The organism is Mycoplasma sp. 'Moose RK' (genome assembly GCF_015708155.1).
GTDB lineage: Bacteria > Bacillota_I > Bacilli_A > Mycoplasmatales > Metamycoplasmataceae > Mesomycoplasma.
Map to the genome: position 1 here is coordinate 290,685 of NZ_JADDYD010000001.1, position 57,671 is coordinate 348,355.

Genomic DNA, 57,671 nt, shown 5'->3' on the forward strand with positions numbered 1-57,671 from the left:
CTTATTTTATCGGTTTTTGTTTCTGAAATTATGATTTGGTTTATTGAAATTGCATCAGGAACAAAATTAAATTTGCCATTTTATGTACATTTAATAATCGGGCTTGTTTTTCTTGTTTTTTTTACTGGTTTGAATTTTTATTCAATAAAGGCATCAGGATATTTTGCTCTAATTTCAACAGTTTTAAAATTTATTCCTTTGGTTATTGCACTTTTTGCTGGGATTTTTTTTCCTAAAACTTTTAATGATAATGGAAGCAATGCTTTTATTACTATTTCAACTCCTGAAAAAAATAATGATTTTAGTTTTTCTGGCCTTATTTTAGCACTTCCTGCTGTGCTTTTTGCCTATGATTCTTTTCTTTCCGTTGGTTCTTTACACAACAAAGTTGATAAGGCAAAAAAAAGAGTTCCATTTATTATTACAGTTGGAATGATTTTAATTGCTATTGTTTACACATTGATTGGTTTGTCATCCATTCTACATAATAAGGGCACAATTTCTGATCTAATTAAAGATGTTTTTCCAAAAAAAGCTGCCGATTATGTTAATATTTTTGTCTCATTTTTCCTATTGATTTCTGCCTTTGGTGTATTAAATGCAATAAATGCTCAATTCATTAACCAAATGAAAGATGTTATAAAATTTAACGCAATCTTTGGTTCATTTACATTAAAAAAGAAAATGTGTAAATTAAAAGTCACAATTATTTACACTATTTTAACTTTTCTTTTCTGGGCGCTAATTGTTTTTATACCATCGCTTGCAGTACCTTTGCCCTTGAAAGACAATTCTGGATTCGGTTTTGGGTCAGATGTAATTATAGATTCAATGTCAAATTTTCCTTCATTAATCTTTTTTGCTGTTTATATGATAATTATCATTGTATATTGTAAAAAAAGGAAAGAAATTTCCGACCCTAACAAACAAATTAATAAGTATTTCTATTGAATTTCAACTATATTTTCAATAGCATTAATACTAATTGTGATTTGTGCATTTGTCTATTCAAATCTTGAGAGTGTAATAAATAAACCTTTTGAAAATTCAGAAGCAGGTGTTTTCGCAAGTCATTCATTAATTCTAACTAACATTGGTAGATTATTAATTTTCATTTTCCAAATTGCAGTCTTCTTTAGTTTTCCAATAATTAATCGCTTTTTGATAAAAAAAGTTGATAAAATTGAACTTTATGACAATTTTGAAAAATCCAAAATTGAACAAGTTGAACAAACAAAATAAAAGAGTTTTTTTATTTTCAATTGTAAAAAAAACACCCTACAAAAGTAGGGTGTTTTTTTGCTTAAAAAATGGTTTTACAATTATTCCTCAACACGAGCCTTGAGTAGTGCGTATTCAATCAAAGTTTTTACCATAACTCCGGTTGGCAGATTTTTTACAAGTGCTGTGGATGCAATGTCAAGATGCAAAAAGGGTTTATTCTCAACAAATTCTGAAATAAACATTGCAGCTGATGATGAACCGGCCTTACCTGAAAAATCAGTATTTTTGAGATCTGCAACACGTGAATCACGGATATTTTGTGCAAAATCAGGGTGAAGTGGTAAACGCCAAATTAATTCGCCAGTTTCTTTTGAAGCTTCATTGAAAATTTTTCAAATTTTTTCATCATTTGAAAAAGCGCCTGTAAAAGTGTCACCAAGAGCAACACGAATTGCTCCTGTGAGAGTAGCAACTGAAATTATTTCAGTTGCTTTTTCCTCACGGATTGCATAAGTTATTGCATCAGCAAGAATTAACCGGCCTTCAGCGTCAGTGTTATTGATTTCAACAGTTTTACCATTCATCGATTTCCAAATTGAATCAGGAGTGCTTGAATCACCATTTAAGCGATTGTCAGTTAATGGTAAAACTGCGACAACATTTGTGAGCGGATCAAACTTAGAAAGCGCATCAATTGCAGCTGCACAAATAATCGCACCGGACATATCATATTTCATGTCATTCATGTGCATCCCAGTTTTGATATTGTAACCACCGGAGTCGAAAGTGATTCCTTTTCCCACAAAAGCAGTTTTAAAATGGGAACCAGGTAAACCTTCATAAGAAATCACAACCAATTTTGGTTCATAAGTTGAACCTCGGTTGACTGAAAGCAATAAATTCATTCCTAGTTTACGAATTTCAGTTTCGCCCAAAACTTTTACAGTTAATTTTGGGTTATCAGCAATTTTTCTTTCAATTTCTTTTGCTAAAAACTCAGAATTTGCAATGTTTGGTGGCATATTTTGGTAAAAACGTGCGTAATTAACTGCATTATTAATAATTTGGTGCTTTTCAATCATAGGCTTAAGATCATCTAAATAGTTAGAAACGACTAAAATATCACGAAATTTTGCTCTCTGTTTTACAACATCTGATTTTAAAGAAAAAATATCTGAACGTGCAAAAGCAACCGCTTCAATCAAATAACGAAGAAAGTTTTTAGGAAACTTATCCAAATCAATTTGAATGTCACGCGGATACATAGTTAATTTGGAAGCAATTTTGCGATATCGGTCGCGAGAAATTTCCTTATTACTCGATCCCAAATTAATGTAAGCCTTTTGCTGTTCTAAATATTCAGTAATCGCTAAATCAGTTTCGATTAACATTGGAATTTGGGAATCGGAAAAAACAGGTGAAATCGTGATTTTATTAGATTCAAACTTGTTAGAGTACTTGATGAAAATTTCGGAAAAATTTTTCATATTTAGATGTTCCTCACTTTGAACCAAAGATAATTTGTATATGAATTATTGTAACATATTTTTTTCAAAAAAAATAGTTTTTTTTAATAACAAAAAATCTAGAAGTTCTATTTAATATAAGTTGCCTCAAGATAATTAATTTTAAAGCCTTTTTGAGTTCATTTTATTTCATATCCAGTTTGCACATTCGAATTTGCTAAATGTGACTTGGCTAGATTATCAGTTTTGTAAATAATTTTTCAACCGTTTTCGATTAATGATTCCTCAGAAAAAGCAAAAAATTTATTATTATCAGTTTTTAATTTCAAAATTCCATTTTTTGACAGTAATTTTGAATAGATATCAAGGAAAAATTTGTATGTCAATCGGCGTTTAAAATGACGATTTTTTGGCCATGGATCTGGAAAAGTTAACCAAATTTCATCAGTTTTTCCATTAACTACAGTTGGCAAGATCTTTGCATCTGCAATCAAGATAAAAAAATTTTTTAAATCGTTTTGCTGCGCAAATTTTAATGATTTCACAGCAGCAGAAGAAAATTTTTCAATTCCCAAAAAGATTTTATTAGGATTCTGCAAAGCTAATTTTGTTAACATCTCACCTTTTCCCATGCCAATTTCAATAACTCAGGATTTGTTTATCAAAATTGGTGTATTTGCAAGAAAATTTGATGCCTGAATTTTTTCAAGGGAATTAGGAATATTTCTTAGGCGCATTTTGCAATAATTTAGAAAAAATTAACTGTGCAAACCAAAATTATGTTGACCACGAATTTCGATGTGCTCATCTACAATTCCACTTTCAATTTCTTCGAGAGTAAAGGTGGTGTGGTGAATATGTTGTAATTTTTCAAACGGAATTTCTACTTGTTGAGCAATATGTAATTGACTAGTTTGTACTTGTTGAGCGTTAATCATTTCAATTTGACGAGCAATCTCAACATTCTCTTCAATATTAACAATTGGTGAATTTGAAGAGAAATCTTCCGAAGACATTTTGTCAAATTCTTCAATTGATTGCTCAACAGCCGGAACAACTGAACTAATTGTTTCAGAGAAATAAAGCGGATTTTCAACTAATTCTTCCTCATTAAGGTCAGAAGTGTAAATTGATTCTTGATAAATTGATGCATGTGATGCTTGTTGGGTAGCTTGCCCGTGAACATCTTCAGTAACAACAGCTTCAGGCGGTGAATAAATATTAACAGCTTCAGGTTCATTTAGATCAGAAGTTTCGATTACTGAAGTTTCGAAAACATTACTGCTAACATCAGTAGTTTCTGTGTTTTGGTCAATTAAAACAATTCCTTCAGATTGATCAGGTTGGTTTTTGAGTAGAATTTCTGCTTGGCGATACTCAAATTCTTCCTCTAAACTAGGGTTTGCTTCAACATCAGTCCCTCAATGCTGAATTTTAACACCGTTACCATCACGAATGTCAGCTGTGAAAACCATTACTAAAGTAACAATATTTCAAATTAATGACAAACTAAGGATTACACCTCCCGCAATTGTCAAAATTGTCATGTTATTGAAAATTTTGTCTTGAATTGGTGAATTCACTAACATTAGTTGTGAGATCATAATAAAGAGAATTCCAGTTATTGTGAAGGTAAATCTAACCACTGCGAGACCAAAACGGCCTAAGCACCAAAATCCATATCCGAACAAACCAAAAAACAGCTCGTTAAAAAAAACGTCGCTTTGAAGTAAACTATCTGACCTTTTCTTATTTAAATTTGCCATGATTTTTCCTTTCCATATGTAAACAAGCATGCAGTTTTCCTAAATTTTTCAAATCTTGCAAGAAATTACAAAACTAATTTACGCATATAGATTAGAATTATACAATAAAACAAAAAAATTCAACAAATAAAAAAGTATTTTTTATTAGAAAGGGAAATCCTGAATTTACACTTGCCTTAGTGAGGGTTTTTTAGGCAAAAACTGCGCTTGAAAGTAGATTTTATGCAAAAATTATGGAAAAAGATTTTTTGAATTCCACTTGAAACAAAAGTTGCCTTATAATATAAAAAAGAGAATCTTTATAATTTTAATCAGAAATGCAAACTTTTTAGCCAGAAATAGCAAAAGTTACTGAATTTTAAGGAAAATTATGCTAATTGGATTTATCGGTATCACTGAAACAACAACAAATTTAATTTACATGTTAATTCAAAACAAGGTCAACGCTGATTTTTTAATCATCGACCACAATTTTGCAAAAGCAAAAACAATAATTGACGAGTTCAATTTACTAATTAATCACAAAAAGTGCCAAAATAAAATTAAATTTGCTGATTTTTCTTCACTAAAGATGGCCAATATTTTAATAATTGAATCTGACCAAAATTTAGTTCCAGGAATGAGTCTCAATGATCTAGCGTTGGAGACCGCGGAGTGAATTTACAAAATTAGTTACCAGGTTCTTCATGCAAGTTTTAATGGAATCACTTTCATTTTAGGACATAATAGCGGTATTTTGTGCAAAATTTTCAGCGCCGCAACTGGTCTTATCGGCAAAAAAGTCTTTGGAATTGGTTCTAATTTGGAAAATATTGAGCTGAATTTAGCTCTTGAAAAGGTCGAACAAGCCACAAAAGGTCAAGTTTTTGCCCTCGGCGACTATTCTCAAGCTTTTTTTGTCGGCAAAAATCTGCGAAAAAATGGTTTTTCTGATTCTAAAATTGATAAATTTGAGGCAATTTTGGAAAAAATTAATAGCGAGAATTTGCAAAATTTTCTTCACAAAAGCAGAAAAAATTTGTTTTCAGCATTAATTATTGCCGAAATTTTAATAGCAATAATTACCGAAGATGAAAAATTTTTTCTTCTTAATTGCTGAGTTGAATCCTTTTATAGTATCAAAAATGATTTTTTCTCGCTGCCAGTTAAAATTGACAAAACTGGGCAGGTTGAGCTTAAAAATCTTGAACTTGACCAAATTGATGAGCAAAAATTGAATAGATTTGTTTGGCAAAAAAATGATTTGCTTGATTTAATTAGTAAATATCTAAGAAAATAATCAATTTTTTCTTTTTTCGCAGTAAAATAAATTATAATTTAATGGAAAAGCCAAAAATTGAAAAAGGAAGGGGGCAAAAATGCCAAAATTAGTTTCTCACAAATTTAAGGGAATTGGCGCTTCAAGTGGTATTGCTATTGCTAAAGTTTTCAAGTTAGTTGAGCAAAAAATTGAAATTAGTGATACAAAAATTAGTAACATTGACGCTGAAATTGCAATTCTTCGCAACGGAATTGCCAAATCAGTTACCCAAATCGAGAAAATCAAAAAGTTAGCAACAAAATTATCAAGTGATGAATTAGAAATTCTTGATGCACATATTTCAATTGCAACTGACCCTGTTTTGGAGGAGGATGCAATTGAATTAATAAAACAAGGTTTCAGCGCTGCTTATTCTTTAAAAGAAACTGCTAAAAATCACAGTAATGTTTTGCTTGAAACAGGTGATGAATATTTAATGGCAAGATGCGCTGATATTAAAGATGCATCCCAAAGAATTATTAAAAACATTTTGAATCTCAATATTGTTGATCTTACAACAATTGATTCAGATGTGATAATTGTTGCTGATGATTTAAAACCCTCTGATACTGCGCAGTTAAACCATTTTGTTAAGGGTTTTGCTACCAATATTGGTTCAAAAACTTCTCATTCAGCAATTATGGCTCGCAGCCTAGAAATTCCAGCAGTTTTAGGAATTGGTGATATTCTTGAAAAAGTAGAAACAGGTGATATTTTGGCGATCAATGGTGACTCTGGCGAGGGGATTATCAATCCAAGCCAAGTAGAAATTGCTGATTTTCAAAGTCAAAAGGAAAAATTTGTCCTTGAACAACAAAAATTACAAGCTTTTTTAACCAAAGAGTCAATCACAGCTGATAACAAAAAAGTCGTAATTGCTGCCAATATTGGTTCAGTCGATGATTCTCATGCTGCTAAAAAAGTAAATGCTGATGAAATCGGTCTTTTTCGCAGTGAATTTTTGTACATGGACAACCAAAACTGGCCAAGTGAAGAAGAGCAATTTCAGAGTTACAAGGCAGTTCTTGAGAATCAAAAACCCAAAAAAGTAGTTGTGCGTACTTTGGATATCGGCGGCGATAAAACATTAAGCTATTATAATTTCGCAAAGGAAATGAACCCCTTTTTGGGTTATCGCGCAATTAGACTTTCACTTGATAAAGTGGAAATTTTTAAAACCCAACTAAGAGCGCTTGTACGCGCTTCTGAGTTCGGGAATTTAGCAATTATGTTTCCTATGGTAGCAACTTTAGATGAATTTTTTGCTGCAAAGAAAATTTTTGAAGAAGTTTATCAAGAAATCGCAGCAAAAAATACAAAAATTGCAAAGCGGAATGAAATTAAGATTGGTATAATGATCGAAATTCCAGTTGCAGCTGTTATGTCTGAACAATTTGCAAGACATGTTGACTTTTTTTCAATTGGCACTAATGATTTAATTCAGTATTCATTTGCTGCTGACAGAATGAACGAAAGAGTTTCCTATCTTTACCAAACACTCAATCCTGGTTTGTTAAAATTGATTAAAATGACAATTGATTCAGCCCACAAACACAAAAAATGAGTAGGAATGTGTGGTGAAATGGCTGGTGACGTGAACGCAATTCCGTTGTTACTTGGACTTGGTTTAGATGAATTTTCTGTTTCTGCTAGCAGTATTTTGAAGGTAAAGAAGATGATTTCTGAACTTGAATTCAATAAAATGGAAAAAATTGCTAACAAAGTGCTTGAATTTGAAAGTGAAGACGAGGTTGTCAAATACCTCGAATCACTAGATTTAATTAGACATAATTAATTTTTTTTTTTTTTTTGAAAAATGTTATAACTTGTATTGCATAATTAATTATATTTTACTCTAATAAGAAATTGTTGCACAAAAATAAGGCCGTGTTATTTGTTTTTTTATGATATGTGCCGAATTTCCCGCCTTTGGCGGGTTTTTTATTTTTTTAAAATTCTTTTTTTAAATTTTAAAAAAATAAAAAATAATTACTAAATCAGCTGCTAAAATCAAAATGGTAAACTTTGAGTTTGAACCAAAATCACCAAAACTTTTATAAATCAATATTTTGAATTAAAAAATAGTTAAAAATCTAATAAAATTAAAACAAACCAATTTGCTTTTTAATAGCTTAATTTTAAATTCATCAAGTAAGAAAATTAGCCTTGATTTTAATTAAAATCAAGGCTAATTTTACAAATGGTGATAAACATATGGCTGCCCCAGTTAGATTCGAACTAACGCATGACGGTACCAAAAACCGTTGCCTTACCGCTTGGCTATGGGGCAAAAATGGTGGGGGGTGAGGGATTCGAACCCCCGAATCCGAAGAAAGTGGGTTACAGCCACCCGCATTTGGCCGCTCTGCAAACCCCCCATGAAACCAAATATATTTTACCATAATTTTTCAAAAAAAGTAAGATTTTTTTTTTTTTTGCTTCAAAGAGATGGCTTGTAAAATTTACTAATTGTTTTTTATTTAATTTAGAATTTTTAAACTGTGATTTCAAGGATAAATAATCAATCTTTACAATAATAAAAACGCACAAATCATTTATAAATAAGTGATTTGTGCTTTAATAGTTACTAAAACAATAATCATATGTGCAGAATTAAAATAAATTCCTAACAAAATAATTGATAAATTAGTTAAAATCAAAGACTACTATGAATTGATACTAATTTAGTATCATTTTCAGATACATTAAGACATGTTTGTTAAAATGATATAATGCATTAAAGGTTTTAAAAAACACAAAATCATAAAAAAAACAGAGTTGCAGAAAATGATAATAAGTAAAAATAAGTGCAAGTCTTTTGAAATTCAAGATTTGCTATTCTCCCGCCAGTAAAATGATCGACACCTAATCAAATTAAAAATAAAATATATAAAATGAATAAAAAGCAAAATTTTCCAATGTTTTTGATTAATTTTTAATGTATGATATTCGCTATTAAATAAAAAATTTGCAAAACTATTTGTGCATAATATTTAAAAAAATTCTACCAACAAAGATTAAAGCAACTTTACTATCAAATATTGTGAGAATATTGGTTACTATTTTATTAGGGTCATTTCGATCATTTTTAGTTACGCCAGTCCTAGAATAAGTTTTTTCTGTTAAAATAAACCTATAATACTTATCGTAATCGAAGTGAGTTAGGAAATCAAATTTATTTTCAATATTTAGCTGACCGAGATTTTGCTTAACTTTTTTTGTTAAATAAAGTTGAAAAATTTTCTGTAAAAATGTACAAAAATACGAATAAGAAAAATAAAAAATTAAATAAGTAGATATTTCAAAAGGAAGCATAATAAAATAACTATTAAAAATTTTAAAATATGGGAATCTTAAAAAATCAACATTAGTGCTTAAAGTTAATAGTGAAACAAATGCAAAAAAGCAATATAAATGTTGTTGTAATAGTGGTTATACCAAAAATAATTTAAAAAATTTTGTTAATACTTTTATTTAACAATTATGATAGTACATCTTCATGTTAAATTTATAATAGCAAAATCAACTTATTTATTTGTAGATAATTTGTTTAAATCAGTTAATGTTGTATTTTCGTTTATTCTGGTAATAAATTTAAATCTAAAAATTTTATGTTATAAATCTACAATAATTTTTTTAGTATCTTATTGTTCTGGAAGTTCAGGTGGTTGAAATGGTCCTAACATTTCATAATAGTTAATTGGATCATAAAGAATCGGAGATCCTGATTCATTTGACATTGAAACAATTCAAGAAGATTTGTCAGGTTGATTGGAAAAATTATCTATTCTTTGTTCTTGATGATAATAATCTCAACTATGTTGCGCTTTTTGCACAGTAGGATATTTATTATTTGTCTCTTTATTATCAATGTAAATAACATTTCACCTATGACCACTATATGTTGTTCCATAAGTTCCTTTTAAACCAGTTTCAATTACTCATTTACTGGTATTTCTATTTTGAAGTACTGGGTTTTTCCTATTTAGAAAAAAAACACTATTTAGTACACTATCATTTGTTGTTCATTCTGCATAAGAAGGAGCTGACCAAAATACTTTTGAGACATTTTTTTCAAATTTAATAATACGGGGGATCAGTTGTTTTTCGCCTGATCTGAGAAAGTTTTGATATTTTGATCCTTCCCAAACAATAGAATCTGCATCATGCGGATTTTCTGATCGTGAATAAGGCATAATAAAGCCAGGGGTTCCATAAGGTGATTTGGCAACAAAAGAATAAAGATTTTCATTTGAATCCTGTGATTTTGTTTTAAATTGCAAGGAAATTGGCAAATGAATAATTTTCCCTGCTGGGTACCAAAGTTTTTCATTACTTTCAAGCGAACTTGGCACACGAAAACTTTCCGTATTTGAATTAATTCTTCAATAAAGAGTTAAGTATTTAATACTCTTTTCAAGATTAGTTTTTGTTCTAACTGCAACTGGTGGGCCTGGAATTTTTACAGTTTGTAATGCTTGCAATCATCCATTACCATTATTAACTTGATTATCAGGTTTATCCAATCTTCTATCTTTTTCACTTTTATCCTCCCCGTTATTAACAATTACTTTTAGCCAATCTTGTTCCTTATAAGGGGTTAAGTGTGGAAATTCACCAAAAGGATTATATTCTTTTCCAGTTGGTTGAATCAACCCGTTTGGATCATAAATTGCATAAGTAAATCCCATAAGTCCTGGGTTCATATAATCAACATTTATTGGCGTTACAATTGCGGCTTGACTTGTTAATCTAAATGTAATTGATTGTTGTTGTTGTTGTTGTTGTGAACCTGATTGTGAAGTTGAGCATTCTTTTGTTGGATCAAGATGGTAATTATTTACATTTTTAATTGTTATTTTAACTTGTGCCCCAATTATGGATTTTAAATTTGTGGGTTGTATTTTTAAACTTGCTGTTACAGTTTCAGGATCCCATTTTAAATCAGAAATGGTAAGATAGCGCTTGAATTTAGTGATTTCACGTTCAACTCGCAAAGGTGAATAACCCTGAGTAGCTTCACTTTGAAAATCTGTAGTATTATTACTAATAATACTACTACTACTATAGCTATGATGAGGAATTAATTCTAATTTCAGGTTATTTTTTAACCAGTCAATATTAATTGCTGTTGCTGCTTCCTTGTTGAATTTAATGTAAATTTGTTCACCTTCATAATAATCATATCTGATTGGATGTGACCATCCACTTTCAAGTTTTACTGGAATGTTCAAAGGAGCAAAATAGATTTTATCAGGACTACTTTTATTAATAGGTAATCCTTCAACATCTTTAAGAAATTTAAGTAATTCTTCAGTTGGTTTAAGACCACTTATTTTATGATTTTCTTTAACTGCACTATCAAGAGGCTCAGCACTAGTTACTTCATAAATAGCACCCGGATCAAGATTTGAAATATTAAAAGTTAATTTTTTGGTTTTTGTATTTATTAAAACAGGAAGTGAAGTATTTTCAATACTTTCAGCAAAAACAGTTGGAAAAATCTTTTTATATTTTAGTACAAAAGGAACATCAGCAATTGAACTAGCTTGCTTTTCATCTTTTAATTCAATTTCAATATTTACACTTGAAGTAGAAAGGGGTTTTAATGTTACGGGGTTAGCAGTAGCAAGGCTTAAATTCTTTGCTGTTGTCCGAAACTTACGCAAAAACTGTTTTGCCCCTGATTGAATTTCTGGGACAAATTCTACTGTAAGATCTTGTAAAGGAGCGTTTTGTTGACTTTGATTGCCACCACCCGAAGATGATGAGGATTTTTCAATTTTCAAAGTTAAATCTTTGTATTCAGTGTATTGCTCAAGACCACTAAATTTAAATTCAAGGCAACTTTGACTTGAACCTGTGCATTGATTTGATTTTTTTTGACCATTATTTGGTTGTTGTTGTTGTTTAGTTGCAGTGAATTTAGGTGTTAAACCTGCATCATTCAGGTCTTTTGTCCATCCTTCTAGTTTGATTGTTGCTGAATCATCATCAATTTGTTTTGCTTCAATATTACTAATAAGTGGCTGTGTAATAAAATCAAGGGTGACAGAACTAGAACTAGTAGAACGTTTTTTGCGGAGTTTAGCAGCAGTTTTCCATCCAGAAGTCAGATTAGGATTTTTTACTTTTGATTTTTCATCAATTTTTAGATCAACAGTTTTGGAAGTCAGCGCTTTAATTGTGTATTTTCGCCCTGGTTCAAGAACATTATTAAATCTAAAAGTAGCTTCAAGTTGCTCTTGTTGCTGCTGAGCACCTCTCCCTCTTCCATCTCCAGATTGGGTCGAAGTTCTAATAGTTGTTGTTGAACCAATCGATTGAGATTGGTCAGTTTTTTCAAGATAAAGGGTAACAAGATCATCTTTTAGGAAAGCATCATCTTTGTCAAATACTAATTTAATTTCAGCAGAATCAGTTGTCACATTGGATATTTGCGTTTCAACTAATTTTGCATTTTCAGCTTTTGAATAAAATTTTCGTTGAAGTGCATTTTCATTTTTAATTGGGGTGTCAAATTCGATTTTTTGTTGCGACTGTTTGTTTTTAATTTCTTCAATTATATATTGCTTTGCTTTTTTAAGATCTTTATTTACTGAAAATTTAACAGTTGAAACGCCTTGTGAAGCTGCTGTTAGTTGGGCTTCAGCTTTTACATTTTTTGAACTACTCCAGCTTGAAGGTATATATTTGTTTCCAAAAGTTTCATTAAGTTTAGCTTTTAGCTCTATTTGCTGATTATTTAGTTCACCATTATTATTGTAAAATTCAACAGTAACATCGGTTTGACCTTCTGAAACTGCTTCATACTGAATTGCTTTGACAGCATTTGCTGTTTTTAATTCAATAGTACTATTATCTCTTGGAGGTGTGACTGTTAATCTTTGTGGCAAACGCACAGCAAAATTATTTTGATCACTTTCTTTAAACAAGACGACGATGAAAATGCTGATGGAAAATCAGCAACTTTAGAATTTAATTTTAATAATAAATTTTTACAAATTCCTTCTAGTTATGCAACTATTACTATTGCCCCTGCTGAAAGTTCTTCAACACAATCACAACAAAAAGAAGTTACTTTTATATCAGAAAATCCGTATGATTCAAGTAATGGAAAAATTACTTTTAAATTAAATAATTTGGATAGATTTCACACCTATAAAATCACCAATTTTGAAATTGGTGGTGAAAAAATTGATCCTTTTGTTGCTGCTTCTGCTGGAACAGCTAATGTAAATTTCACGCCTGTAGCGCAAAAAATTTATCTGTCTGACTTAGAAGTTGAAAATCTAAGAACGGGTGATATACAAACTTCGTCTGGTCGCGGAAAACAAGAAACAATTTCTGAAGATGGTTCAAGAGTTTTTGGTAAAATCAAATTTTATTTTGACAAGGATGATTCTTGATTAAATAAATCTAAATTTGAAATTAAAATTAAGGATAAAAATAAAGGGACTAACATAACAACAATTACAAATGCAGCAGTTAGAGAAGATAACACAAAACCGGCAACACCTTATAAGGTTGAAATTAATTTAAAAAATCAAAATCAAATCCAACCTGGAAGCAAAATTGCTTTTGAATTTAAAATAAAAGAAGTTGATCAAGTAACCAATCTTAAAGGCAAATCACCTGAAGACATTAAAATCGAAGTGCCCGAAAGACAATATAATTTGGATTATGCGCCCAAATTAGAAACAGATGTTGTGATTCCCCCAGTAATTGAATCAGTAATTGTAAATAATTTAACTGATACTTCAGCTAAATTAAAAATCAAAATAAAAGGTGATTCTAGAAATTTTGATAAAATAGTTAAAAATCCCATTGTTTTATCAATCCAACCAGATCCAAAAAAACAAACACAAAACAAAATCCCTATTAGTTTAGTAACAACTTCATATGTTACAAGGTTAGAAGAAAAAAATAAGTCAAAATTTGAAATTGAATATGATCTTAAAGATCTTATTCCCAATGTTGAATATAAAATCCTTAAATTACAGGGTCAAGATCTTGAAATCCCGTTTGGTGAAAAACAATATAAATTAAAATTAGCGCAAAGTAGTGGCACTTCACAAACAAATGCAAGTGCAACCGAAAAAACATTTAAAACCACGTTTTCTGTACTTTCGCCCGAAAGTATAATTTTGACTCAAAAACAAAGAACTCCTTCAGGTGGTCAATCTGGTTCAGAATATCTGCCTGAAACTCTGGATTTAAATCTTGATCCTGTTTCAATGTGAAGTTTGGATAAGAAAAAAATAATGGTCAAATTTAAACCTGTTGGTCCAGATGGAAAAGATCTAACATCTGGTGATAATAATAAAGAAAGAAATTATGAATTTAATGTTAAATATGATAAAGTTAAAAAATCACTTGTTGCTAGTTTAAAAGCAAAACCGGTAACTGATTCAAATTCTGATTTTAATCTTTATCCTTCAACCACTTATAAAATTACACAAATTAGCTCAAGAACTGATGGAATTACACTTAATCTTGATCAGGGAGCAACAAATAAAAAAGATGATCAATTAAAATTTACAACCCAGTTGGCCCAACCGCCATTAAAAGAAGTAAAAATTTCTAATTTTTACAATAAACAAGGGCTAGATGACACTTTTGAACAACATATTTACTTTGCCTTTGATGATCCCTATCGAGCAATTGATGAATCATCAATTAAAGATTGAAAATTAATTCTTGAAGGAACAACTGATAAAAACAAGAATAATGATGCAACTGATGCTTCTTCATGGGAACAAGTAGCCAAATATGAACCTGAAAGTGCTAGTTCAAACGGCGTTGTTTTGTTTAACCCACGGGAATTAGATGCTCCAGAATTTCAATATAATGAAGATCCTGAATTGCAAAGAATTCTAGTATATAGAGAAAAGATAGAAGAACAAATTAAAATAATTGATGGTGAAATCGATAACTTTTCTATCCGTGATGCTGAGCGAATAAGTTTAATAAAAAAACTTGCCAATTCTAATTATAGAACACAGTTTGAGCAACAACTAAGATCAGAGAGTAGTAAAATCAAGCAAGCAATTGAGGAAAGAAAACAAAAGCTTGAGGCAAGACAAGAAGAACTTGAAAAAATAAAAGCGTATTTTGATTTTAAAAATCAGGAAAATCAATCTAGTACCAATGCTGTTTCTATTAGGAGACAACATCCTTATAGACGTTATTTTGCCTTCACTCTAAAAGGTGATGCATCTTGATTAAAATACTATAAAATGAGAGTTGCAATTCAATATAAATATTTTAAAGATAATAATAATCGAAGTCAATCTCAATTTGCAAAATTAATCACCAAATTAGATACAAATCAAACAGATAATAGAAATGAAAAAGAAGAAGCATATCAAAATTCAACTTCAAATCAAAGAAACAAGGTTTCTGGTATTGAAACATTAGAATTAACTGATTTTGCCAAGTATACCAACCGAATTTTATTGAAAAAATCTGAAATTAAGCCTTTAAACCAAATTGGCGCTTATATTGAAATGGAATTTGAGGATCCAAAAGGGTTGTTGAATGTTTTAAAAAACAGATTTGAAAATGCTAAAACAAGCGGAAAAGATGACCTTACTAGTTGAATAGAGTTATCATCAAAAATCTTTTTTGACAGCCAAGCAGACATAATTAAAAACCCAAGTGAATCACCAACAAAAATTAATAAATATAAAGTTGATTCATCAAATGACACCGATGGTTATTTTAATTCAGTTCCAAAAAACCAGTGAACAGCTAGCAATTCTTCCCATTATAACCTTGATTTTGATGTTAGAGGGTATGAATATGATCTTAAAAATCCATTTGGACAGCTCATAAATGACCCTAATAAAACTTATGTGGATCTAATTGGTGAAATTCCAAAATCATTAGAACCAAAAACTCAATTGAAGATAAATGAATCAAATGATAAATTTTACACTTTAAGACTTGCAAAGGTTGATGTAAATTCTAGTTCGAAAACAGTAAAAATTGGCTTAATTATTACTTATTATTGGAGAACCCCTGATTCATTTTCATCAAAAATAATTAATATTTTTCCTAAATTTTTAAGTGGCGCTATTCAAAATGGAAGCCAAAATAATGATATCTTTCAACCGCTTATTCCTTCTTTATCAAAAAATATTAATTTAACATTTATGACTTCGCCAATTATTAAAAAAGAAGACCCTTATTGAGGTAATTTCTGGGCAAATCCTAGTGGAAATGTTTGACATGGTTCTGAAATTAGACAATATGATAAAAGAACGCAGCCAAATTTAGTTGTTGACGCCTTTGGAAGATCGTTATTTGAAAAAATTAATCATAATTTTAATAATGGAAGAGACAGTATTAATTATTCTAAAACTTTCTTTATTGGACCTACAGGACCAATAAAGACCCTAAGTGATCAGCAAAACCCTGTTAAAGCAGAAAATAATATTGCCGAACAAGTTTATGGTACAGCTTATGCAAATAGAACAATAAGTAATTTTCTTGATGATTTATTTGGAAAACAAACACGTGTTCCATTTGGCATAAAAGATGTAGAATACCAACCTAATGAAAAATTACTTAAAATTCAATTTAATAATTCTAGTAATTCAATTAAAAAGGGTGTCAAAATCCAAGAAATTATGCCAACAGTTTCGTATGCAACATTTATTGACCAAACTGGAAAAATTTATTTATTTGGTAATAAAAATGGTAATCCAATTAAATTACAAGATGATATTAATGTCGATGATCAAACACTTTGAATCAATTTAGCGCCATTAAATTGGTCAGAAAATGAACTACCAAAACCTGGTACAAATCTAAATTTTATGGGTCTACTTGTTTTCCCATATTTACCGCCAGACTTTACAAAAAATAATTTTTTAAAAGTTTTTGTAGGCAACAACAAATATGTTGAAAATGAACAATATGAACAATATTATTCAGATGGACAAACTAAAAGATACCTTTTTCCTGTGAAAGGTTATAATGGTTTACAAGTTGATGCTGATAATCCATACTTTGTTCCATGAGTTTCAAATAAAAATGCATGATTCAGACTTACATATTAATAATTGAATAAAAAATTAATTGCTCTTAAATATCAAAATAACTTTCTTAGTTAAATGATGATAAAATCAAAGATTTGCAAGTAAATATCTTAAATTTGCAAAATTATTAGAAGCATAAAAAATAATTTTTCCTCAACTAATTTATTTATGATCAAAAAATCCAGATCATGTAAGTTCTATTGTTCAGGAGTGGGCAAATTATCAAGGCCTTCTCAAGTTTGTAATTAAGAATTGATTCCATTAATAGTAAGTTTTTTTGTTAAATCAGATAAAATTAAAAATTCAATAGCAGAAAACAGAGTTTTCTGATTTCATTACTCATAATAAAAAAGTGGAACGGAAAATCAAATGATTTTTCCTAAATTTTTCCACTTTTTTAATTTTTTTCAAATTTTTCTTAATATAAATATGTTAAGAAAAATTGTTATTTGTTCTTTGAAAATTAAATTTTAGGAGTTGCAACAAATTTCTTAATTTTTTCTACATAGTTTAATTTTTCTCAGGGAAGAATCAAATCCTGGCGGCCAAAATGTCCATAAACAGCAAGATTTGCGTAAATTGGTTTTCACAATTCAAGTTCAGAAATTAAACTTCCAAGTCGTAAATCAAAGTTTTCTTTAATTACTTTTATTATTTGCGTATCAGAAAGCCTTGAGTTTTTTCGTTTGCCAACACTAATTGAAAGCGGCGCTTCATGACCAATTACAAAACTAAGTTGTAATTCAATTTCATCAGCAATTCCGGCAGCAACAAGATTTTTGGCAATTCAACGTGCCACATAGGCACCCGTACGGTCAACTTTTGTGTAATCTTTGCCGCTGAAAGCGCCGCCGCCATGACGGGCAGCATCACCATAGGAATCAACTATGATTTTGCGACCAGTAAGGCCAGTATCACCAATAGGGCCACCAATTGTAAAATCGCCTGATTTGTTAACTAATTTTTCAAAATCAAGGTTTAAATTATACTCTTTTGCACTAGGGATCATGATTTTATTGATTACAAAATCGACAAAATCAGTACGATTAAAATCGCTTTTGTGTTGAATTGACATTATTGTCCGCTTGAGTTTTGGTTGGTTATTAATGTAATGAATTTCAACTTGTGCTTTCATGTCAGCAAGGGCATTTTTGAATTTACCTTCAAGACGATATTTTTCGGCTTTTTGTACTAAAAGGTTTGCTAAATTTTGTGCTAAAGGCATGAAATTTGGACACTCATTGGTAGCGAAACCATAAACAATTCCTTGGTCACCGGCGCCAATTTTTCCAGATTTTTGATCAACAAGAGCGCTAATATCACTTGATTGTCGATTTACATTGGAAATAATGGTAAAATCATTTTCACTGTAGCCAATTTCAAAAAGAATTTTTCAAGCAATTTTGATCAAGTCAACATAACCTGAAGTTGAAAGTTCGCCGCCAATAATAATTAAATGGTTTGATGCCATTGTTTCGATTGCGACACGAGCATTTTTGTCCTGCAGAAGAATTGCATCAAGAATTGCATCACTAATTTGGTCACAAATTTTATCAGGGTGACCCTTGCCAACTGATTCAGCAACAGAAATTTTACTAATTGATTTGCCTTGCATTATTTTTTTATTTCCTTTTAGTTTTTAAACTAATTATTCTCAGGAGTTTTTGATGAATTTTTTGCTTTTTTTTGGGCAAAAAATTCATCAAAAGTTAATGATTTTTGTCTTTTTGTGGTCAAAGAACCATTTTGCAATTTAATAATCAGATCAGCAAGTGGTTCAACAGCAGGATCATGCGAAACCATTACAATCGTTGTTTTATATTTATGGTTGATATATTTGAGTGTTTTAAGGACAATATTAGTATTATTTTCATCAAGTGCGCCTGTTGGTTCATCAGCAAAAATAATTTTTGCGTTTTTAACAAGTGCACGTAAAATGGAGATTCGTTGTTGCTGACCCCCAGACATTTGTGAGGGGAATTTGAACTTAATTTCATCGAGTTCAAATTCACGAAAAAGTTGCTGAATATCAAGAATTTTTGCTTTGTTTTTTTGCAAATATGCACCCACTTGAACATTGTCATAGCCATTAATGTTTCCTAAAAGATTGTAAGACTGAAAAATAAAGGAAACATTTTCACGGCGGAATTTTGTTAATTCGCCGTTACTTAGATAACCTAAATTGATTTTGTCAACAATAATGTCACCTTCAGTAGCGCGGTCCAAGCCGGACATTAAGTTAAGAATCGTTGATTTACCTGACCCAGATTTTCCACTTAGAATTGCAAAATCACCTTGATTAACACTAAAATTGATATCAGAAAAAACCTTAGTGACAACTGAGCCAAAAAGGTAATATTTTGAAACATTTTTGAAATCAATAATTGAACCTACTGTATTTAAATTGTCAATTTTACCAACTTTTACTCGCGGATTATCATTTGCTCAGCGAATTAGTTTTAGTTCTTTGTTTGTAAAATTACCTTGTGAGTTTTGCTTGATCATTTGCATGGCTTGGTTTTGTTTTTGAATTCTTTTGCTTTTTGAAAAAAAGTGAAATAGCATTTTTAATCCTTTCTTATCTAAGTCAATTTTGACAAATTATAACTAAGTCTTTTCCTTAATTATGTAAACTGATTTGCGTTTAGTTAAAAAGTACCATAAAACTGCTAGGACAATAACAAAAACAACACTAACAATGACTAAAGCGCCAAAGAAAACCGGGGCAGAAAGCCCAAGTGCCAAGTAAATTGAATTTGCTGACAAAACATAAGAGTTGAAAACTGACATTAAAATCATTACAAGGGGCACAGAAATTATTGAACCAATGGCAACAACGGGTAGATAAATACCATAAAACAGGCGAATTTTGACTTTATTAGAATAACCAAGGACATCTAAAATAGCAATGTTTTGTTGGTTTTCGTTAATAATTGAGGAAGCAATTATTAATAAAATAATTAGGGCAACAACAAGAAAAATAATTACAATCATATTAATTCCGGCTTCAAAAAGTGAAGAAAAATTGGAGATGAAATTAGTTTCAATATTTTTGGCTTCAACTCCTTGAGTGACAATTTGATAAATTGTGTCGCCATAAATTTCGTTGAAATTTGATAAAGCTTTTTGCATCAAAGGAATATTTTGGTTTACAAACGAAGGGTTTGTCAATGTTTTAAAGTCCATTGGTGATGAAGTATCAAGTCATTTTTTGGAATTTTGGGGACTGTTCCAGTTGATAATTTTAATAATTTCTGCTTTTGAAAAGCCGCTAATTTGTAAAGCACCTTGATTTGGGTCGTTTTTATTTTCGCTAAAAGCAAAAATATTTGCAAAAAACCCGGTTGTGTCATCTTGATTAAGTGATTCAACCTTAATTTCGGAGCTTCCAGCTCAGTAACCAGAAGGTGAATAAAGACTAAAGGAGGTAAGAATTTGGTCAATTTTTGGTGAAGAAAGAATTATTCCGTTGAAAGGTTTTAAGTTATATTCGGCTAAATTCTGGTCAAAAAGATCAAGACCTAAAAGTTTATTGGCAAAATTTTGTGAAGTAATTAGTTCAGAATTAATGAAAGTGTTAGAAATACCAATGATTTTGAATTTTGCTGTTTTAGTTGGTTTGCCACGAATTTTATTTTCAAAGCGATTAATATTATTCAAAATTGGGAGTTCAATTACAGAATCAATACCAAGATTATGTTTTTTAGCAAAAACATAATTGACAACAAGGGGGTAAACCTCATTTTCCACTTGGAATTTGCTGATGGCTTCCAAAAGATTGTTGCCTGAACTATCAACAACTTGAAAGATCGGATTTGCAACTTTTTGGGTATTATAACCGTAAATTTTAAGTCCGTTTTCAATGTCACTGCCATTGACATAATTTGTGCTAATATAAGTATAAACTTGATTTTTAGGGAGATTTTCACCAGAATCAGGTTTAAAAGCAACACCAGAGAAGGAAACGGTGAAATCATCGCTTATTTCTGGGTTCAAATAGGATTCAACTAAAAATTTGCGATAAGCATCACGATTTTTGTCATTACCAACAATTGAAACTTCAGAAGCACGGTATTCATTTTTTTCTAGATCATATTTATAGTACCAAAAACGACCTTGATTTGGGTCATTTGAATCAACTAGATATTTAAAATAAGATTGTTTTTGTTTGATTTTTTCAGGAATATTTTGTGCTTTTTCCATTTGGGCAACAACTTTGTTGGAAATTGCGAAAATATTATTTCGCAAGGATTCAGGCAAGTTTGCAAGAACAATATCAAAAATTGTTGTTGAATTTTGTTCATTAAATTTTAAATTAAGACCTGAACGTGTAAGTACAACTGGTGTTTTCTGAATTAAGTTGTTTTTGTCAGCTTCAATTTGTTTACCTAGAATAATTGCTGATCCCGGGCGGAAATAATTTGGTGAATTTAAGTTAATTTCTGAACCTTCACCCAAAGGAACATAAAGATTTTTTTCAATTTTTTTTGCATCAAAAGGAACAAGCGGACCACCTTCTTTTGTTGGTGAATAAAGATTTAATTTGTAATTATAATGACGGTTTTCATAAGTATTTTTAATTGTGTTTTGGAAAATATTATGTGATGAAAGTGAAAAAATAAGGATAAATTGAAGGACAACAATTGCTACAATAAGGGAAATAATTTTTCAAATTGAATTGATCACAAGGGAAATTGAAAATTTGTTGATAATTCCTGTTTTTCAAAATACCTTACCAATTTTTTGGGCAAATTTTGATGAATTTACCTCAGTAATCCCTGATAATAATTGATTTGGTTTTTGTTTTAGATTTCAAAGAATCACTAAATAAATTAGGATTGAAAGTCCAGCAAATGGAAGAATTATTGAAAAAACAAAGGAAAGTGGTTCAAATTTGAAAATATCAACATCAAATTCTCAGAATTTGGACACTAGGTTTACTAAAGGTATTTTTGTAAAAAAACCAACTAAATAACCCAGACCACCACCAATTAGTGAAATCACAAGACCTACTGAAAGAAATGAAGAGGCGATTTCAAAAAGCGAGTAACCTTGAGCACGTAAAATTCCAAGTACTTTATTATTTGTGGAAATGTAACGCTTGATAATGAAAGCAACAGCAAAAAGAACCAAGACTGATAAAAATAGCGTCAAATAAAGGTTTACATTCGAAAAAGTTCACATTATATTTGTACCAACAGAAATTCGCATTGATCTTTCAGGATTCAAAAAGTCGATTTCACTAGCGCCAAAAGTTCTTTGTGTATGGTTTGTAGCAAAATTTTTAGCAATTAATTCGTCAGTTTCTTTTTTGAATTTTTCTAAATCAGTACCAGGTTTTAGTTTTACAAGCAAATAATTTTTAGCTGGATTAGAACGAAAGGAATAGCGAGCCTTATCAAAACCAAATTTATTAACATAAGCAAGGGCTTGGTTTGAAGGGTCTAAATTAATATTTTTCTCATCAATTACAGGATACAAATAATCAATTGTAAAATCAGTACCAACAATTATATATTTTAATCCACCGGCATTTAAAACATATTTTTGGTCCAATTGTTCAATTAATTTTTCAATATCACTTGCATTGTCAGGGATTTTACCATTAAAAATTTCTTTTTTGTTCGCATCCAAAAAGGATTTGTTGATTTTTACAACATAAGCACGGTTGTCATCATAATTAATTGAATTAGTTGAAAGTCTGGTGATGATGATTTTTTCAATGAATTTGTTGTAAAACTTGGAAATGTTGATCCCGAAAAATTCCGGAAATTCCTTAGCTTTTTTTGCAAGATTATTAGCAATTGATTTGAGTTGATAATAATCAAGTGAAAAAGCATTAATTGAATCAACAAAAACAAAAGCTGATTTTTTTGAAGCTGAATTTCCTGATAAAAATTTCAAAAACTCAGCCTCAACTTTTGAAGGTTCTACATTAATTTGACTGATTTTCGGAAGACGAGATTGTAAAATAAAGGCGAGGTTGAAATTATTTTCTTGCTTATTTTCAATTGATTTTGCTTGCGGGTTTGAGGCAAACCAGAGAGGAATTTGGGGAAGTTGAGCAGAAAAAAATGAGCCAAGTCCAAGCGAATCAAGATTTAAACCTGCAAGTAAAGGGTTAGAACTAGCAAACTCATTAACCAAATCAAGCATAAAATTTTTCTTGAAAGCTGAATCAGAAAATTGATCATTGAGAAGATAATTTTCCATGATGTGTTTAACTGATTCATCAAAGCGGATACTGAAAGGATAATTTTTGGAATAATAAGCTAAATATCCTAAATTTTCTACTAATTGACGGCTATTTTCTTCAAGTCAATTTTTCAATTTTTGCTTATTGCCAAATTTGTCCAAATAATCTTTGTCAAAAACAGGATCATTTAACAAATTTTTGAAATTTGTATTTGATTTTAGAAACTCTAAACTTGTCAAATAAGGTTCCAAAATTGACCTTGAAGGCGCAGGCAAACCATCAAATAAGCCTTCCTGAGTTTCCAAGTTTGCTATGCTGTTTAATAATTTAGTGTTATTTAGGTCATTTACAAGCGAACCAGAAGTTGCTTCATTAAATAATTTATTAAAAGCTTGTTGGAGATCAAAATTAGAAAGATTATTTTCAGCCACAAAACGAATTCAAAAACGATAATTTCGGAGCGCAAGATTGATAATTAAGTCGGGATTTTCAGTAATACTTTTCTGTAAATCACTAATTAAATCGCTACTTGCTGAAATATAAATTGGTTTTAGACGCAAACTTGGCGCTGAAGCAAGTCGATCATCGTTTGTATCAGGTTGAGTAATTGAGTTTGTAAGGTAGAATAAAACATCAGCAATTGAATTTTGATTTGCAAAAATTGCTGAATTTTCTAAGTCAGGAGGTTTTAAATTTGTTAAAAAATTACCTGATTTTGCGTAATTTTTAAATTTGAAAATTTTAAAAATTTCAACAATATTTTCAAGTTTAGTTTTAATTTTTGCAAGATCCGATAAATCAACAACTTTCAAATATTTGTTTAAGAAAAGTCGTTGTTGCATTGTTAATTCATTAACGCTTAAAACAGGATTTTCGGCAATTTTTGTCAAAATTGACTCTGCAATCAAGTCAATTTTTCCAATGGTAATTGAATTTGGATCTTGATTAGCTGAATTTCAGTTTGCACTAATGAATTGAAGATCATAAATGTCAATTTTTTCTTCATCGACTTCGGGCAAAAAGTAGTACAAACCAATTTGCGAACTACCAGAATCCTTACCTTTTGAGGAAGCATTTATCAATTTAATAAGTGAATTAACTGTATTTTGACGAATTTTATCAGTGTTAAACAAAGTTGCCACTAAACTAGTTAGATAATCTTGGCCAACAAGTTGTGTTTTTTGGAAAAAAACCTCATTTTTTAATGATTTTTTTTGATTTTCATTTAGTTTTAAATAATCATCATAACCTTGTGAGTTAATTGTTTTTGTCAATAATTTTAGATTTTTGGCAAAAACAGTTAAATCAAAATTGTAAACAAGTTCGGTTAAACCTTCATTAATATTTGAATAAGGTTTTTGTGGATTTCCATTTAATTTGTTAAGAATTTTAATGATTTGCTGTTGTTTGTCAGCGGCAAATTTTTTCACAATTGGTCTAACTAGAAAGCCAAGAAAACCATTTGTTTTTTCATCAACTTTTGCTGAAAACATTGCGTCAAAATTAATCTCGTTGATGATATCAACTAACCCAATTTTTGCTCTTTGTTGATCAATGGCCGGAATTAAAGCATTGACTAAATCAGCTGTTGAAAACAATTTTTTCAAATTTGGTTGATTTGGAATGTTAATATTCTCAAATCAAGTATTAAGTTTTTCAAAGAATTGACTAAAGTTAATAGAGTAAATAATTTTTTTTAGACCATTAAGAATTTTAATTGGATTTTTAATTGTTTTACTGAGGATTTCAGGAGTGGCAATGCTTTGGATTTGATCAATAATGTTAACACCAAAAGCAGAAAATAAAGGATTTAGTCCAAAAATTTGTTTCACTAAATAAAGACTTCTTTCCTCATCGGTGCTTCCTGATTTTTCAGTTATAAGAATCATTTGGTCAATGAAATTGGCTAAAATATCATTGACAATTGTGGGGCGATTGTTTTTGACAAGCAAGTAAAAGGCTCTAATAAATAAATTAGCAAGAAAATTATAATTTTTTGATTTGTACGATAAAACATCAACTAATTTTACTTCATCAGCAGCATCAGCAAGGGCGCTAACAAGCGCATCAACATCAGGTTTTAACAAAAACTCTTTGTCAACTAAAGCAGATTGATTAATGGCATCGCCGATTTGAAAAAAAAGTGATCGTGCTGATTTTTGTGTGTCAATTTCATTTTGCACATTTGCTGAAAATCAGTAATAAATTAACGGAATTGTTCTTCGATTAGAATAATTTGATAATTCCTTTAGTCAACCATTTTTACCGATTTTTGCGTCAATTTCAAAATTATTATTTTCAAGAAAATTAGCAAGAAGACTTAATGTTTTTGATTTTCGTGAAACGGGATTGTTATCAGCAATTTTAACAATGTTTTTTGGTAAAAGGATTCAATTTCTATCAGCAAAATTTTTGAAAACATAGCCAAATTGGTAATTTGGTAGTTCAACAATTCCGTGAAGATCAGTGTTTTGAATACTATTAAAGCCTAAATTAGGTTGTTGTGTTTTAATTTTTTTAAGAAAAACAATTTTTTTGTTTCTATGATATTCATAAACTAATTTTTTGTCATCCTGAAACTCAACATCACCAAAATCAACTTTTAAATCAATAAAATTAGGGTCAATTCCGTAACTTGCAAAGACTTCGCCAATAATTTTTGCTTGGAAAATTTCAGGAATTTTATTTTTGATATTCTGCAAAACTTGTCCTGATTGAGGGTATAAACGACTCATTTTGTGATTTTCTAAATCACGAATTTCCTGATAAAGACGGCCAAGTTGTTGCTCTTGGGTTTGGGTTTGATCCTGAAAATTAATAGTGTTAAAAACTTTTGGACTAATTCCAGCATTAACAAAGTGAATCACCTGTTTTGCGTTTTCTTTTGCATTTGATTCCTGATTTTCTTGTTGAACATCAATTGTAAAAGTTTGTCGACTTCCAATTGAATCAACAACATTAATTTCATTATTACCAATTTTTTGTTTGTAATTTTGCAAATACTGGTAAAAATACAAGTTTGCGTATTCTTGAACATTTTGTGAAAGTTGCTGAAAAGTTAGGTTTTTGATATTTGAATTTGACAAATTACTTAATTCATCATTTGTAATCAGCGCTAAATTATTGTTATTAAGTTTTTGAATTTGGGCAATAGAAACAGGAGTCGAATTTGGATCATTTGCTGAATAAATTGGCACAGTTAAGTCAGAAACAGATAGATCTGCTGAGCTAATTGAACTATTTTCACCATCAATTGTGGTTACACGTTTTTCTCAATAATTAATATTTTCCAAAGATTTAAATTCAGAAGACTTATTTTTTTTAAGATAAAGCAAATATTCCTTAATAAAACCAGTAAAATTTTGATTATTTTCTACTTCCTTCAATTTGTAACGGTGATTTATGTACTCAATTTTAGTACTAAGATCACGAATTCATTGTGGTTTTAGTTTATAGGTTTGACCTGGGTCAAGAATTTGAAAAGAATCTGAATTTCAATTTAAATCTTTAGAGAGTTTAAATTTTTTAGAATTAAAAGTGATTTGAATATCATTGTTATTATTTTTAAAATTAATTAAATTGCTAGAATTTGTGCTAGAATTACTAATAATTTCAAGTTGTGACCCTTTTTGCTGGATTCCCAAAAGTGCAAAAAGATCTTGCCCCTTAAGTTCAAATCCAATCCCTTGCTTTTGTCAAGTTGCCCCTAAAACAGGGTCGAAGGTAGCTTTTTTTGTCAAACCATTTATCATTAAGGAATTAACAAAACTAATTTGCGTTTTCTCACCTTGCTTAAAATAAATAAGAATGTCATTTGCCTTGTAATTTTCGCTATCTAATTCGATTTCTGTATCTTTTTTGATGTTATAGGTTTGTTTTGACTTTTCAAAATTACCATTTTGCTCAGTATAAATTGGCAAAAAAACTTGTTTTGACAAGGTAAAACTGTTATTTTCACTTAAGGTTCCATTGAGAAAATATTCACGCGCAAAATCAGCGCTTGAAACAAATTTGTTAGCGTTACTTGTCCCATTTAAGATTGAATCAAGACTGATAAAAGAGTCATTAATTACAAGTTGTCTTTTGCTAATTGTGGTTTCAAGTGGTTTATAAACATCAGGATCTAGGGCGTCATAACCGTTATTTTGGGCATTACCAAAATAATTAAACTCAGTGTTAATTGTTGCATCTTGTAATTTTGAAAATTGCTTGTATTCACCAAGTCGCTTCACGTATGCTTGATTAGTGCTAAATAAAAGTGTAAAGACTCCGGCAGTAAAAAAAACAAGGGTTATTAGACCAACAAAAATAACCTTTGTTTTTAGGAACATCGCAAATATATGTTTGAAAATATTTTTCATGATCCAAACCACCTTTTCAAAGTATTCAATAAATTATATATTAGCATCATGCAAAATTAAAAAATTTTATCATTTTTTTGCCAAAGTTGAATTTTGTAATATAATTTTACTGCAATTGGATTTGTTCAACAGAGGGAAAAAGGAAAAAATGACTAACATTTTATACATTAAGTCGCATTTGGGTGAAAAATCAACCTGTAACAGGGTTGCTGACATTTTTATTGAAAATTACCAAAAAATTAATAATGATGCAAAAATCCTTAAGTTTGACCTTAATAATGAAAAAGTTGGGAAAATTTCTCTCAATGCTGAAAATTTTTCTGACTTTTGACAACAAGTTAATGCTGATTTTTGAATAAATCAGCTGAAAAACGCAAAAAAAGTGATTATTTCTACGCCAATAATCAATTGGGGCTATACTGCGCAAATCAAGAATTTTTTTGATGCTGTTTGCCTTGCTGACAAAACATTTTCTTATAAGTATTCAAAAAAAGACGGCGCTATTGGTCTACTTGACAACATTGAAAATGTGCAAATTATCATAAGTTCACACTCAAAAAAATCTGATTTTGTGAACCCAAGCCCAGTTGAGACTATTGCTGGAACCTTTAAATTTTTAGGGGCAAAAAAAATCAATTCACCCTTGATTATTGAAGAGTCACACCGTTTTAAGGATAATGAGTTTGATCAAAAAACACTTGCAAACATTGAAAACGCGGCAAAAATTTTTTAAAAAGGAAGAAAATATGAACATTTTGGTGATAAAGTCTTCTGTAAACGAAAAAAAAGGGGCATATTCATCGCATCTTTCCGATATTTTTGTTGATTTTTATTCTAAAAATCATCCTGAAGCCAAAATTGAGGTTTTTGATTTAAATAAATTTCAATTGGCAAGTACAAATTTAAGCCTTGAAAATTATGAAAATGGTTCTTTTTATAATGAAGTTAATGCTGATTTTTGGATTGACAAATTAAAAAGTGTTGATAAAGTAGTTTTTTCAACTTCAATGACGAATTTTAATTATTCAGCAACAACAAAAAACTTTTTTGATGCAATTACCTTGCCAAATAAAACTTTTACTTTGGATAAAAAAACTGGAAAATACACAGGACTACTAAATAACATTAAAAATGTACAAATTTTGACAGCACAAGGCGCACCAATTGGTTGGTATCCTTTTGGCGATCACACCTCAATCATTAAACAAATTTTTGAATTTCTTGGTGCAAATGTTTCTGCAAAACCTTTTGTTTTAGCAGGTACAAAACTTGCTTTGGCCAGTCAAAAAACAGTCGCTGAATTTACAAAAGAATTTTCCGATTCACTCCTTGAATTAGCACAGGTTTTCTAAAATTTTTTCACAAGAAAGGAACTATAATGAAAAAAAATATTCACCCTGAAACACACGATTTAACTTTAACTTGCTCAACTTGCAACTCAGAATTTACTATTAAAACCGTTATTGAAAAATTTTCAATTGACATTTGTTCTGGTTGTCACCCACAATTCACTGGTGACCGTTCTCTAAATCGAACAACTGGAAGAATTGAAAGATTTCGTCGCATGGCTGCAAAAGCTAAAAGCGCAAATCAAGGAAATAAAAAAGACTAATGAAAACAAATGAATTATTGCATCAATTACAAGCAAGCTTGACTGTTTTTTATGCAAATCTTAAGAATTTTCACTGAAATCTAGTGGATCAAAATTTTCTTGTAATTCACAAATACACTGATAAATTGGCCCAAAAAACTAATGATTTTATTGATGAAGTTGCTGAAAAAATTCGCGCACTTGACGAAATTGCTTTTGCAAGCTTTGCAGAAATCCAGCAAAATGCAAAGCTTGAATTTTTGCAAGCAAGAGTTTGAAATGGTTTTGACGTAATCAACGAAATTGCCGCACAAATTAAAATTATTCTTCAAATATGTGAGAAAATTCAAGGCAAGAATATATCTTTTGCTGTTACAACAATTTTACCTTTAATTGATGAATTAATCATTTTTTATCACAAGGAACTTTGGAAAGTTAATGCCCAACTACCAAAATCTTAGTTTTATTTTCAGTGAAAATCCCATTAGAATTGACATTTTAGTTGCAAAAGTTACTAATTTATCAAGGACGATTGCCCACAGTTTGATTCTAACAAAAAAAGTTTGAATTGATGATAATTTAGTTGAAAAAAAGAACCAAATTGTTAAAACGGGACAAAAAGTTACTATTTTAAATGATTTTGAACCACCAAAAGTTTCACTTTTACCGGCAAAAATTGATTTTGAACTTGTTTTTCAAGATGAAAATTTGCTTGTAATTAACAAACCTAAAAATCTAGTCGTCCATCCTGGAATCGGTAATTGAGATAAAACCTTAGTCAACGGAATTATTGGTCATTTGCAAGAAAACCTTGATGAACTTGATCAAGTTCGCCCAGGAATCATTCATCGACTTGACAAAGATACAACTGGTTTGCTTTTGGTTGCAAAAAATGCCAAATCCCATCACTTTTTTGCAAATCAGCTTGCAAAAAAAGAAATTAAAAGATTTTATATGGCAATTGTGGTAGGTCTAATTCCTAATAAGCATTTAAAAATTAATTTGCCAATTGCACGTGATCCAAAGAATCGCCTAAAAAAAACTATAAGTTATTTTAATTCCAAAAATGCAGTCACTTATGTTGAACTAGTGCGCCATTTTAGTTATAAATCAGAAAATTTCAGCCTCATTAAGTGCCAACTTGAAACTGGGCGAACACATCAAATTCGCATCCACCTTGCACACATTGGTTTCCCACTTTATGGCGATCCACTTTATGGCAAAAAAGTGGATAATTTGAATCAACGATTACATGCTTATAAAATAATTTTTACAAACATAGATGGCAAAATTTGTAAATTTAAAACTGAATTACCGCCGGAATTTGCAATTGCTTTTCAGAACTAATACAAAAATTTAAATTTTTGTCCTAATTCCAATCACCAAAGACATCAACTTTTTGAGAATCATCAAAACCATTCGGGAACAAGTAGGTCTTGACACCTTTATCTTTATAAAGTTGCTGCATTGCTTGAAAATAGGATTTTCTTTGGTGTTTTGAGCCATAAATTAGGTCATATTTTGGTAAATTGTAGCTACCATAATAACCTTTGTAATCATTTCCATATGATCTTAAATTTAAAGAAACAGCAGTTGATGCCCGAGCATCAGTGGCAAAAATAAGTGAATAAAGTTTATTGTCCTTGTATATTCCAGTTCCTGACATTCCACCACCACCTGTAAAATTGTCAAGCAAAGTTCCTAAACCTCAAAATAAATAGGGAACAGTTGTGAACTGATTTTTTGAGTTATCAAATTTAGTAATCCTTATAAAACCATTACTTACAAATGGAGTTGAGATAAAAATATCAGTTAATCCTGGTTTATTAACAAAGGATCGATAGGATCTTGATCAAGCAAGATCACCACCATTTTTTAGTTTTTCATTTTCTGTGTCCTGATTAAAATAAAGTTCATTGTCTTTATTTACATAAGGGCTTACGCTATATTTTCTTGTATCTCAAGCATTTTTGTTCTTAAATTCATCTAATGTGGTTTTTAATTCTGCTTCAGAAAGCGGAAATCCTAAACCATAAAATTGATTTGCGGGTAGTTTTTGATATTGGTCATCATTTAAAAGATCAGAATCTGAAGTGATAGTCGATGATTTATCCTTGCTTTTTTGATCTTTGTGGTCTTCATACCAGTCTTTGGTAATTTTTTTTGCTTGTTCTTCATTGTCAAAAGTGACTTCCATGATGGCAAAATCAAGTAATTCTTGAATATCTTTATATTTTTCTTGACTTGTAAAGTCACCTGGTTTTTTTTCAAAAACATTTGAGCCAAAAACAATTGTTCTAACGTTTAACTCAGCATCGGCTGGAATTGACTGATTATTATTAATTTTATCATCATTAACTCGATAATTTGATTGATCAAGTTGTTTTCCAGCATTGTGAATATTGGTTGACTTTGTCCGAACAGTCAAATTTACAGTGTCATAATAGGTATCTTTTCTTGATTCGCCAGTTGTTGTCATTACATTATTTAGTCCAACTGAACTTTTGATTTTCGTAAAATCAATACTTCAAGTATTATATTGGCGATTATGCGTATTGTAGGCATCATCATCTCGCCCATAAATTTTACCGCTGTGATAATCATTTGCCACCTGAAGTCTATTTAACACATGGGCGTTAGTGATAAAATATCAAGTTAATGGATATTTTCCATCATTTTCTTTTTTATAGTCAATAATATTTAAAGTTCCTCGGTGAGTACCACTAAAATGAACAACTTCAGTAGGTGGCAAATAATCAGGCACACCTTCTTTTCCATCATGGGTTTTTAGATATTGACCATTTCTGAATGTAACCGAAATTGCACTTTTGGTTAAATTTTTGTATTCATTATTTGGTAACATTCGTGGTAACCCAACTCTTCCAGGCCCACCACGCAAAAGCGCTCCTGTTTGTGGGTCAAGGTGAATTGCAGGAGATGTGTCTCCCTTATGATATTCAGGGATATCAATACCAGAAATTGAACCAGAATTGTCATATTTTGGCAACACAAAGGTACGTTGGGCTGCATTATCATACAAAGGTTGGCCTGATTCCTTTGCTTTGTTATCAATTATTGATTTCAAATTTTCAGGTAATTTTTTTGTGTTTCCAAGCGGATAATCAGCAAGCCCATCAGGGTCATCAAGACCAATAACTTTAGCGCCACCGCCGCCATATTTTTCAAGAAAATACCTTCATTCATGATCAGGGAAATCATATTTATATTGATCTTCAACAATTCTTTTTCCATCCCTTATAATTGATCAATTTTGACCTTTAGGGGCAATTTCGCTTAATTTTTTATAATATTCATTAACCTTAGCTTCTGGTATTTCAGGGGCTTTTTGTGGTGGTAATTGCTGTTTTTTTGCAACAGGTTTTAAAACATCAAGAAAAGAGCCAATAATTAGTTTCGTTAAATTATCAGTTTTATAGCCATTTTTTTGAACTTGAGTATCTAAGGTTTTTTTGGCATTATCCCAATCATTTTGCTTTTGTTCTAAATCAGGATTCTGAAAAAGCTTAGGTAAAGAAGCTTTAATTTCATCCAGTTTTTTGGAAAAATCTTGGTAGGTTGCTTCAGAAGGAACACTTTCAAAACTTGAATAAGAGGCATTTACCTGATTTTCTAAAGATTTTTTGGTATTTTCATCAAATTTTGCGCTATTTTCATCAGTGCTTACTTGATTTTCTGACTTAGCTTTCTCATCATTTTTATTGCCACTAAGCTCAGTTTTTGCACCACATGAAAAAAATACAAAACTACTAAAACTAAGACCCATAAGCAAAAAAATTGCTTTGTTTTTCATTAAAAAATCTCTTTTCTTCATATATTACCTCTAAAAATTAAATTAGACAAGACCTTGAGAAATAGAACCAGCACCATTGGATTGTTTTTCTACTAACACTTGTGCAAGACCAATGGTTGAACCTATTTGTGATCTTACACTATCATTTTCAACAAAAATTTGGGTAATGTTATTGCCTGAGCCATTTGCTACCTCAATAAATTTTTTAAGTTGCTCAATTGCATCACCACTTGGAGTTCCTGATATATAAACAGGGTATGAATTTATTTGTTGGCCAGAAACTTTGACAACAACTTTAGGATTATTCATTGGTACAGGTTCTGAAAATCTCTCAGTAAATTGTGCGCCATCAAGGTCAGAAAACTTAAAGTTTAGACTTTTTGAGCTACCAGCTGATTCTGATCCTTTAATAATTAATTTGCTAAACTTTAATTTTCTAAACCCGGTGTAATTTTCCTTGGCATAAGGGTCATCTTTCCAATTTTTAACTTTTTCATTGAATTTTTGGTCAAACTCATTAAACTTGATGTTTTTAAAAGTGTTAACATCAGTTTCAGAAAAATCAAGGGTTGTGGGCCAACCACCCTTGCCACCAAAGTTTCCTTGGAACACTCTTTGGTTAATTTTTGAATCAAAAACAATTGAAAGACCCTCATTTATTTTATTGATATCATCACCTTTTTCTCATCTAAGACCCTGGAAAATGATTGAACCACCAATTTTACCTGATGATGGATCAAAAGTAGCCTGATTGTTATAATCAAAGCTAATAAAGTCAACATTATTAAGTGCATTTGGATTAATGGTTCATTCTTCATTTAACGAGTTAATTTCAGTATAAATTGATAATTCCTTTAATTTTTTGTTTTCAAGACCACGAAGTGATTTAGTGGCATTTGTGTTATTTAAAAATACAGAAACTGTATTTATTTGACTAGGAATTGCTTTTAAAATTTCAGCTGCATTTTGTAATGAGTGAGTTTCCCCAATGTTTTTAATTCGGATTGCTTGAACTTTATTGTCTTTTTGGGAAATTTTTGACATAATTTCTTTAAATTTTTCAAAAGCATTATTATCATTTGCATCAAGTTCTATCAATTTTAAAGCTTGTCTACTTTTATCCTCATTGTCAGCATTAGGTGTGTATTCATAAACCTTGATTGAATTAGTGTGACCATTAATTTCACTTGAAAAAGAACTACTTACATCATTTTTTGTTCATCCAGGAAAATTACCATTTGAAATATTATCAGGCGTAAGTCCATACCAACTTGGTGTATTGAAAGTCCTATTTTTATTGTGTTGTTTTAGCCGATTTAATGTCGGATTTTTATTTTCATCTTCATAGACTCAAACATTTGGTGATTCAGTTGAAGGTACCAAACCTTGTCTTAATGATTTTAATTCCTCAGGAGTAAATGAGGTTTTTGGCGCTCTTCTTCTTAATTCTTCAAGATATGCTTTCTCTTTTTCTAAATTATATTTGGGAAGATTAATTCGATTTTGGTAAATTTCTTTTCAAAGATCTTTTCCAGCTTGTGTTTTTGGGATCTTACCGCGAATATGATCTTTATCAAAATCTTCTTTGTAGGAACGTTCAATTTCATTAACTTGAGCTTGTAAGGCAGCAACACTTTGTTCATATTTTTTAATTTCAGCTGCTAACCCTTGTTTGTAGCGATCAAGTGCATTTTGAATTTGTTGGTTAGAAACTGTGCCTTGTTCTCTTTTTTCGCCAGGAGTATCAGAAACTATCGGTGAATCAATTACTTTAGGAATTGTTTTTTCAGCAGAAGGAGCAGGAGTTTCAATTACCTTTTCAGGAATTTTTAAAGAGGGTGGTTTTGGAGAGAGAGAGAGAGAGAGGAGGTTTTACTGCGATTACTTTTGGTTTTTCAGGTTTTGGTGGCTCAATAGGTTTAGGTTTTTCTGTTTCTTTTTTAATCTCAGGTTTAATTAAATCAACTTTTGGCTGATTATTCTGAAGGGGTTTTAATTTTGAATTTGTGACAGGCGAAAAAAAAGTCAAATCATTTGGGTCAGTGGATTTTATGACTGAAGGTAAAGATGAGCTGTAACTAATTCGGTTACTAAATGATAAAAAATTAGTAATTTGCGAAGTAAGAAAAGAACTGCCAACGATAATTGCTGAAAAGGTAGACACAATTACAAGTTTTTTTCTACGAGAAAAGTATGGTGCCATAATTTTTCCTTTCTTATTTCAATGTTTTTATAAAATTATAGTAGATTTTTATTTTTTTGTGTGACAATTTTAATTTTTCTAATGTTTTTTAGCTTAATTTTTTCATTTTTATTTTTTTAATATTAAGAAGGTGATTTCAATTTTGAAAGATTTCAAAACATTTTTGAAGAATTAAGTTTAGAAATTGCATTACTAATTAAATTATTGATAGTAATTTTTGAAGTAAATCAGTAGAAAGAATTCAAACAATTAGTTTTTTTTTTTTTTTTAATAATTTTAAGACAAACTCTATTTTTATTTTTTCTAACATGTTCATTTTTAAAAAATTCTGAAGAATTGATTTAACTTATATAAAAACTTGGAGTTTTATATGATAAACTAATTTGAAGTCTTGAGTTGCTCTATATTATTTAATAAATGAATTTTTTTGATGGTTAACAGTTGTATTTTTGAAATTTTGACCTTCAATATTAATTAATTTTCGCTGTAAAATCGCATAAAAGTTCAATTGATCGGTTTGCAAGCGCGTTACCTTTTGATAACACGGATTGTTAAATCTTGTTTTGCTTTAAAAAATTAGCAAATTCAGGATCTCAATTAAATCAAAAATGATGAATTTTATAAGTTGTGTCTTAAAAATTAGTAAGTAATACGATTTCAGGCATTATCATGCTTTGTTCAAGGCATAAAATAAGGGTTTTGTGCATCTACTTGTAATCCATCATAACCTTTTATAGGCAAAAGATATTTAAATGTTTGACTATTTTGCACAAAACTTTTGTATTCTTGACCTTGAACATATTGATCTTGACCAACAAAATTTTTTAAAAACTCGTTCTGTGTAAAATTTGGTGGTAAATATGGAAAAACAAGCAAGCCCATAAAATTTAAATTAGTACCAGTAATGGGTAATTCGTTTTCTGATCAACTTACCGGCGCAAGGTTAATTTCTAATTGCCAATTAGAGGTATTAATATCATCTTGTAATTTAATTGGATTACCATTTTTATTACCAAATAAATAAATTTTTCCAGTTTGGTCAATAAATGTTGCATACGAAACTGTTGGCATAATTTCTTGGATTTTCATATCAGAACCTGAATATGGACTTTGGAAAATTATTGTAAACATTTTGGAACCTTGATCATAACTTGTTGATTTTATTCCAAAAGGTTCACGTTTCTTCCCCCTAAAAAAATCCTCATTTATGTGACGTAAAATTGGTTTACCTGCATAGTTAACTAAAGCTTGTTCTGGGGCATTATCTTGAACTTTTGCAGGATTTTCGCCTAATTTTTTTATTGGACCTGTAGGTCCAATAAAAAGTGTTTTATCAAAATCATATCTACCAACAAATTGCTTACGGATTTTTTCATAAATAGACTTACCAAAGGCTTCAACAACATAGTTGGATTGTATAAATTTATCATATCACCTAATTTCTGAAGTATACCAAACATTTCCGCTAGGATTTGCCCAGAAATTACCTCAATAAGGGTCTTCTTTTTGAATTATTGGTGATGTCATAAATGTTAAACTTATATTTTTGGATAAATGGGGAACTAAAGGTTGAAAATTTTTAACATCATTATTAGAAATAGTGGTGTCACCGCTTAAAAATTTAGGATAAACACTAATGATTTTTTTTGCAAATAAACTTGCATATTTTCAATGATTTGTGATTATTAAGCCGATTGTTGCTTTTTTTCCACTAGAACCCCCATTTTTTATTTCAACTTTCGCAAGTCTTAGAGTATAAAAAAGATTATAGGATTTGTTTTTTTGTAATTCTGGTTTTGGATTCAATGATTTTGGTATCTCACCCACTAGTTCAATGTATTTTTTACTTGATTGTTCTAGTAATTTGGAAAATGGATTTTTAAGATCATATTCATACCCTCTAACATCAAAATCAAGGTTATAATGGGAGGAATTATTAGCTGTTCACTGGTTTTCTGGAACTCTTGCAAGATTATCACCATTATCGTTGGATGCATCTACTTTATATCTACTAGTTTTAACTGATGATGCATTCGGATTTTTGATAATTTCACTTTGGTTATCAAAAAAAATATTAGAAGATAATTCAATTCATTCTTGAAGGCCATTTACACCTTGTATTTTAGCATTATTAAATTTGTGTTCTAATCCTTGCAACAACCCTTTTGGATCCTCAAATTCCATTTCAATATAAGCGCCAATTTGGTTTAAAGGCTTAATTTCAGATTTTTTCAATAAAATTCGGTTGGTATACTTGGCAAAATCAGTTAATTCAATTTTTGCAATTCTGGAAGCTTGAGAAGTTTCATAAGGCGTATTGTTATTTCTGTTTGCTGTTTGATTTTCATCAATATTACTAATCAATTTTCCATATTCAGAAGTTTTTCTATTGTTATTGTCCTTAAAATATTTATATTGAATTGCTACCCGCATTTTATAGTATTTTAATCAAGATGCATCACCTTTTAGAGTGAAGGCAAAATAACGTTTATATTTGTCGTTTTTAACTTTTTCTCTAATCTCATTTTCCTGTTGACTTATTTCTGTTGAATAATCTTCATATGCTTTAATTCTTTGCAGATTTTCTTGTTCTTGCTGTAATTCTTCTTTTCTTTTTTCAATTGCTTGTTTTATTTGACTTGATTCCCTTACTAAATCACTCTTAAATTTTTCCTCAAAACTGTTAGAAGCTAGTTCTTTTATTAGATCAATTCTTTTTTGATTACGATCTTCAAAATGTTTAATGTCATCTTCAATTATTTGAATTTTATTTTCAATTTCTTGCTTCTGAACTAAAATTCTTTGCAATTCAGGATCTTCATTATATTCAATTTCAGGCGCAGCTAGCTCACGCGGATTATATAAAATAATCTTTTTATTAGAATCTCCAGGTTCATATTTTACTACTTCTTCTCATGAACTTGCATCATTATTCTTGTTTTTATCAGTCGTTCCTTCAAGAATTAATTTCCAATCCTTAATTGATGATTCATCAATTGCTCGATAGGGATCATCAAAGGCAAAGTAAATTCGCTGCTCAAAAGTGTCATCTAGTCCTTGTTTATTATAAAAATTAGAAATTTTTGCTTCTTTTAATGGCGGTTGGGCCAACTGGGTTGTAAATTTTAATTGATCATCTTTTTTATTTGTTGCTCCCTGATCAAGATTAAGTGTAATTCCATCAGTTCTTGAGCTAATTTGTGTAATTTTATAAGTGGTTGAAGGATAAAGATTAAAATCAGAATTTGAATCAGTTACCGGTTTTGCTTTTAAACTAGCAACAAGTGATTTTTTAACTTTATCATATTTAACATTAAATTCATAATTTCTTTCTTTATTATTATCACCAGATGTTAGATCTTTTCCATCTGGACCAACAGGTTTAAATTTGACCATTATTTTTTTCTTATCCAAACTTCACATTGAAACAGGATCAAGATTTAAATCCAGAGTTTCAGGCAGATATTCTGAACCAGATTGACCACCTGAAGGAGTTCTTTGTTTTTGAGTCAAAATTATACTTTCGGGCGAAAGTACAGAAAACGTGGTTTTAAATGTTTTTTCGGTTGCACTTGCATTTGTTTGTGAAGTGCCACTACTTTGCGCTAATTTTAATTTATATTGTTTTTCACCAAACGGGATTTCAAGATCTTGACCTTGTAATTTAAGGATTTTATATTCAACATTGGGGATTAAATTTTCTAAATTATATTCAATTTCAAATTTTGACTTATCTTTAAATTTTGTAACCTGAGAGATTTTAATTAGTGAAATAGGGATTTTTCCTTTTGTTTCATTTTTTGGATCTGGTTGGATTGATAAAACAATGGGATTGTCTGTCACCCTTTCAAAATTTCTAGGATCGCCTTTTAATTTAATTTTTAATTTAGCAGTTGTATCTTTTAACTCTGAGAAAACAACTGATTCAATTACTGGGGGAATCACAACATCTGTTTCTAATTTGGGCGCATAATCCAAATTATATTGTCTTTCGGGCACTTCGATTTTAATGTCTTCAGGTGATTTGCCTTTGAGATTGGTTGCTTGACCAACTTCTTTTATTTTAAATTCAAAAGCAATTTTGCTTCCAGGTTGGATTTGATCTTGAGAATTTAAGTCAATTTCCGCTTTATAAGGTGTAGAAGGTTTTAAAGTATCCTTTGTAACTGAAACATCATTAATGGTGGCAATGTCAGTATTTTGATTTTTATCTTTAATTTTAATTTCCAATTTTGAATTTTCAAGTCAAGAATCATTTTTGTCAAAATAAAGTTTGATTTTACCAAAAACCTTAGAACCATCTTCTTTTGTAGCACCACCATCTTGTGATGTTTGAGGCTGTTTTGAGTTTAAAGATTGTGGTACCTCATTTGTCCCCGTTCTTAGATCTTCAACTTCTAAATCTGATAAGTAAATTTTTTGAACTACAGGGGTGAATTCTAATTTAGAACTTGTTGAACCAGCACCTACTTGCGCTTTTAAAGCAACAAAAGGATCAATTTTTTCACCACCAATTTCAAAATTGGTGATTTTATAGGTGTGAAATCTATCCAAATTATTTAATTTAAAAGTAATTTTTCCATTACTTGAATCATACTGATTTTCTGATATAAAAGTAACTTCTTTTTGTTGTGGTTGTGTTGAAGAACTTTCAGCAGGGGCAATAGTAATAGTTGCATAACTAGAAGGAATTTGTAAAAATTTATTATTAAAATTAAATTCTAAAGTTGCTGATTTTCCATCAGCATTTTCATCGTCGTCTTGTTTAAAATTAACGCTTTCAGTATAATTAAATTGGGCTTTTGTTTCAAAAAATGGAATTTTTTGATCAAGCATTGATTTTTTAACCTCAGAAGAGTCGACTTTGGCAACTTCCATTTTATTTTGCCCTAACTCAGTTGGATTGGCCGTGTTTTGAGCATCAATAGTTTTAATTTTTAATGTAGATTGTGTATCAGACAAAGGTGGTTGTGAAGTTTGTGGAGTTTCAACCTCTTTAATTGTAAAATTACGGATTTCATAAGTTTTGTTTGGACTTAAACTAGTTTGCAAAGTTTGATCTTTTGAACTTGTATTATCTAGTTTTACCCGTGTGATTGGGCCAGTTGGAACAAAAGTGAACTTTGTTGAAGAACTTGCGCTTCCTGATTGTGGTACTTCATGAATATCTAGTTCAATTTTGTGCTTATTTCTTCACAAATATTCATCTTTTTCATCAAATTGGAAAATAACACTAGCCGCTTCATTTTCGTAAGCACCCACTTGTGAAAAATTAGTAAGTCAAGCTTTTTTACCTGGGGTTGTAAATTCAGTTTTGGCCACTCTTTGAGTTTTATAATCAGAAGTTTCAATTTTTTGGTCTTTGTAAACAAAGTGTTCAATATTGTAAAGCGAGGCTTTATTTAAATTAGTTTCAAAACTGACAACATAAAAGTGGGATTTATTACCGGTTGCATTAAGTTTTTTAATTTCACTAGCTTTTGTCACTAATTCATATTTTTTTAGTGTTTTATTATAAAGTTGAACACTAAAATGTTTTTTGTCAGCATCGGTTTCACTTAGTTCATCTGAAGAAATAAAATAAGCATAAATTGTTGTGTCAATTCCGGAAGATTTATCTTTTTCCTCAGTAAAAATTAGTTGATCATAAATACTAATTGGGTTAGTTTTTATGATCTGTGTTTCGTTAATTTTTGTTGTTTGGGTACTTGCATCGGTTTTAAAATCTGCTTGTCGAGCAAAATTATTATTTTTTTCAATTAGTAATGAAGTACTTAAAGAACGTCTTACACGACTTGCTTGAGAAGAATCATGTGGTTTTGATTTTAGTTCAACTTTTGTAATTTTATAGTTAAAAGTATCAAAAAGTTTGTTTGTTTCAACAGTTTTACTAGTTCTGTTAACAGTATTTTCAGGGTTTTGAAGTCTTAATTTTTGATTTAAAGTGTTAGTTTCATCATTGATTTGTGCTAAATTAGTTGTTATTTCAGGAAGTTGGATTGACTTTTGACTATTTGAATATTTGTCTTCAAGGACAATATCAACACTTCCATCTGAATTGATTTGACCTTCAACTGTTGAAATTGGCGTATTCGAACTTGTTTTATCAATTCGTTGGTATGAAACTAAAACATAATAACCCTCAAGATATTGGGGTGCTTTATCATCCAATTGCAGTTTAACATTTGCAGTTTTATTGATTTTATTAAATGTTGATTCAATACTAGTAACTTGAAAACTAATTGGAGTTGTTCTAAATAATCGATCCTGATAATTTACTTGGTTTTCATCAAAAGTGATTGTTTGCTCAACCTTGCTAGCATTTTCATAAGTAACTGAAACTAATTGATAATAGTTTAATGGTGTTAAATTAGATGCTAAAAAAGTATATTCTGCTGTTGATGCGCCTCGAACTGGCTGTCCATTCAAAGAAGAATTATATTCTTGTCCTGTGCTTATGTCAATATATTTTAATTTCATTGTTCCTTGATTTTGATTATCAAGAAGCAAAGTAGAATTTATAGTAATTTTAATTTCAGCATTTTTATCAGCTAAACTAATTTTTTCAACATTGGTAATATAAGCTGCAGTATCAAAGGTAGTTTTTAACTTTGGTTGTGAATTTTGTTGTGTTTGACCAATTAGTGGACTTGTTCTTAAATTTACATCAGCAAAATCAGCATTATTTTCTGTTTGCTGTACTTGAACATCTTGAAATTGAGTTATTTTTGGTTGCTGCAATTGTTTTTGGTTAGAATCAAGAACTGTAACTGCATTTTGAGTCTGTGATGTGGTTAAAATTTTTTCTTGGTCAACTGCAGCAATTTTATCTAATGGAAAATCCTTGACAATTTTTTGGTTATCACGAATTTCTGGAACAAATTCTAGTTTTGATATTTCAAACCTTGTTCCTTGAGGTACCTTATTTTTGATGTTTTCTTTATCAATGTTGAAAACAGCAAAACCGTTACTTTCAACTTTTGCCTCTGCTGTTAATTCAGGATCATCCTGGGTTTGATTACCTAATTTTTTGAAGGTAATTTTCACTTTATTGTCAACTAAAAATCAGTTTTTGAAAACATCAAACACCATTCTAACAACAGCGCCATGTTTTTTAAACTCAATTTGTGAAATCAGTTCAGGCAAAACTTCCTTTGCAGTTGTGCGGAATTGGCGCTGTTGTTGAGTTAAAGTACCAAGAAAACCAACCGGAACACCATTTAGAAAAATATCAACAACTTCATAAACAGTGTATTTTTCTAAATTATCAAATTTAAATTTCAGAATTGCAAATTTATTTCCAGAGTCATAGGAAAAATCAGAACCCACTTCAGCGATTGCACCAGTTCTTTTTGATTTTACCAACAATTTAATTTCATGACTTCTTGCTTGATAATTTTTGAAAAATTCTTTTGGATCCTTGATTTTTAATTCAAGACCAGCACTTGTGTCAGATAATGCAGTTTTATCAAATGTAACTTGTGCGCCTTGTGGCAATTGAATCAAATTAGGGTCAAGTTTAATTTCGGAAATCAATGATTTTGTTGCAAACAATTTCTTGTTTGTTTGTTCAACTTCAGTTTTATCAAAATTTACACTAATATTTCCAGTGTTTTCATCCTGTATACTTCGTCTTGTTCTTAATGAACGAGCTCTGCGAACTAATGTTTTTTTTGTAAGCTTTAGATCTTTGACTTTATAACCAGTTGCTTCATCAAGGTTTTCAATTATAAAAATTGCACGGTTGTTAGTAATTTCAACCTTAGAAGTTTTTAAAATACTATTTTGTCCTTGTGGTTTTTCAAGTTCATATTCTAATTCAGCCTCAAATTGATCATTTAAAATATTATCTTCAATAAAATCAAAAACAGTTGTTAATTCAACAGAGGTTTTGCTAATGTCCCTGTAAAAAATATTTTTAACTGTTACAGAATTAATTTGCGTACTAAAGCTTTTCTTTTCTTGACTAATTTTAGTAGAAAATGGAATTGGATAGACTCCATTTCTACGAACAACAGAGACAGAGCTAATTTCGTATTTTGTTAGCTTGTCAAGATTATTTTGAAAATTAAAAGTTGCAGATGCTGCTGTTTTTTTGTTTCCTTGGGTTGATTCTTCAGCAACAACCTTGGCAGAGGTAAGTATTAATTTTCCAGTTTGCTTATTTATTAAAGTGATTGTAACAACTTGATCTTTTTTTAGTTTTAAAATTTCATTGTTTGAGTTAGTAAAATCAATTTTAATTTCAGCAGATCTTTGTTTGTCAGAGGAGTTATTTTCATTAATTTTAATGTCTGAAATTACAATATCAGTTGCAAATTTGAGTGTTTTTTGCTTTGAATTATCATCAATTTGGCCAATTTTTTTGTCCGGTGATGATGCAGCAACTGAGGACACAAATTCATCAACTATTTCAAATTTAGGACCAGTTTCAACATTTTTGTTGTTTGTATGAATTGCATTTTTAGCTAATTTAAGAAGTTTGATTTTAAAATCCGTTCCTTCATCAAGGTTTTCAAATTCAACTTCGGCTCTAAGTCTGTTGTCATCTAATTTAATGATTTTTACTTTTTTCCTTGTAATTGGAGTGCCTTGAACTTGCGTTGCTACACTAACAAATTTAGCAGCAGGATCTTCATCTTTTGTTATTTCAACTTCAATTTCCTTTTCAGCTAGATAATGATCCTTGATTGGATCAAAAAATATTTCAGCTTTAACAGAAGTTGATTTAATATTTGAATAAACAATGTTTTTAACTTCAATTTTGTCAACATTTACATAAAATGATTTTTTGTCTTCACTGCTTAAATCAGAATTTAAGTGAAATTGCGGAGCTGCACTGCTAAAATCATTTACTGAAACTAGTACATATTTTTGGTTTCTTTCTAGATTTTCAAAACTAAATTCAGCTGTAATTTTGCCATCTTCTTCTTTTGCTTGTGTTGTTGCTGTTAAAATTTCATTGGTTTGTGAGTTTTTTAACAAAAGGGAAATTGTTGGTTTTGTAGTGCTTAACAATGCTTTTTCGGCATCAGTAAATTCTAATTTAACTTTGACAGTTTCATTTTCGTTTTTTAAAACAGAAAAACTTTTTACTTCAAGTGAAGAATAAATTTTTTCATTTTTGTTATCACCTGATAAATCAGGTGAATAATTTTCAGCCTTTTTGAATTCAAAACCAACTGAAGTTTGGATATTTTTATCCTTTGTTAAATTAGTTAATTTACTAATTGTGTATTCAGAACCTGGTTTGATGTTGTTTGTAAATTCAAGATCTAAAACTAGCGAATCAGAAACTGTACCTGTGGCTTCTGCAGTTGAATTATCAGTTTTATTAATAAGTGCAACCTGAATTTGGTCATTTTTTATAAAATTATCTTTGATTGGATCAAAAGATAATTTTAGACCAATTTTGTTAAATTCTTTTTTAGTTTGTAAAACCTTAACAACACTTGCAGTTGTTGCAACTGTGTTAAAGTTTCGCTGTGCTGCTTTTTCATCTTCAAGATTTTCGCTATAATTTATTTTTTGTGAATCAACTAAAATTTGTGTAATTGTGTGATGACTTAATTTTTTAAGATTTTCAAGGTTAAATTCAGCAATATTTTTCTGTTCTTTAAACAAAATTTTTGCAGTTGCTGATGAAGTTGCTCCAGTTGCATTATTTTTAACAAAAATAATGGCATTTTTATCAGAACTATTTGGTCTTTTTCCAAAATTAGGATCAGAAATTCCAAAATCAACAGTGATTTTCGATGAATCTTGCTTAGGTTCGCTTTTAATTGCAGCTATTTTTGGTACTGTATAGAAAAAAGGTGGCAAGATTGTTTTTGTTTGATCCTTTTGATCAAAATATTCAAAAGTAAGGTTTTCTAGACCTTTTTCTTGTTCAGGATCTGATTCAAGACCAACAAAAGTGTATTTTTTTCCTGGTTCAAGATTTACCAGCTCCACTTTTAAACGATTATTTTTAATTTCATGGTAAGAATTGCTTGGATAAGCAACAATTTTATTAGTCTCATCTTTAAATTTTGCCTTGAATTTAAGACCGTTGAGAAAATTGTTGAAAACTGGATCAAAATAAATATTTGCAGTTGCTGTTTTTTCAGTAATTTGATCAAAATTAGAACCTAAAACTTTTACTCTTTGGAAAGCAGTGCTAAATTCTGCGTCTAAATTAATGATGTTTTCAAGGTCAAAAAGGTTTGATTTTCCGATCACCTCAAGGTCAGCAACTTTGTATTTTGTCTTTGGATCCAAATTATCAAGTTTAAAATGAAAAAGCAATTCATCCTGAGTCAAGGTAAAATTTTCATCTTGTGATGCAAGGTTAATGTCAATTGTTTTTGATAGATTGGTAAAACCTGGTTGACCAAAAATTAATTTTGCCTTAAAACTTTGACTGTTTGAACTTTGTTTGTAAATGCTGTTTTTAAAATCGCCGGAAATTACAACATTTACTTTGGCACTTGTTTCGGTAATTTCTGCAAAATCAATCTTTGAAACAAAATATTTGGTGAAAAATTCATCAAAATTAAGACCTTGATCAGATTTTTTGTTTTGATCATATTTAATTGCTACTGCCAGATCAGGATAACCTTCAATTGTAATTTTATCAAGTTTGTAAGTTGTTGATCCAGAAAACTCGTTTAATTCAAATCTAATTTCAGAACCTTCAGCAATTGCGGGTCTTGAAACATATTTTTCACTCGGATCGCCTTTTTTATAATAGTGTAAAACAAGATTTTTATCATTAAGAAAAGAAGAATCAAGACCAAATCCAAGAGTATATTCAACTTTGGAAGCAGTGACCCTTGGTTCTAATTTAATAAAGGTTTTTAAATCAGAAATTGATGTAACAAAATTTCTTTTTAAAGAAGCAACTTCAAGTTGGTTAATTCACGGAATTGTAAAATAATTGTAACCATCTTTTGCCTTTGCAAAAACAGAATCAGGAACTTGGGACTGCAAAACTAGACGATTTAGGTTATATTTTGTTGCATTTGTTAACTCTTTGGGAGTTAAATTTATTTTGTAAGTATTTTCCTTTTCTGTCTTGATGAATTTTGCCAAAGGAGGGATAACAGCGGTGTTATCAAGGTATAAAAATGCAGTTGTTTTTGTCAAATCATCAACAGATACAACTGTTAGTTCAATATTTGCATAAGTCGCACCAACTTGAGTTTTTGAATCAACAATTGCCGCTGGAGTGTAAAAATTTTTCACAAAAGTATCAGAAAAATCCACTTTTGCTGAATCAAGTTCAAATTTTGTAATATAATATTTTGACCCAGGGTCAAGATTTTTAAGATCAAATGTTACAAGATTGCTTAGAAAAGTACCAGAAGTAGTGAATTCTTTGCCTGTCAAAGCATTTTTATAAAACATTTTAATTACTTTGTTTTCCAAAGAAACACTTGGATCCAAATTTTGGAAAGTAATTGTCATTCTTTTTTGCTGATAAGACAAATTTTGGTCAATCAAAGATGCAGCAATTACTCTTATTTTTCCAGTTGTTTGCTCAAAAAGTGACTTTTTGGCTTCATTTCCTTGCCTTTTATAATCAATTTCTGAATCAAGGGCAATTTTTTGCATTGGCACAAGCGGAATTTGACTTGTATTTTGTTTGTCAATGTAGCGAATTGCGCTAATTCGGTAATCAAGACCAGGATAAAGATTTTTTAAGTTAAATTCAGCAACACCATTTTTAACAACACTTGAATCAACGTAGGATGTGTGTGTGTGTGTGTCGCTTAACTTGTCTTCAAGATCATTTGATTGATTCTTAAGGACATAATAATACTCAAGGGCAACTTTTTTACCTTCAAGGTTAGCGCTTTCATCAGCAAATTTAAGTGAAACTGACGCTGTTGAAGGTGTTTTTGTTTCAAAATTAATTGTACGAACTGCTGGCGGGGTATCAACAAAATTTACAACATTTTCACCAAAACTAATGACTTTTTTGGCAGCAAAACGTTTTTGATTTTTTGCATCAAGGTAAACTTTTAAATAGTAACGTTTTCCAAAATTAAGACCATCATAATTTGAATTAATTTTTCATGAACGAGAAAAATCATCATAAGTTGCTTTGTGAGAAGTGACTACTTGTTTTCCTTCTTTATCCAAAGTAAAATCAACATTTAAATCTTGATAATTTAGCTTGTAAGCATCAAAATCACTGAGCGCAAATTCGAGTTCATAAGCAGCATTGTCACGATTGATGTGCTTGAAATCAACAATGTTGTATTGTAAGGTATTTCAAGTTTTCATCAAGAATGGTAAAAAACCAAGTGATCCAATTGAAAGTCCACCAAATGCTAAAAATGAAAGAATAATTGCACGTTTTTTTGTTTTGTTTAAAGTTTTTTTTGCCTTTTTTGTTATATCTGCCATTTTTGCTCCTTGAATTTGAAATTTTGTCAATAATATTATTTATAAATTAATATACTAAAAATCAATAAATTTAAACAAAAAATTAATGGTTGTTAAAAAATAAAACCATTAATTTTTTAAGTAGTAAGTAAGGATTTGAAAATTAATAATATTGGATAGTACAAGGTAAATTATACATTATTTCCCTTTTTCTTTTGTTTTTTTTTTTTTTTTGTATAATAAAAATTGAACTTGCTAAATATTACTATCAAAAATATCAAAAAACTTATCTTTTGTCATTAATAACTAGAATTAGTTTTCTAGTTATGTTTTTATTTTTAATTAGTAAAAAAAGCTTTGATAGCGAGGTAAAATATGAAAAAAGAACTTAAAACCAATCAACAAAGTGAAAAGAAAATAAATGTCCATTTAACTCGTAAATTACTTGCCAGCAGTGGTTTTGTGACTGGAGCCGTGGTTTCTTTGTCGCCTTATCTTGCAAAAATTATTACTCCAAAAACAATTTATGTTCAGGATTTTATTGCTGAAAATGTTACTGCAAATTCTGGTGATTTTAGCTTTAAATTGCAAGGTAAAAATAAAAAAGACACAAATTGAGTTAAAAATGCTGATCTTGAGCTTATTTATATTAATCAAGAATCACGTGCTCAAATTAAAACCAAGGTAAAATATAATCCTAAAACTGACAGTTTCAGCACTTATTCTGACAATTTGCTTGGTGGTTCAATTTATAAATTGCAATTAGTGGCAGCAAACAACCCTCGTTATTATTTTAGTTTTTCAAAAACTGCTAATTTTTTCTCAACTAAAAATAGAGTAGAAAAGTTCAGCCATTTCGATCAAGGCAATAACACAATTGTCAACCTTGATTTATTTGATTCACAATCATTGTTGCAAGGCGCTAATTTAATTCTTTATTATAAAGAAGTTGGGTCTGACAAAATTCATAGCGCGAATGGAAACTTAGTCGATAATCTTGAAGGCAAAACTGCAAGTTTTGTGTTAAAAAACTTGGAAAAATCAAAAAAATACGAGATTGTTAACACAAAATATTATTTTGATGATCCTAATTCAACTTTTGATTTAGAAATTTCACCTTTAGCAAACAGATATTTTTCCCCAAGTCCAATTGATGGCAAAATTATTAATTTAAACCAAAAATCCTATGGTTTAAATTCTGCTTTAGTTGAAATTTCCCTTGCTTTTAAAAATAATGAAACTAAATTAGACCCAAAAGCAAAAATTAATCTTGAATATTATTGAAAAAATGAGGCCAATGAGTACCAATTTGCAGTTGCAAATAATATTTCTTTGATTATTGAAAACCAAAAAGTTTACGCAAATCTTGACTTAAAGCAAATTCCTGGAGGTGCTAAATTCTGAATTTCAAGAATTTGGGACAATACTGGTTCACTATCAATTCGTGTTAATGGTGACCTTTCCTTTATTTCTGCACCAGAAATTGCCCGAATTAAAACAATTGTTGATGGGAATAATTCTTCAAATTTTGATATTAAGTTCAACGACCAATCATTGATGCTAAATGGTCAAAATGTAAAAATTAACTTTTTTGCCGATAATGCACCTTCAAAATTATTTTCAACTACTGGACTTGTTGTTGGAAATAAGCTTTTATCAACAGCGACTAATTTGCCAAAAGAAACCCATTTTACAATTTCATCATTGGAATTATTAAGTAATATTACTAATTTTTCTGAAGATGGCAGCAAAAGCACAAACCAAATTTTCTTTTCGAAAAACTTTGATGAAAAGCAAAAAAAATTCTTTACACAAGCAACAAGTGCCCAAATTGAGTCAATTAACATTGACAAAGTTGCAGAAAATTTTGCCCGTGTAAGCATCATGTTAGATTCAGTTGATGATTTTATTAAAGACAAAATCGCTACATTATATTTTAAAGTTGCTGGTTCAAGCAACCTAATTAAATCACAGGCCCAAGCCTTTAAAATCAATGATAACAAATTAGTACTAACTTGAGACTTAATTAACCTGGAAGCAGGTACTAATTATGTAATTAATTCAATTGGAATTGCTGATTCCAAAGCAGAATATGTGAATAAATTATACTTGAATTTTGGACCTAACATCAGCGCCAATAAACTTAATTGAACAACTTTGCCAGCTGTTTCATCAATTAATTACACCCAAAAATCAGATACTTCAATTAATTTAAACATTGCAATTAAAAACATCAATAAAACTCTAAAAAAAGCAAAAATTACTTATCTTGAATTAAAACCAGGCGGGCAAACAAAAACAGTTGATGCTGAAATCCAAAATAATTCAATTATTGCCAATCTTGAAGTAAGCAACCTCCAAAAAGGTCAAGATTACCTAATCAAATCAATCGAAATTGATGATTATGCATCATCAAAAGGTGATTCTGATATTCTAAAAGTCTCAAAATCAATTACACAAGCGCAAAAAATCTTTGGTGTGCACGCGCCTTTAGTGTTAAATAAAATTGAAAATATTAAAGAAGAACAAACAAAAGCACAAATTAAAGTTACTTTTAGTCCGCAAACATACAACAAAATCGGTAATAACAAAGTTGTTTTATATTACACTCTTGCAGGAACTTCCAAACTTTTATCAGTTTCAACTGATAAAACAAGTCAATCAGGTCAATCAGGTCAATCAGGTCAATCAGGTCAATCAGGTCAATCAGGTCAATCAGGTCAATCAGGTCAATCAGGTCAATCAGATAATTCATTAACTTTTTCAATTGATAATCTTGAAATTGGTTCTAAATACAACATAAATTCTGTGGTAATTCAGCAACAATTTGATTCAAATGACCCAAATGAAACTGAAAAAATTACTTCAGAAAGAAATATTTTATTTGGCGATCCAGGCGATCCTTCAAATAAATTTGATGAAAAACAAGCGCACTTTTACACCACAAGCGCAATTATTGAACTAGGTTACGATAATTCCTATGAGCAAAGAGTGATTGCAACTTTTATTCTTGCTGATGCAAAAGGTGAATACAATGGCAAAACTGCAAGATTAACTTATAAATTAATTAAGAAAAATAATTCTGATAATGAAGCACAAAGTGCTCAGGAAAAGCAAGGAACAATTGAAGCTCCTGTTGTTGGATCACGAATCCGCTTTGATATCACAAACTTATACAAACAAGGAATTTACCAAATTGATGAAAAATCCTTGGAAATCATTGATAAAAATCAACAACCTGTGGCGACAACTCAATTTAGATCACGAACACGTCGTGATCTAAATTCAACTAATTTCCAAAATGTTCAGAATCAAAAAATAACTATTCCTTTCAAGGATAAATTGCTTGATCAAGAAGACAAAAAACAATTTGAAACTGTTCCAAAAACAGCAAATGTTACTGCTCTAAAATTACTAGAAAGAACAAAAAACACAGCAAAATTCGCAGTTAATTTTGAAAAAGAATTCAAAATTAACAACAAAACTAATAGTGAAAAACTTGATGATTTCTTAAACAAACATAAATTAAAAGTTCGCTATAAAAAATACAATGGCGATGATGTTATTCGCGAAGAGGTAGTTCAAGCAACAAAGAATGTTGAAACTCAAAAAGTTGAATTTGAACTAACACAACTTGAAAATGGACAGCAATATGTTATTCTTGGTTTTGAACATGTTCTTGATACTGAAACTAACGGTTTAAAACAAAAAGTTGATATTTATCTTGATGAACTTGATTTTTACAAAGACCAAATAATTGCAACTTCACCTGTTGTTAAAAATATCGAAATTGACACCTCAGTGGAAACAGTAGCGAAAGTAAAGTTGGTGCTAAAAGATCAAGGAAGATACACTGTTGGTAAAAAGGTTACTGTTGAAATTGAAAAACAACCTGATAGTGAACAAAAAAATCAACAAACTGAAACAATACAGGAAATCACTAAACTTGAGCAAGTAAGTTTGAACGGAATTTATGAGTTTACATTTACAAATTTAGCCAAGGCCCGAAAATACAAAATTAAAACAGTTAAATTTGAAAAAAATCCTGCAACACACAATAATCTTTTGCCAATAATTTTTTCAACTCGTTTCAAAAGAAGTCTTGATCCGGTTTTTGTCAATGTTCAAAGTCAAATTCAAGAAACTGAAGAGGAAATTGATGTCCTTGAAACTTCAGCAACGACTTTAGAACAGGCAAAATCTTTTGTTACAACAGCACAAACTGGAAAAATAACAAAAATCGATATTGAAAGTATTCAAACTTCAAGTTTAACTTTAAAATTAACTTTTGATAAAATTGACAATTATTTAACCTCAAAAGAAATAACTTTAAATTATAAAAATTTATCAAATGAAAGCTTGTTTAATACAAGTGAAGCAACAATTGATGCAGAATCGAAAACTGTAAGTTTTCAGTTAGATGGTCTAAATCCAGGCGACAAATATATAATTGAATCCTTGGTTTTAAAAGGCAAAACAACAAATATTAGAAATAATCTAGGTCTTGTTAAGGATAAATTTACATTTATTTTTGACAAATCACCAAAAACTGAAGCTGGTTTTGAAAAACAATTTTTCTCACCAACGCCAAATCTTCAAGCAATCAAAACAACTTCAACTTCTGAAACTTCAGCAAGAATTGTTGTAAAAATAAATGATAAAGCTGCAAATTGAAACAATAAGTATTTGAAAATTAAGCTTGAACAAAAAAATAGTTCATCTGGTCAAAACCAAAACACTTTTTATGAGGCACAAATTGCTAATGGGATTGCCATTTTTGAAATAAATGGACTACAAAAAGCAGGAAATTATGAAATCAAGGAAATGAAAGTAATAAGTCAAACTCAAAAAGTTCAGACTCAGAATGAAAATGAAGTTGCAGGATTTGAACAACAACCACAAACAAACTTGATTCAAAAGGAATTTACTCTTGATGCAGAATCTGCGACAATTGTTGATGTCTCCTATAAATCTGATAATAATAGCGCAAATGTTACAATTAAATTTGATCCTTCAGAAACTTTTTTAACAAGTCAAACAAACACACAAATTAAAAGACAGTTAAAATTTTATTTCCAAAATTCACAAACAGGTCAAATTATCACTGCTCAAAAAGAGTTTTCACCTTCAAGATCAAGAAGAAATACGCAATTAACTTCAGCGCAGCCACAATTGACTTTAGATATCAGCAATCAAGCGCTAACTCCAGGAAGTTTATATATGCTTACAAAGGTTGAAGATATAACTTCTCAGGTCGAAAATGCACCTAAAAGACTAAAAACTTTTAAATTTGCTGATCAATCACAAACAAGTAATAATCAGCAAACAAGTGTGCCAGAAGTTATTAATAAACTCTATTTTGCAACCAAACCAGAAATAATTTCCTATTCAATTAATAAGGTGACTGAAACCAAATATGTGGCTAATTTCACTATCAAGGATCCACTTGCCGGACGAAAAGATAATCAGGGCGGGTTTGAAAACCGTAGTGTTAAAATAAAACTTAAAAAAATAACTAGTGGAAATGGTGAAACCACTGCTGAAATTGTTGAAAAAGAAGCAACTGCAAAAAATTCAAAAATTAGTTTTGAATTAGAAAATCTTGAAAAAAATGCTACTTATGAGTTAGAAACCGTTACCTGGTCAAGCGAAAATGATCAAACTGTTAAGGAAAGCACCCAAAAAACTGATTTTGACTTTGCGGTTAAACTTCAAGATTTGTCAACAAACACCAAAATTGAAGGATCTATTGACGGAAATGGGGAGAAAGAATTTGGTCAAAGTTTTATTATCAAACCCGATTCAGCTAAGATCATCAGGATTGAAAAGCATGATAAAAAAGATAATTCAGCAAGCATTGATGTTATTTTTGATCCAAAAGACAAATATTTAGGTCACAATGATTTTAAAGATAAATTAAAATTAGTTTATTATAAAATTGGTGATCACAAAGAATTTGAAAAAAATTTAAGTTTTGTTTCTATATCTGACACTGAAATCAAATTTAGCGCTAGTTTAACAAGCCTTGAAGGCGGAAGCGGCTATCAAATTATCAAAATTAAAAATGAAGCAGCTGCTTCAGCTCGACGTCGAAGACAAGCAACACAACCAGTGTCACCAATTAACTTTTATTTTGATGAAGCAAAAGTTCATGAAGAAAACAAAAAATTTGCTACTTTGCCAATTGTTAATTCAATTCTACAGTTTAGAAATGAAAAAAACCCCGAAAATTACGATTTTCTTTTAACCTTAAAAGACGTTGGTGAAGTTTTTAAAAACAAAAAAACCATTAAGGCAAAAATTAAATATAAAAAAGTAGCCGATGGTAAAGATGCAAAAGAAACTATTCAAGAAGTTGAGGCTGTGCTAACAGGGCCTTCAACTTCAGCGCAAGCCCTTGGTTCTGACAAAACCTCTCCTGAAGATGATCTAAACCAAAACACAACATTTAAATTCACGCTGACTGATCTTGAACCTTTTGCCCAGTATTATATAACTAAAATTGCCTATGATGCAAATAATAATGTGGATCAAGTCTTTAGTAAACCAGATTTTTCAAACTCAGAAAATGAGGGTCTATTTAAATATTCTACTGAAGCCAATGAAAAAAGGGCATTTTTAACATACCCTGCAAAAGTTGAAGTAAAATCTGTTGAAATCAAACCAGATTTTAGTCAGAACCAGGCAAAATTAACAATTAAATTTGATGAAAAGTACAAAGCCTTCTTAGAAAAATATAATAAACTAAAAGTTAATTATGTCAATCCCAAAGGTTTGGGACAAACTGTCGAACTTGATAAAAATAATTTTAATTCAACTTTACAAACTGGACAACAAGAACCTAGTGTTGAAGTAACAATAAACAACATTAGTGAACCAGGTAAATATGTTGTTGACTCACTTGAATTTGCTGATGAAAAATCACAAACACCTTTATTCAAAAATCTTGACCTTCCGCCAGTTAAAATTGATGAATCAGTTACTATTGCCAAAAGAAGTTTTTATACAAATACTAAAATAGTTGCAATTAGAAAAAAACACATTGCAGAAACATCCGCTGTCATTGAATTAGTAATTGATGATCCAAATGGTTCATTTGTTGGTAAAAAAGTAAAAGGAACATTTACTCATTCAACAAGTTCTAATATAGAAAAAGAAGAAACAATTATTGCTGATGAAAACGGAAAAACATCAAAAGTTGTATTTAAATTAGATAGTTTATCAAAAAATACTGAATATACTATTTCAAAATTAGTTTTTGGTCAAGACACTAAAAGTCCAGGAACTAATCCAGATGCAACCCAGTTTCAAACTGAACAAGATATTAGTTTTGATGATGAAAAAATCAAAGAAGCGCAAAGCAGTTCTAATTCTGCAACAGCTGAAGAAATTAAAAAATTCCAAACCACCTTTGAAACTGCAAAAGCTTTGGGGATCACTTATCAGTTAGATAATTCAACAACAACAACACCAAAACCTTGGTCAAAAGCCAAAGTTAAAGTTTTCTTTGCCAAAGATGATAAACCTTTACAAGAAAAACAAACTAAATTAAAATTAAAATATAAATCTTCAAAACAAGGGATTTCAAAGGAAACAGACACTGCAGTTGATGCTAAATTAGTAGCTAGTGACACTACATCTCCCCAAACTAATTGAAACAACGTCCAACCTAATGGAGCAACTTATTATTATGAATTTGAACTTGATAATTTGGATGCAGGTGCAAAACACACAATAATTGGTCTTGAAGACGAAAAACAACAAGTTAAAATTATTGTTCCTGATCCAAGTGCGGCAGTTCCAGTAACAGTTGCTGCTCAAGCTGCATCACCAGCACCTTCATTTAGTTTTAATACAGCACCATTAATAACCAAGATGACCTATATTCCTTCGGAAACATCAATTAAATTAATTCTTACTGTTGAAAATTCTCAAAAATTAGATTTTTCTAATCACAAGGCAACTATTAAATATAAAAAATTGGATAATAATTCAAATAGTTACGGATGACGAGATCCGGATGATAAAAAAAGTGAAGCAGCTAATCAAAAAGAAGCAGACACAGTTACAGTAAAAGTGGAGCAAAATCAGCAAGCTAACTTACGTTCAAATGAAGAAAACTACGGAATAACACGTTTAGAATTTGATCTTACAGATCTTGAAAAAGGTTCTTGATATTTAATTGATGAAATTAGTTTAACCCCAAAAAATGGTGGGTCTGCAACCCCTTTAAGTCTTTATCTTGATAAGGAAAAAATTGAACCAAGTGACAAAAAAACAACAACTACTGAATCAGAAAAATGGCAAACAATTGTAAATACAACAATTGAAACCACAAAAATTACAACCGCAACAACTTCAACAACTGCTAGTGCAAATATTAATGTTAATGGACAAACAAAAAACACCCCTGAATTAACTTCTGGTTACTTTAAAATTAGTCTTGATCCTGGTGATCTAAATTTCCTAAAAGATAAATACAATATCCAATTAGAACTTGAATCAGTAGAGAAAAAATTATTTTATACTGAGAAAAAGGATATAACTACTTCAGGAGCTTCAGGAGCTTCAGGAGCTTCAGGAGCTTCAGGAACACAACAAGCTGAAATCGTCCTTGAAGCCAAAGGTTTAATCCCTGGAGATAAATATACAATTAAAGATTATATTTTTACACTTAAAGAAGGTGTTCAAAATAATTTTGCTGTGCGTTTGCCACAAAGATTAACAGTCACACCACCAACAAATAAAAGTACTATTGAATTAAAAACAGCAAATGCTGTCAAAGCAATTCAGTATGAAGCAGTTTCAGAAGGTCAAACCGATGTTACTGTTGAATTTTACAATAATAATGGTGAACTAAATAATCAGCAAATAGAGCTAAAAGCTAAACTTAATGAAACTTTTGGAAACAAATATATACCTTCAAGCTGGAGTAGTTCAAAAAATGTAAAAGCTGAAGCCCAACTAACAGCAGCTTCACAAGGCGTTTCAACTGTTAAATTTTCAGTAAATAAAGATCTTAAAAAAGCAAAGCAATATATAATTGAAGAAATTAAAAACAAACAGTCGCAACAAAAAATCGAATTTGACACCCCAATTAAAAATGAAAATGCACTTCAACGAAAATTTTATTCAAAAGCTGAAAATGCAAAATTAGTTGAAACGCAAATATCCAATGTGACAACTGATTCTGCTGAAATTAAATTAGTATTTGACAAAGATGATGCTTTCCTAAAAGATGATGATGTTACTTTGTATTTGCAAAAATCTGATAATTCCCAATCAATTGGAGCAACAGCGACTATCCAACAACAACAACAAGATAAACTCGAAGCTAGTTTCAATTTTAGAAATGTTCTTGAACCAGGGCGAAAATACACAATTAAAGCGCTGACTTCCAAAACTGTTGATCTAAAAATTGATGAAAAATCAAAAGTAAAAAATCCTAATCTGACTTCTGGATGGAAAACTGCTGCTAAACTCCGCAAAAAACGTGCTGCTGCTGCTAGTGCAACTGTCACCCTTGATTTTATTACACAGCCACTTATTAGTAATATTGAAGCAAAAAATATTGAAGATGATTCAGCAACAATCAAACTAGAAGGATGGACAAAAGACCTGAATGATGCAGGTTTAACACCTAAACTTTCTAGTTCTAGTTCTAGTTCTAGCAACAAGGAAGGTCAAAAAGAATCAAATTCTTGTCAAGGCCCATCTGACAATTGCCTTGAATTTAAATTTAATAGTCTTGAGCAATACACTGAATACAAAGATTTAACTTTGAAAATTAGCAAAGGGACAACACAAAGTGTTAACTCGCCTTCAGAAGATCTTACAGTAGCATTTGCCCCAGAAATTCAATCAGGGGCAAAACAATCTTTGCGTAAGTTTCGGACAACAGCAAAAAAATTAAATCTTGCTACTTCTGGTAACCCCGTAACATTAACACCAATTTCAACAACAAGTGTAAATATTGAAATTGAATTAAAAGATGAAAAGCAAGCCCAATCAATTGCTGATGTTCCTTTTGTACTAAAATATAAAAAGATTTTTCCAACTGTTTTTGCTGAAAGTATTGAAAATACTTCACTTCCTGTTTTAATAAATACAAAAACCAAAAAATTAACTTTTAATATTTCAAATCTTGATCCGGGTGCTATTTATGAAGTAACTAGTGCTGAGCCTCTTGATGGTGCAGTTAAAGACAATCATAAAATAAGTGGTCTTAAACCAACTGAAGAATTACTTAAATTTCTTAAAGATGTTGAAGGATTACCTATTAAAAAAAGTAGTAGTCCTGATAAAATCTATTTTGCTCCTTTGAACATTCCAGTAA

21 protein-coding genes and 2 tRNA genes (2 of these 23 cut by a window edge) are annotated in these 57,671 nt (G+C 30.1%); 10 read left to right on the forward strand and 13 right to left on the reverse strand.

The features are described from left to right. Window positions 1–1,242, forward strand: partial view of an APC family permease gene (locus IM807_RS01120; protein WP_196362746.1) — the 3' portion only. 318 nt of this gene lie to the left of the window's left edge; the window shows 1,242 of its 1,560 coding nt (coding positions 319–1,560); its start codon lies beyond the left edge, outside the window; it ends in the stop codon at window positions 1,240–1,242. Window positions 1,243–1,322: 80 nt separating this feature from the next. On the opposite strand, the gene IM807_RS01125 is transcribed toward IM807_RS01120, so the two are convergent. The 3 genes from IM807_RS01125 to IM807_RS01135 all read right to left on the reverse strand — a co-directional run bounded on the left by IM807_RS01125 (window position 1,323) and on the right by IM807_RS01135 (window position 4,456). After that, window positions 1,323–2,711 (reverse strand): M17 family metallopeptidase, encoded by a 1,389-nt coding sequence (locus IM807_RS01125; RefSeq protein WP_196362747.1) that lies wholly within the window; start codon window positions 2,709–2,711, stop codon window positions 1,323–1,325. A gap of 107 nt (window positions 2,712–2,818) precedes the next feature. Continuing rightward, window positions 2,819–3,427 carry a tRNA (guanosine(46)-N7)-methyltransferase TrmB gene (gene trmB, locus IM807_RS01130; protein WP_196362748.1) on the reverse strand — a complete coding sequence of 203 codons (609 nt, stop codon included), beginning with the start codon at window positions 3,425–3,427 and terminating at the stop codon, window positions 2,819–2,821. Window positions 3,428–3,448: 21 nt separating this feature from the next. After that, the gene (locus tag IM807_RS01135) at window positions 3,449–4,456 is read right to left on the reverse strand and encodes a hypothetical protein (protein ID WP_196362749.1); all 1,008 of its coding nucleotides are present in this window, start codon (window positions 4,454–4,456) and stop codon (window positions 3,449–3,451) included. Window positions 4,457–4,826: 370 nt separating this feature from the next. On the opposite strand from IM807_RS01135, the gene IM807_RS01140 reads away from it, so the two are divergent. Together IM807_RS01140 and ptsP are read left to right on the forward strand one after the other, a co-directional pair. Continuing rightward, complete coding sequence (locus IM807_RS01140) at window positions 4,827–5,735, forward strand: lactate dehydrogenase (protein WP_196362750.1); 909 nt, start codon at window positions 4,827–4,829, stop codon at window positions 5,733–5,735. 79 nt (window positions 5,736–5,814) lie between these two features. After that, on the forward strand, window positions 5,815–7,551 hold the full coding sequence (gene ptsP / locus IM807_RS01145; RefSeq protein ID WP_196362751.1) for a phosphoenolpyruvate--protein phosphotransferase: 1,737 nt from the start codon (window positions 5,815–5,817) through the stop codon (window positions 7,549–7,551). Window positions 7,552–7,971: 420 nt separating this feature from the next. Here ptsP and IM807_RS01150 read toward each other — a convergent pair. The 3 genes from IM807_RS01150 to IM807_RS01160 all read right to left on the reverse strand — a co-directional run bounded on the left by IM807_RS01150 (window position 7,972) and on the right by IM807_RS01160 (window position 12,691). Further along, window positions 7,972–8,046, reverse strand: a tRNA-Gln gene (locus IM807_RS01150). Window positions 8,047–8,050: 4 nt separating this feature from the next. Then, window positions 8,051–8,134, reverse strand: a tRNA-Tyr gene (locus tag IM807_RS01155). Between the two features lie 1,266 nt (window positions 8,135–9,400). Next, entirely contained in the window at window positions 9,401–12,691 is a 3,291-nt protein-coding gene (locus IM807_RS01160) for a hypothetical protein (RefSeq protein WP_196362752.1), read from the reverse strand. On the opposite strand from IM807_RS01160, the gene IM807_RS01165 reads away from it, so the two are divergent. Beyond that, window positions 12,644–16,822 carry a hypothetical protein gene (locus IM807_RS01165; protein WP_196362753.1) on the forward strand — a complete coding sequence of 1,393 codons (4,179 nt, stop codon included), beginning with the start codon at window positions 12,644–12,646 and terminating at the stop codon, window positions 16,820–16,822. The genes IM807_RS01160 and IM807_RS01165 overlap by 48 nt on opposite strands. A 442-nt stretch (window positions 16,823–17,264) precedes the next feature. On the opposite strand, the gene metK is transcribed toward IM807_RS01165, so the two are convergent. The 3 genes from metK to IM807_RS01180 are packed head-to-tail and all read right to left on the reverse strand — an operon-like array spanning window position 17,265 to window position 27,358. Continuing rightward, a complete protein-coding gene (gene metK / locus IM807_RS01170; protein ID WP_196362754.1) occupies window positions 17,265–18,416 on the reverse strand; it encodes a methionine adenosyltransferase in 1,152 nt (383 codons plus the stop codon). Window positions 18,417–18,445: 29 nt separating this feature from the next. Then, complete coding sequence (locus IM807_RS01175) at window positions 18,446–19,366, reverse strand: ABC transporter ATP-binding protein (RefSeq protein WP_196362755.1); 921 nt, start codon at window positions 19,364–19,366, stop codon at window positions 18,446–18,448. Between the two features lie 42 nt (window positions 19,367–19,408). Further along, window positions 19,409–27,358 carry an ABC transporter permease gene (locus IM807_RS01180; RefSeq protein WP_196362756.1) on the reverse strand — a complete coding sequence of 2,650 codons (7,950 nt, stop codon included), beginning with the start codon at window positions 27,356–27,358 and terminating at the stop codon, window positions 19,409–19,411. 148 nt (window positions 27,359–27,506) lie between these two features. Between IM807_RS01180 and IM807_RS01185 the strand changes: the two genes are divergently transcribed. From IM807_RS01185 to IM807_RS01205, 5 genes are read left to right on the forward strand one after another with little or no spacing between them, the layout of a single operon-like run. Continuing rightward, window positions 27,507–28,091 carry an FMN-dependent NADH-azoreductase gene (locus IM807_RS01185; protein WP_196362757.1) on the forward strand — a complete coding sequence of 195 codons (585 nt, stop codon included), beginning with the start codon at window positions 27,507–27,509 and terminating at the stop codon, window positions 28,089–28,091. 13 nt (window positions 28,092–28,104) lie between these two features. Next, a complete protein-coding gene (locus IM807_RS01190) occupies window positions 28,105–28,710 on the forward strand; it encodes an FMN-dependent NADH-azoreductase (RefSeq protein ID WP_196362758.1) in 606 nt (201 codons plus the stop codon). 26 nt (window positions 28,711–28,736) lie between these two features. Beyond that, the gene (gene rpmE / locus IM807_RS01195; RefSeq protein WP_196362759.1) at window positions 28,737–28,970 is read left to right on the forward strand and encodes a 50S ribosomal protein L31; all 234 of its coding nucleotides are present in this window, start codon (window positions 28,737–28,739) and stop codon (window positions 28,968–28,970) included. Further along, the gene (locus IM807_RS01200; RefSeq protein WP_196362760.1) at window positions 28,970–29,410 is read left to right on the forward strand and encodes a DNA starvation/stationary phase protection protein; all 441 of its coding nucleotides are present in this window, start codon (window positions 28,970–28,972) and stop codon (window positions 29,408–29,410) included. The genes rpmE and IM807_RS01200 overlap by 1 nt, the downstream gene beginning before the upstream one ends. Beyond that, window positions 29,388–30,296 (forward strand): RluA family pseudouridine synthase, encoded by a 909-nt coding sequence (locus tag IM807_RS01205; protein WP_196362761.1) that lies wholly within the window; start codon window positions 29,388–29,390, stop codon window positions 30,294–30,296. The genes IM807_RS01200 and IM807_RS01205 overlap by 23 nt, the downstream gene beginning before the upstream one ends. 22 nt (window positions 30,297–30,318) lie before the next feature. Here IM807_RS01205 and mip read toward each other — a convergent pair whose 3' ends face one another. The 4 genes from mip to IM807_RS01220 form a co-directional block, all read right to left on the reverse strand. Beyond that, window positions 30,319–32,781 carry an Ig-specific serine endopeptidase MIP gene (mip, locus tag IM807_RS04195; RefSeq protein WP_196362762.1) on the reverse strand — a complete coding sequence of 821 codons (2,463 nt, stop codon included), beginning with the start codon at window positions 32,779–32,781 and terminating at the stop codon, window positions 30,319–30,321. Window positions 32,782–32,802: 21 nt separating this feature from the next. Then, window positions 32,803–34,593: a putative immunoglobulin-blocking virulence protein gene (locus IM807_RS01215; RefSeq protein WP_308699297.1), complete on the reverse strand. Its 1,791-nt coding sequence runs from the start codon at window positions 34,591–34,593 to the stop codon at window positions 32,803–32,805. After that, window positions 34,532–34,963 (reverse strand): hypothetical protein, encoded by a 432-nt coding sequence (locus IM807_RS03620; protein WP_230861150.1) that lies wholly within the window; start codon window positions 34,961–34,963, stop codon window positions 34,532–34,534. Before IM807_RS03620 ends, IM807_RS01215 begins: the two co-directional genes overlap by 62 nt. Before the next feature lie 639 nt (window positions 34,964–35,602). Then, window positions 35,603–47,356 (reverse strand): hypothetical protein, encoded by an 11,754-nt coding sequence (locus tag IM807_RS01220; RefSeq protein ID WP_196362763.1) that lies wholly within the window; start codon window positions 47,354–47,356, stop codon window positions 35,603–35,605. A 354-nt stretch (window positions 47,357–47,710) separates the two neighbouring features. Here IM807_RS01220 and IM807_RS01225 point away from each other — a divergent pair, with 354 nt between their 5' ends. Further along, on the forward strand, window positions 47,711–57,671 hold the 5' portion of the coding sequence (locus IM807_RS01225) for a hypothetical protein (protein ID WP_196362764.1). The gene runs 1,541 nt beyond the window's last position; the window shows 9,961 of its 11,502 coding nt (coding positions 1–9,961); the start codon lies at window positions 47,711–47,713; the stop codon falls past the right edge of the window.